This is a genomic window from Lentzea cavernae (assembly GCF_014653695.1).
In the GTDB taxonomy this organism is placed as follows: domain Bacteria; phylum Actinomycetota; class Actinomycetes; order Mycobacteriales; family Pseudonocardiaceae; genus Lentzea; species Lentzea cavernae.
In genome coordinates this window covers 399880-457550 of sequence record NZ_BNAR01000007.1, presented here as the reverse complement: position 1 = coordinate 457550, position 57671 = coordinate 399880, and the positions used below count along the sequence as shown (strand labels likewise).

Below are 57671 nucleotides of genomic sequence, written 5' to 3'. Positions count from 1 at the left end.
ACGATTGGCGTGCCTTGCATCACACCCTGCGGCCCCTTCGGGAGTCTTCGATGCGTCCTGCTCACTTCCTCGCCTCGGTGGTCACCGCCGCCGCGGCTGTCATCGCGCTCGCCAACCCCGCGAGCGCCGCCCCGGCCAACTACGTCGCGCTCGGCGACTCCTACGCCTCCGGGCTGGGAACCGGCAGCTACGACGGTTCCAGCGGCAGCTGCAAGCGCGGCCCGCTCGCCTACCCCGCCCTGTACGCGGCGGAGACAGCGCCCGCGTCGTTCAAGTCCGTGGCCTGTTCCGGCGCGCGAACGGGCGACGTCGTCACCCAGGCGAACACCCTGACCGCCGCCACCACCCTGGTCACCGTGCAGGTCGGCGGCAACGACGCCGGCTTCACCGACGTCATCACCACGTGCACGTTCGGGACCGACCAGGACTGCACCAACCGGGTGAACACGGCCAGGAACTACGCCGCGAACACGCTTCCCGGCCTGCTCGCCAACGTCTACAGCACGATCAGGGCGAAGGCCCCGTCGGCGCGCGTGGTCGTGCTCGGCTACCCGCGCATCTACAAGGTGCCCGGCTCGTGCAACGTCGGCCTGAGCGACACCAAGCGGGCCGCGATCAACTCCGGTTCCGACGCCCTGCACAACACCATCGCCGCACGGGCGGGCGCGGCCGGGTTCACCTACGTCGACGTGCGCGGGGCGTTCACCGGGCACGAGATCTGCTCGTCGAGCTGGTGGCTCAACAGCCTGAGCTGGCCGGTCGAGGAGTCCTACCACCCGAACCGCGCGGGCCACGCGAGCGGCTACCTGCCCGCTCTGCGGTCGGTCGTCGGGTAGCGCAATTCCGGAACGTGGGAGTGCCCGAACCAATGCTTGACCTGCGTTCGGGTCACTCTCGAGCCGTTCCTGTGGACCGTCTGGTGAGCGGGCGTTAACATGGCCTTGTTAACGCCCGCTAACCTGAGGTCTGGGGAGCATGGACGCACCTGTCCTGCGCAGCGCAGCCGAGCCGTCGGACCGCTACGCCAAGGAGCACACCGCGCTCGTCGACGAGCTGCGGAGCAAGCTCGCCACCGCCGCGCGAGGCGGTCCCGAGAAAGCGCGTCAGCGCCACGTCGACCGAGGCAAGCTGCTGCCGCGCGAGCGGGTGGACACGCTGGTCGACCCCGGTTCGCCGTTCCTCGAACTGTCACCGCTGGCCGCCAACGGCATGTACGACGACGACGCTCCGGCCGCCGGCATCATCACCGGCGTCGGGCGGATCTCCGGCCGTGAGTGCGTGATCGTCGCGAACGACGCCACGGTCAAGGGCGGCACCTACTACCCGATCACGGTCAAGAAGCACCTGCGCGCGCAGGAAGTGGCGCTGCAGAACAACCTCCCGTGCGTCTACCTCGTCGACTCGGGCGGCGCGTTCCTGCCGAAGCAGGACGACGTGTTCCCCGACCGCGAGCACTTCGGCCGGATCTTCTTCAACCAGGCCACGATGTCGGCGCGCGGGATTCCGCAGATCGCCGCCGTGCTGGGCTCGTGCACCGCCGGTGGCGCGTACGTGCCGGCGATGAGCGACGAGGCGATCATCGTCCGGAACCAGGGCACGATCTTCCTCGGCGGCCCGCCGCTGGTGAAGGCCGCGACCGGTGAGGTCGTCAGCGCCGAGGACCTCGGCGGCGGCGACCTGCACTCGCGCACGTCCGGCGTCACCGACCACCTAGCGGAGAACGACGCGCACGCGCTGCGGATGGTCCGTTCGATCATCTCGACGCTGGGCCCGCGCGCCCAACGGCCGTGGGACGTCACGAAGACCGAAGCGCCCGCGGTCAACCCGGACGACCTCTACGGTGTCGTGCCAACGGATTCCCGGACGCCCTACGACGTGCGCGAGGTGATCGCGCGGGTCGTCGACGGCTCGAAGTTCCAGGAGTTCAAGAAGGAGTACGGGCAGACGCTCGTCACCGGTTTCGCGCGCATCCACGGCCACCCGGTCGGGATCGTCGCGAACAACGGCATCCTGTTCGGCGAGTCCGCAGTCAAGGGCGCGCACTTCATCCAGCTGTGCGACAAGCGGTCCATCCCGCTGGTGTTCCTGCAGAACATCACCGGGTTCATGGTCGGCCGCGAGTACGAGGCGGGCGGCATCGCCAAGCACGGCGCCAAGATGGTGACGGCGGTGGCGTGCGCGCGCGTCCCGAAGTTCACCGTGATCATCGGCGGCTCGTTCGGCGCCGGCAACTACTCGATGTGCGGCCGGGCGTACTCGCCGCGCTTCCTGTGGATGTGGCCCAACGCCCGCATCTCCGTGATGGGCGGCGAGCAGGCGGCCTCCGTCCTGGCGACCGTGCGCCGCGACCAGCTCGGCGACGAGTGGTCCGCGGACGACGAGGAGGCGTTCAAGGCGCCGATCCGCCAGCAGTACGAGGACCAGGGCAACCCGTACTACTCGACCGCGCGGCTGTGGGACGACGGGGTCATCGACCCGCGTGACACCCGCACGGTGCTCGGGCTGGCGTTGTCCAGCGCGGCGAACGCCCCCATCGACGATGTTTCCTACGGCGTCTTCCGGATGTGATCATGTTCGACAGCGTTCTGGTGGCGAACCGCGGGGAGATCGCGGTCAGGGTGATCCGCGCGTTGCGGGCGCTCGGGATCCGTTCCGTCGCCGTGTACTCCGACGCGGACGCCGAGGCGTTGCACGTCAAACTGGCCGACGAGGCCGTGCGGATCGGGCCCGCCGCGGCCCGGGAGAGCTACCTGTCCATCGAGAAGATCATCGCGGCCGCTGTCTCCACGGGCGCGCAGGCGATCCACCCCGGTTACGGCTTCCTCGCCGAGAACACGGCGTTCGCGGCGGCCTGCGACGAAGCCGGGATCGTGTTCGTCGGACCGCCCGCGTCGGCGATCGACGCCATGGGCGACAAGATCCGCGCGAAGCTGACGGTGTCGGCGGCGGGCGTGCCCGTCGTGCCGGGCCGCACCCGCTCGGGCATGTCGGACGACGAGATCGCCGAAGCCGCCCTGGAGATCGGTTTTCCGGTGCTGCTCAAGCCTTCTGCGGGCGGTGGCGGCAAGGGCATGCGGCTGGTGACCGAGGAAACGGCGCTGCGCGAGGCCATCGAGTCGGCCCGGCGCGAGGCGCGCGGGTCGTTCGGTGACGACACGCTGCTGATCGAGCGGTTCATCACGAACCCGCGCCACATCGAGATCCAGGTCCTCGGTGACGCGCACGGCACCGTGGTCCACCTCGGTGAGCGCGAGTGCAGCCTCCAGCGGCGGCACCAGAAGATCATCGAAGAGGCGCCGTCGCCGTTCCTCACGCCCGAGATGCGCGAGGCCATGGGTTCCGCGGCGGTCGACGCTGCGAAGTCCGTCGGGTACGTGGGCGCGGGCACCGTCGAGTTCATCGTGGACGGTGCCTCCGGCGACTACTTCTTCATGGAGATGAACACCCGGCTGCAGGTCGAGCACCCGGTGACCGAGATGGTCACGGGCGTCGACCTCGTCGAGTGGCAGCTCCGCGTGGCCTCCGGCGAGGTGCTCGACCTGACGGTGGAGCTCCAGGGCCACTCGGTCGAGGCCCGCGTCTACGCCGAGGACCCGGCGCGCGGCTTCCTGCCCACCGGCGGGCGCGTGCTGGCGTTGAGCGAACCGTCCGACGTCCGCGTGGACTCCGGTCTGTACGAAGGACTTGTCGTCGGCTCGGACTACGACCCGATGCTCGCCAAGGTCATCGCGCACGGCCGCACGCGTGAAGAAGCGTTGAGGCGCCTCGACCACGCTTTGGGTCGGATGGTGTTGCTCGGCGTCACGACGAACATCCCGTTCCTGCGCGCACTTCTGCGTGATCCCGATGTTCGCGCGGGCGCACTGGACACCGGCCTGGTCGAACGGAAGCTGGACGCCCTGACGTCGGCCGAGATCCCGGACGACGTGTACGTGGCGGCCGGTCTGGAGCGCTCGCTGCAGCCGCACGGCGACGACCCGTGGGACCAGCTCTCCGGCTGGCGCCTCGGGGAGCACGCCTGGACGACCTGGCGGATCAACGACGTCGACGTCCGCGTGCGCGGCGAGGAAGTCGTGGTGGGCGCCGGGGAACCGGTCCGGGCGAGGGCTCGCCGCGAAGGCGCCGACCTGCTCGTCGGCTCACGCCGTTATGCGATGGCCCGCGACGGGGACGTGCTGTGGCTGGGCCACGACGGCGCCTCCTGGGCGTTGGTCGAGGCCGAGTTCCTGGTCGGCGCGGCCGATGGCGCCGCTGCCTCCGGTGGCCCGGTGAAGTCGCCGATGCCCGGCACCGTGCTCGTCGTGCGAGCGCAGCAGGGCGAGGAAGTGACTGCAGGACAAGCGTTGTTCGTGGTCGAGGCCATGAAGATGGAGCACACCGTGACCGCACCGGTCGACGGCGTGCTCGCCGAAGTGAACGTGCAAGCAGGCCAGCAGGTCGCACTCGACCAGGTTCTGGCCCTCGTCGTCTCTCACGAGGAGTGACAGCAATGTTGGACTTCAGGCTCCCGAGCGAGTACGAGGACCTGCGCAAGACCGTCGAGGAGTTCGCCCGCGACGAGGTGGCGCCGGTCATCGGCGACTACTACGAGCGCTGCGAGTTCCCGTACCCGATCGTCGCGAAGATGGGGCAGATGGGCCTGCTCGGCCTGCCGTTCCCCGAGGAGCACGGCGGCATGGGCGGCGACTACTTCGCCCTGTGCCTGACGCTCGAGGAACTCGCGCGCGTCGACTCGTCCGTCGCGATCACGGTGGAGGCGGCGACCTCGCTGGGCGCCATGCCCATCTACCGCTTCGGCACCGAGGAGCAGAAAGCCGAGTGGCTTCCCTCCCTGACGTCCGGGGAGAAGATCGGCGCGTTCGGCCTCACCGAACCGGGCTCCGGCTCCGACGCGGGCGCCCTGGCCACCACCGCACGCCTCGAGGGCGACGAGTGGGTCATCAACGGCACCAAGGCGTTCATCACGAACTCCGGCACGGACATCACCGGCCTGGTGACGGTCGCGGCGGTCACGGGCACGCAGCCCGACGGCCGCAAGGAGATCTCCTCGATCATCGTCCCGGCGGGCACCCCGGGCTTCACGGTGTCGAAGAAGTACTCCAAGGTCGGCTGGAACGCCTCCGACACCCGCGAACTGTCCTTCTCCGACTGCCGCGTGCCGGCGGCGAACCTGCTCGGCACCCGCGGCCGCGGCTTCGCCCAGTTCCTGCGCACGCTGGACGAGGGCCGCGTCGCGATCGCCGCCCTGTCCGTCGGCCTCGCCCAGGGCTGCGTGGACGAGTCGGTCCGCTACGCCCACGAGCGCGAGACGTTCGGCGCGAAGATCGGCACGTACCAGGCAATCCAGTTCAAGATCGCCGAGATGGAGGCCCGCGTCCACACCGCGCGCCTGGCCTACTACGAGGCGGCGTCCCGCATGCTGCGCGGCGAGCCGTTCAAGAAGCAGGCGGCCATCGCGAAGCTCGTGTCGTCCGAGGCGGCGATGGACAACGCCCGCGACGCCACGCAGATCTTCGGCGGCTACGGGTTCATGAACGAGTACCCGGTCGGCCGCTTCTACCGCGACGCGAAGATCCTGGAGATCGGCGAGGGCACCTCCGAGGTGCAGAAGATGCTGATCGCACGGGAGCTCGGGCTTTAGCCCGTTCCGGCGGAATAACTTCAAAGCACCGGTTCCAAACGCTCTGTCCGGCTACCGTCCTGCCTTCCGCACGAATGCGAGGGTGCAGATGACAGGTAGCCGGACAGAGCCCGTTTTCCCCGGATTGCAGGACCTCCTCGAGGTCATTCACGGACTTTGTGACCGGCCCGGGTTCTTCTACCGGAGCAAGACCGAGGAAGTGGTCGGTGACCAGCCACTTCCATTGCTCTACCTGGAGAGCGAAGCCAGCCCGACGCCATTCCTGCACGCGCTGGAGCACAAGCTCGACGAAGGGCGCCCGGCAATACCGCACGCCTATGTCGACGTCGCCTCGGTGGGCGCGGAAGTCGACAAGAGATGGCCGCCGGAAGCACGCGAGACCCCACCCCTGCTGCCGTTGCTGGACGTGCTGAGCCATCGGCTCGCGGAGGTCCACGTCGGCACCGAACGGCTGACCCGGTTCGACCACTACCGGCTCGTCGACTGGCTCACGAGCAAGCGGCTGCCGCGCAAGCCGGGGCGCGACGACCGGGCGAGCGTCATCGAGCTGCTGCGGCAGTGGACCGGCAAGACGGGCGGCAACGGCGAGGAGCTCAACCGGGCCGTCGACGCGTTCATCCCGAACCTCGTGACGAGGCTGGGGCTCGGGCTGGTGGCCTGGGTCGGCAGCAAGGCGGGGTTCCGGTGGCTCGGCAAGCGGGTGCCGGGGCTCTCGCGCGAGTCGAAGTGGTTCATGCGCGGGCAGAACTTCGCGCTGCCCAACCACTCCATCGAGTTCCTCGGGTTCGCCGAGCGCCTCACGCTGGGCAGGCGCGAGTCGGAGAACGAGGAGCAGATCAAGCTCCTGCTCGTGCACGCGTTCCTGGAGGACCTGCGGATCGCGTTCCGGCGGCGCTCCCGGTTCCTGCCGCGCAGGGCAGGCTGGCGGCGCACGGCGTACATCCCCGTGCTGCTGGACGGCGTGACGAAGGACAACGGCGGCTGGGAGCTGCTGGAGCTGATCAACGACGTCCGCAACGAGACGGGCGAGCTGGACCCGTTGCTGGTGATCGCGGCCAGCTCGGTGCAGCCGGCGCTCTCGCAGCGGCTCGGGACCACGCCGGTCGCGCCGGACGAGACCGCGGAGGCGCTGACGGCGTGGCGGGAGGAGCTGCCGCGCAAACGGCAGATGCTCGCGCCGGACGCCCGGTACCTGATGATCAGGCTGCCGTTCCCGGACCCGGTCAGGAACAAGTGGAAGGCCGCGCCCGCCTTCCGGGCGGCTCCGGTGCGCTGGCTCGCGAAGTCGCGGCGGCTGGAGGCGATCATCGCGGCGGTGGCCGTCGTGCTGCTGATACCGGGGTTCGTGACCGCGCAGAACCACGTGCAGGCGAACTGCTCCATCCTCGGCTCCGCGGTCTCGCCGGGCATCTCGACCCGGCTGATGGACGTCGACGGCAACGTCGAATGCCTGGGCTACAGTGACAACAGCAGCCAGGTGTTCGGCTCGAACGAACGGCTGCGGTGGACGCAGCAGGCCGTGTTCGCGCAGAACGAGGAGGCGGAACGGCTCTACGACGCCGATCCCGCCCGTCCGCTGGTCTCCCTGCTCTACTTCTCGAGCCTCACCCACAAGGACAGCAACCCCGACGCCGACCACTCGAGGGCCGAGGAGCTGGAGGGGATGCTGCTCAAGCAGCGGCAGCAGAACGACAGGTCGAGCTCCGGACCGCTGCTGCGCATCGTGGTCGCGAACGGCGGCGCGAAGATGATCCGCGCGCACGACGTGCTGACGGACATGCTGAACCCGTTGCTGGAGAAGGACCCGAGCATCATCGGGGTGATCGGCCTCGACCGCAGCGTCGAGCAGACCAGGAAGGTCATCACCTCGCTCGGCTCGCTCGGCGTGCCGACGATCGGCACCACGCTCACCGAGGCGTCGCTGCCGAAGCTCTCGACGATGTACTTCCAGCTGATCCCCGGCAACGTCCGGCAGGCCGACCTAGTCCGGCGCTACGCGCAGCACGTGAGCGCCACCAAGGTGACGATCCACCACCCCAAGCTGCAGCAGGACGACGTCTACCTCGACAACCTGGTCGCCGTGCTGGGCCAGGAGCTGGCGAGGTCGGGCGTGCCGTTCGAGGCGCGCGAGTGGGCGGGCGGCCCGCAGGAGGTGCCGTCGCAGTGCGTGGAGGACCACTCCAGCGAACTGGTGTTCTTCGCGGGCCGCGAGGAGCACTTCGGCGAGTTCCTGCAGGCCGTCGGCCGGAACTGCTACGACAAGAACCGCCTGCCGCGCATCCTCGCCGACGACGCGATCATCCGGTTCATCGCCCAGGAGGCCAGCCGCAAGCGCGACGCACTGGCCGGCATGCGCGTGTCCTACGTGAGCATGGCCGGACTCGTCGTGCTCGCCGGCAAGTCCTGTGTGGACGGAAAACCGGACGCCAAGGTGCGCGGAGGCCTGCCGCTGGACGCCTTCTGCGCCGGGTACAAGAAGCTGGCAGTGGAGATCCAGGACTCCGGGCTGCCTCGCGAGGACAAGCCGGCGAAGCCGTGGCCCGGTGAGCACATGGCGGTCGCCTACGACGCGGCAGGACTCTTCCTCGACGCCGTGCGCAACGCCCAGGCACGGCTGGCGGGCCACACCCCGCACCGCGGCGCGATCGGCGGCGAGCTGCGGGAACTGGAGTTCTTCGGGGCCACCGGGCGCACGAACTTCAAGGTGTCGCGGGTCGGCGAGACGCGGAACTTCACGATCCTCGAGATCGCCGACATCTACGACTTCGAGCAGCAGCCCACGTGCGTGTTCCTGACCGGTGACCTCTACGGTCCGGACTCGCCGCGCCTCCCGAACGGTTGTCCCGCCTAGAGCTTGGGCACGGCGCGGTCGATGATCGAGGCGAAGTCGGTCGACCTGGGGAGCGTGCCGAACGCGACTCCCCAGTCGCCGCCGAGCCGTGAGCTGATGAACGCGTCCGCGACCGCGGGGTGCCCGTGCTTCACCAGCAGGGCGCCCTGCAGGATCAGCGCCATCCTCTCGACGACGCGGCGCGCCTGAGACTCGTCCACATCGGACAGCGCGGTGCCGAGCTCGTTCAGCGCCTTGTCGATGCGCCGGTGGACCCCGGAGACGGCGGTCAGGAACTCCTGCACCGACTCGGGTTCCCTCTTCATCGCGCGCAGGACGTCCAGGGCGGCGACGTTGCCGGAGCCCTCCCAGATCGACATCAGCGGCGACTCGCGGAACAGCCGGGGCATCCCGCTCTCCTCCACGTACCCGTTGCCTCCCAGGCACTCCAGCGCCTCGGCGGCGTGCACCGGACCGCGTTTGCACACCCAGTACTTGGTGACGGCGAGCCCGAGCCGCGGCCGGTGCTCGGCCAGCCACATCGCCGTCGTGGTGGCCGCCTCGGACTCGATCGCGAGGTCCGCCAGCACGTTGCGCATGGCGGGCTGGTCGATCAGGTAGCTGCCGAACGCCTTGCGGTGCGCGGCGTGGTGGGCTGCTTGCCTGAGCCCCGCGCGCATGCCCGCCGCGCTGCCGAGGACGCAGTCCAGACGGGTCATGTTGACCATCTCGATGATCGTCCGCACGCCGCGGCCCTCGTCGCCGACCCGGTGCGCGAGCGCCTCGTCGTACTCGATCTCGGCGGACGCGTTCGACTTGTTGCCGAGCTTGTCCTTCAGGCGCTGCAGGAAGAACCGGTTGCGCGTGCCGTCCGGCAGCACCCTCGGCACCAGGAAGCACGTCAGCCCGCCGGGGGCCTGCGCGAGCGTCAGGAACACGTCCGACATCGGTGCCGACGTGAACCACTTGTGCCCGGTCAGCACGTAGCCGTCGGCGACCGGCTTCGCGACCGTGGTGTTCGCGCGGACGTCCGAACCGCCCTGCTTCTCGGTCATCGACATGCCGGCGATCAAGCCGTGCTTGCCCAGCGGTGCCCGGAGTCCGAAGTCGTAGTTCCGTGCGGTGAGAAGGGGTTCGTAGCTTTCGGCCAGTTCCGGCGCGGCACGCAAAGCGGGCACAGCCGCGTAAGTCATCGAAATCGGGCATCCGTGGCCGGCCTCGACCTGGGACCACACGTAGAACTTGGCCGCACGCGCCAAGTGCCCACCGTCGACATAGGCGTGCAAACCGTGCGAAACGGCGACGTTCATCAGTTCGTGCCACGCAGGGTGGAACTCGACCTCGTCGACCCGGTTCCCATACCGGTCGTGCGTGTGCAGCACGGGCGGGAAAGCGTTTGCGAGGCGACCGTGCTCCTGCCACCCGTGGCTGCCCGCGAGCTTCCCCAACGAGTGCAGTTCGGCGTCGTCGACCCAGCTGAGCAGGGCCGGATCGTCCGCGACGTCGTGACCGCTCAGCGGCGGAACCTGGTTGGTCACCTCGTGCGTAGCCATGCCCGCACGTTACTACTCGCAAGTAACTTCGGACAGGGTGCGGCGGGAGATCGCTGGCCCATTCGGGCTTTTGGGCGCGACAACGGCGGTGACGAGGAATAACGTCGTTCTCGTGAGTGACCATGGGCACAGCTCGGCCGTGGCTGCGCTGAGCGCGCAGTACGCCGCGATGCGCGAAGGTGCGCCAGTGCGGCTCGCGAAGAAGACGTCGAACCTCTTCCGGTTCCGGGCCGACCAGGCCGGCGGGCTCGACGTCGGCAGGTTCGACCAGGTCCTGTCCGTGGACCCGGTCGGACGCACCGCACAGGTGCAGGGCATGACCACCTACGAGAACCTCGTCGCCGCGACACTTCCCCACGGCTTGATGCCGTTGGTGGTGCCGCAGCTCAAGACCATCACCATCGGCGGTGCGGTGGCAGGACTGGGAATCGAGTCCTCGTCCTTCCGCAACGGACTCCCGCACGAGTCCGTGCGGGAGCTGGAGATCCTCACCGGCGACGGCGAGGTCGTCGTCGCCAAGCCGGACGACGACCTGTTCCGCGCGTTCCCCAACTCCTACGGGACGCTCGGGTACGCGCTGCGGCTGGAGATCGAGCTGGAGCCGGTGCGCCAGTACGTCCGGCTGCGGCACGTGCCGTTCGGCTCGTTCGAGGAGTGCGCCGCCGTCATCGAGGAGGTCTGCGAGGACGGTTCCGCGGACTTCGTCGACGGCACGGTGTTCTCGCGGGGCGAGATGTACCTGACGCTGGGCCACTACGTCGACATCGCGCCCTACACGTCGGACTACACCGGCAACGACATCTACTACCGGTCCATCCAGAAGCGCCGCACGGACCACCTCACGATCCACGACTACCTGTGGCGCTGGGACACCGACTGGTTCTGGTGCTCGCGGGCGTTCGGCGCGCAGAACCCGGTCGTCCGCCGCCTGTGGCCGAAGCGCTACCTGCGTTCGGACGTGTACCGGAAGCTCGTCGCCCAACATCGGCGGTTGCGGCCGCGCACGGACGTCGAACCGGTGATCCAGGACGTGGAGATCCCGGTCGCCGGACTGGCCGACTTCCTCGACTTCTTCGACCGCGAGATCGGCATCTCGCCGGTGTGGCTGTGCCCGGTCCGCCTGCGCGACACCACGGGCTGGCCGCTGTACCCGATGAACGCGGACACGCTGTACGTGAACGTCGGTTTCTGGTCGGAGGTCCCGGTCCGGCCGGGGGAGAAGATGGGTGACCGCAACCGGCTGATCGAGCGCGAGGTGGCGCGGCTGGGCGGCCACAAGTCGCTGTACTCGGACTCGTACTACACCGAGGACGAGTTCTGGCGGCACTACAACGGTTCGCACTACCGGTCCGTGAAGGCCCGGTACGACCAGACGAACCGCCTGCCTGATCTGTACGCCAAGTGTGTCAGGGGACGATGAATGCGGTTGGCCTCCATTTTCCAGCGCATCACGGGTGGCAACGACGTTCGCTTCAAGGCCTACGACGGCAGTGCCGCCGGGCCTGACCAAGCCCCGGTCTCGATCAACATCAGGACGCCGGAAGCCCTGTCCTACCTGGCCTCCGCGCCAGGTGAGCTCGGCCTCGCCCGCGCCTACGTGACCGGCCACCTGGAGATACTCGGCGACGTGCACGCCGGCCTCTCCCAGCTCTCCGAGTTCTCGCTGCGCGAACTGCCCGTGCTGCAACGGGTGGAGCTGCTCCGGTTCCTCGGCAGGATCCGGATGTCGCACAAGGTGGCCCCGCCGCCGCAGGAGACCCGCCTGCACGGCCTGCGCCACTCGAAGGCCCGCGACTCGCAGGCCATCGCACACCACTACGACGTCTCGAACCAGTTCTACGAATGGGTCCTCGGCCCGTCGATGGCCTACACCTGCGCGGTGTACCCGTCGACGGAGTCCACTTTGGAACAAGCCCAGTTCGAGAAGCACGACCTGGTCGCCCGCAAGCTGGGCCTCAAGTCCGGCATGAGACTGCTGGACGTCGGCTGCGGCTGGGGCGGCATGGTCATGCACGCCGCCCGCGAGTACGGCGTGCGGGCGATCGGCGTGACCTTGTCCCGCAACCAGGCGGAGTGGGCGCAGAAGGCGATCGTCGAGGCCGGGCTCTCGGACCTGGCCGAGGTGCGGCACCTCGACTACCGCGACGTGCGCGAGACCGGCTTCGACGCGGTGTCGTCCATCGGCCTGACCGAGCACATCGGCAAGGCCCAGCTGCCGGCGTACTTCTCGTCGCTGTACCGCAAGCTCAAGCCGGGCGGCCGCCTGCTGAACCACTGCATCACCCGCCCGGACAACAAGCAGAAGGCGTTGTCGGGGCCGTTCATCAACCGTTACGTGTTCCCGGACGGCGAGCTCGTCGGACCGGGGCACCTCGTGTCGCAGATGCACGACGCCGGGTTCGAGGTGCGGCACGAGGAGAACATCCGCGAGCACTACGCGCTGACCCTGGCCGCGTGGGGCCGCAACCTCGAGCAGCACTGGGACGAGGCCGTCGAGGAGGTCGGGGAGGCGCGGGCGCGGGTGTGGCGGCTGTACCTCGCGGCGTCGCGGCTCGGGTTCGACCGCAACAACATCCAGCTGCACCAGATCCTCGGGGTGCGGCTGGACGGGACGACGTCGCACATGCCGTTGCGCCCGGACTGGCTGTCCTGATCTTCGGCAGATCTAGAACCAGATGTTCGGCAGATGTGCAGTAGGCAACTCGGCAGATGTGCAGTGAGCGGATCGGCAGATGTGCATTCGATCAGTATGATGAGGTGGTGCGGGAAGCTGTTGACTACGTCCCTCGACGTGCGGCCGAGCTCGTGGCCGAGGCGTTGCTGGACACACGTGTCGTAGTGCTGAACGGTGCGCGCCAGGTTGGTAAGAGCACCTTGGCCGAGAAGGTGCTCCGCCAGCACGGTGGAGCCGCCCGGTACCTCGACCAGGGACCGGTTCGCGCGATCGCCGAGGCCGACCCCGGCGCATTCGTTCAGCACGACGGCCTGTTGTTGATCGATGAGGTGCAGCGTGTGCCCGACCTGTGGTTGGAGATCAAGCACACGGTTGATCGGGATCCGCGACCTGGACGGTTCCTGCTCACGGGGTCGGCACGACTGCTGGCTCTGAAAGAACTGCCGGACGCCTTGCCGGGCCGTTCGGAAACGGTCGAGCTGTGGCCGCTGTCGCAGGGCGAGATCGACGGCACGACGGACGGTTTCGTGGACTCGGCTTTTGCACGAGGTCCGGAACTGCGCGTTGATTGGCGTGAGCTGCGCAAGAAGGATTACTTGATGCGTGCGCGACGCGGGGGCTATCCGGAAGCGTTGCTTCGCGACAGTCCCCGTCGTCGCACCAAGTTCTTCGAGGGGTACCTGGCCGACCTCATGGCGCGCGACGTGAAGCAGGTCGCCGACATAGACAAGGCGAGCGACATGCGCAAGCTGATGTCGCTCCTCGCCGCGCAGACAGCGGGCATGCTGAGCTTCAACCGGCTCGCCGGAGAGCTCGGGCTCAGCACGAACACGGTGAAGCGTTACGTGGAGATCCTCGAAACGATCTACCTCGTGCGGACGGTGCCTGCGTGGTCGGCCAATGCCACGACCCGTGCGGTGGCAACCCCGAAGGTGTTCTTCGTGGACTCCGGGATCGCCGCGCACCTGGGCGCCGATGAGGGTGCGCTGCTGGAGAACTTCGTGCTGGGCGAACTCGCTCGCCAACTCACGTGGTCGGAGACACGAGCGACTCTTCACCACTACCGCGATCGCGATCAGTACGAGGTCGATGCGGTGTTGGAGGATCATCTCGGCCGTGTGATCGGTGTCGAGGTCAAGGCCGCGGAGTCCGTCCGGACGGACGACTTCCGCGGCCTGCGATTGTTGCAACGGCGTCTGGGCGACAGGTTCCTCGCCGGCTTCGTGCTCTACTCCGGTGAGTTCTCGGGCAGTTTCGGCAACGGCATGACCTGCTTGCCGATCTCCGCTCTTTGGACCTCCTAGCTGAGCTTCTCCACGATCTGCTTCGCCGTGTTGGACGGGATCGCGAACCCGATCCCCACGCTCCCGGCCTCCCCGCTGCTCGACGCGGGCGAGTAGATCGCCGAGTTGATCCCGACCAGCTCACCGGCCGCGTTCACCAGCGCCCCGCCGGAGTTGCCGGGGTTGATCGACGCGTCGGTCTGGATCGCCTGGTACGACACGGAAGACGCGCGGCGCGACTCGCCCGGCACCGTCACCTTGCGGTCCAGGGCGGACACGATGCCGGTCGTCACGGTGCCCTGCAGCCCGGACGGCGAACCGATGGCCATCACCGCGTCGCCGACCTTCACCGAGCCCGAGTCCGCCCACTTGATCGGCGTCAGGCCGGAGGCGCCGGAGACCTGCAGCACGGCGAGGTCCGAGGAGGCGTCGGTGTTGACGACGGTGGCGGGCAGTTCGCGGCCGTCGTTGAACTTCACCGTGATCTGGCCGCCCGCCGAGGCGACGACGTGGTTGTTGGTGAGGATCTTGCCGTCCGCGGACAGGACCACGCCGGAGCCGAGGCCGTTGCCGACGTTGACCTGCACCACCGAGGGCAGCACCTCCGAGGCTACGGCGCTCCAGTCCAGTGTGGACGTGTTGGAGATCGTCTGCGCGGCGACGGACGTGGAGGTGGCGGGGGAGTCAGGTGAGGCGATCACCGCTCCGGTGACACCTCCGAACAGGCCGGCGACGAGTGTCGCGGCCGTGAGCATCGGGGCCGCGCGGCGCCAGAACTTCGGGGCGACGACGACGGGCTGCGGTTCCACCAGTGACCCGCTCATCGCGGGGAAGCTCTGCTCGGTCATGACTCCACGATGGACCCCCATCATGTGAGCCGGCTGTGCCGAAACCGTGGAAAACCCTGATAAGAACTAGCTGAGAAGGAGCTCGGAGACCTCGGAGACCGACAGCGCCGGACCGAAGTGCGGCCCCTGCGCGCCCGTCACGCCCAGCTCCGCCAGCCGGGACTCCTCGACCGCGGTCCGCACGCCGTCGGCGTACAGGGGCAGCCGCAGCATCGACGCCCAGCGCAGCAGGGCCACCGTGGCGCTCTCCTCCACCCGGTTCGAGCCGGAGGCGAGGGCGTGCACGACGACGCTGTGGAACTTCAGGCCGCTCCACGGCAGCACGCGCAGCCGGCCGACGCCGATGTTGCCGCCGCTCACCTGGTCGACCACCAGGCCGACGCCGCGCTCGGTGAGCATCGTGAGCTCGTCGAGCTGGTCGCCGTTCAGCATCGCGGAGACCTGCTCGTGCAGTTCGAAGCTCAGCAACGACGCGGGCAGCCCGGTGCGGTCGAGCACGCGGAAGACCTCGGCGACGAGCTCGGGTTCCTGGCACAGCCGCAGGGGCAGGTCGATCGTCAGCGCGGGCGTCCGGGAACCCAGCGCGCCGTGCCACTCGCTCATCTGCGCGCAGGCCTCCTCGAGCGCCCAGCGCACCAGCCGGACGATCATGCCGTTGGCGGTGGCCTGGCCCAGGAACACCTCGGGGCACAGCACGCCCTGCTCGGGGTGGTCCCAGACGATCTTGGCCTCGAGGGAGAGCACCGACCCGTCCGCCAGGGAGCGGACCGGCTGGTAGTCGACGCGGAACTGGCCCTCCTCCAGCGCGGCGGGGATCGACGCGGCGAGCGCGTACCTCTCCCTGTCGCGCTGGTCGCGTTCCCTGTCGTACAACGCCCACTGCGCCTTGCCGTCGCGCTTGGCCCAGGCGACCGTCACGTCCGCCGCGCGCAGCAGGTCCACCGCGTCGCCGTTGCGGGCCGCCCGCAGCACGATGCCGACGCTGGTCGTCACGCCGACGCCGTGGCCGTTGATCCAGGTCGGCTCCTGCAGGCGTGCGGTGAACTCGTCGACCAGGGCGACCACCGACGGGATGTCGCGCGGGTCCTTGACCAGGACGCCGAACTCGTCCTCGCCGATGCGCGCGACCTTGCCGACCTCCTCGGTGAAGACCGCCCGCAGGTGCGTCGCGACGTGCATCAGCACCCGGTTGCCCACGTCGTGGCCGAAGGCGTCGTTCATGCCGCGGAACCCGTCGACGTCGATCTGCACCAGCGCGAGCGTCTCCGGGCCCTTCGACCCGACCGCGCCCTCGAGCCAGCCCAGGAACTGCGCGCGGTTCGGCAGACCCGTCTGCATGTCGTTGAGGCTCTGCCGCACGAGCTGCGACTGCAGTGCGCGCATCTCGTTCATGTTCTCGATCATCGTGACGAGGTACGGCGGCGTGCCGTCCTCCTCGCGCACCACCGAGATCGCCATGTGGGTCTGGATCGTCTCGCCGTCGCTGCGGACCATCCGCTTCTCGACCCGGACGTTGTCGTGCTCGGACGCGATCAGCTGCTTCGTCAGCTGCCGCAGGCCTTCCCTGTCGTCCGGGTGCACCAGGTCGCGGCCGCTCATCCGGCGCACGTCCTCCTGCTTGTAGTCGAGCATCGACAGCAACGCCTCGTTGACGTCGATGATCTCGCCCTTGAGGTCGCTCACGACGATCCCGAACGCCGCGCTCTCGAAGACGGCGCGGAACTTGGCCTCGCTCGCCCTGACCGCGACCTCGGCCCGGCGCATGGTGTTGATCGCGGCCGTGCGGCTGATCTCCTGCTGGTCGAGCGTGCGGTCGCGCAGCCCCTCGGCGTACCCGGCGGCGAGCGCGGCCAGCTGCGCCGGGGTGGCGGGCGTGTGCTCAGCGAGGTGCGTGATCGACTGCTCCAGCGTCGCCGAGGAGATGAGGTCGTGCTCGACCATCGACCGGCCGGCTCGCCGGGCCTCGTCCACGCCACCGCCCAGCAGCTGCTCGAGGTAGCCGCCGAGCAGCCGCTCCAGGTTCTCGCGCGTGAAGTTCGCGACGAGGGTGCCGGAGATCGCCGCCGCCCACTGCACGGCAGACTCGCGGATGTCGACCATGTTCATTGAGCTCGGGTGGCCATTCGTGAGGACCGGAACGATCTGCTGGTGGGCCCGACGCACAAGCTTACTGATCAGTCAGAACCTGTCCAACCGAACCTCGAATCCCGGTCGATAACCAGCAGATGGGGCACGAATTCACTCGTTTGAACTAATGAATCATCTTGCTGAAGGCCAGCGGGCCAATTGTGAGGGGGTCCGCTTCGACGTCGAACAACGGTGTGTAACCGGTCGCCAGGTACAACCCCCTCGCTTCGGGCTGCCTCGGCCCCGTGGTCAGGTAAATCCTGCTGTACCCAAACGTTCTCGCCTCGTTCTCGAGTTCCACGAGGACCCGCCGCGCCAATCCGCGCCTGCGGTGCTGGGAATGCGTCCAGATGCGCTTCATCTCGGCGGTTTCGTCGTCGTACCGCTTGAACGCGCCGCCCGCGACGGCCACTCCGGCTTCCACGAGGAGAAGGAACTGTCCGTTCGGCGGTTCGAACACGTCCGCCGGTCGTTGCATCTCCTCTGCGCCCATTGGTCCGTATCGGGACGTGTATTCGTGCGTGAGTTCAGCGACCAACGGCGCCGCCTCCGGATCCGACTGCCGGACGCGGCGCACCTCGAGAGTCGTCATGCGGCCTTGGCCCGGTCTCGCTTCGCGACCTCCTCGCGCACCAGCGGGATCACGTACCGGCCGAAGTCGATGGCGTCGTCGAGCAGGTCGTAGCCGCGCGCCGACAGGATGTCGACGCCGAGGTCGTAGTAGTCCAGCAACGCCTGCGCGACGGTCTCCGGGGTGCCGACCAGCGCGTTGGAGTTGCCCGCGCCGCCCGTCGCCTTCGCGGTCGGCGTCCACAGGGCGCGGTCGAACCGCTCGCCGCGTTCCGCGACCGCGAGGAGGCGCTGCGAGCCGGTGTTCTCCGGGTTGGTCAGCGAGTGACGGCGGCTCAGCGGCCCGTTCGCCTTGCGCGCCTCGATCCGCTCGACCGTCCGGTACGCCTTCTCCCAGGCCAGTTCCTCGGTCGGCGCGATGATCGGCCGGAACGCGACCTGGATCCTCGGCACGTCCGTGCGGCCCGCGTCCTTCGCCGCCTGCTTGACCGACTCGATCTGCTGCGCGGTCTCGGCCAGCGGTTCGCCCCACAGGCAGAAGATGTCCGCCTCGGCGCCACCGGCCGCGTAGGCGGCGGGGGAGGAACCGCCGAACGACACGTTCGGACGCGGCTGCTGCACGGGGAACACATCGCTCACGAAGTCCGCGAAGTGGTAGTGCTCACCGTCGTGGTCGAACGCGGTCCTGCTGGTCCAGGCCTTCTTGACGATCTGGATGTACTCGCGCGTGCGGCCGTAGCGCTGGTCCTTGGTCAGGTAATCGCCCTCGCGCTGCTGCTCGTGGTCGGTGCCGCCGGTGATGAAGTGCACGGTCAGCCGGCCGTCGCTGATCTGGTCGAGCGTGGCGAACGTCTTGGCCGCGAACGTCGGGTAGGACACGTTGGGCCGGTGCGCCAGCAGGATCTGCAGCTTGTCGAGCTTGCTGGCCAGGTAGGCCGCCGCCGCGGACGGTTCCGGCGCGCCCGAGCCGTACGCGAACAGCACGCGGTCCCACCCGTGCTCCTCGTGGGCCCTGGCGAGCCTGAGCGTGTAGTCCTTGTCGAACGCGCCGCTCGACGACCGGGGGTTCGTCTCCGACCCGTCGTTCGTGGCGGCGATCCCGAGAAACTCAACTGGCATGACCGATTCCCCAGAACTGGTAGTGGGAGTGGGACGCGTTGAGGGAGACGCCCCTCGAGTGCACACCTCGGGATCGACAGGTGCAACGACGTCCACAGAGCGGGATTTGTTTGCACACGCGGGGTACCGTGGTGGTGTTCGCGTTGAGGGGCGCGGCTCGTTTCTCGTTGCCCTCCAACGGAAAGACGCGCATGCGCTCACTCGTCGTCATCGGTGGCGGCCCCCGTGCCGCCGGCCTGCTGGAACGCATCGCCGCCCAGTCGCCCACGTTGCCGCTGGCCGTGCACGTCGTCGACCCGTTCCCGCCGGGTGCGGGCCGGGTGTGGCGGCACGCCCAATCCCCGTTGCTGCGCATGAACTCCATGGCCGAGGACGTGACGGTCTTCACGGACTCCTCCTTCGACGGCGTGGGCCCGATCCGCCCCGGACCGTCGCTGGCGGAGTGGACCGACATCGATCCGACAGCCTTTCCCTCACGTCAGGTGCAGAGCGGGTACCTGGAGTGGTTCTTCGGTCACGTCAAGGAATCTCTGCCTCCGAACATCTCTGTGACCGTGCATCAGGCCACGGCGCTGAAGGTCGTCGGCGACTGGGTGTGGCTGGACAACGGGTCCTCGCTGCGCGGCGACGTCGTCGTGCTCGCGCTGGGCCACCTCGACGCCGACCCGGAGCCCGAGCACCGCAAGCTCGCCGAGCACGCCTCGGAGCACGGCCTGGTCTACGTGCCGCCGCTGTACTCGGCCGACGCGGACCTGTCCGCCGTCACCGGGGACGTGGTGCTGCGCGGGTTCGGGCTCGCGTTCATCGACCTGATGGTGTTGCTCACCGAGGGGCGCGGCGGCCGGTACGTGCGGGGGCCTGAGGGGCTGACCTACCTGCCTTCCGGTGCCGAACCGACGCTGTACGTGGGGTCGCGGCGCGGTGTGCCGTACCACTCGAAGACCGGCTACCGGCTGCAGGGAACGCGTCCTTCGTTGCCGCACTTCTTCGTGGCCGCCGACCTGCAGGGCCAGGACCTGGACTTCCGGGACGACGTGTGGCCGTTGATGGCCAAGGAGATCGCGTGGGGCCACTACCACGAGCTCTTCACCGGCCACCCCGGCCTGGTGCGGATGCCGTTCGTGGAGTTCGCCGCGTCGTTCACGGCTCTGCCCTGGTACAGCGACGAGATGCGCGAGCTGGAGGTGCTCGCGGTGCCCGACCCGGCCGACCGCGTCGACTTCGAACGCCTCGACCGCCCGCTGGCCGGCATCACGTTCGCGACCGCGGAGGAGTTCCAGGAGCACCTGCGCTCGTACGTCGAGGCCGACGTGGCCCGGCGCTCGGATCCGCGCTACAGCGCCGATCTGGGAGCCTTCATGGCCCTGCTGTCGGTGTACGGCCAACTGGCGGGCCTCATGCCGTTCGACGGCTGGTGGCACGGCTACTTCAGCTACCTCGCGTCCGGCCCGCCGCCGGACCGGCTGGAGGAGTTGCTGGCGTTGTCGCGCGCGGGAATCGTGCGGTTCCTCGGCGCCGACATGTGGGTGGACGCCGTGGAGGGCGCGTTCGTGGCGGGCAGCGCGACGACACCCGAGGTGGTGCGCGCTAACGGCCTGATCGAGGCCCGCCTGCCCACGCATTCGTTGTCGCGCACGGCGGATCCGGTGCTGCGGTCGTTGCGTGCCGTGGGCGACATCTCCGAGGACGCCGCCGGGCTGGTGAGGGTGTCACCGGTGGGCAGGCTGATCAACGAGAACGGCGACGAGGACCCGATCCGGTTCGCCGTGGGGCCTTACACGACGGGCAAGGCGTACGCGGCGTTCGCGCGACCGAACACGAACGCCCCGGCGTTCCGCCAGAACGACCTCCTGGCGAGGGAGATCCTCGCGGTCCTAGGCGACTGAGGTGTAGCGCCCCTGGTGCCGCACCAGGGGCGTGGCGATGTCGGTGTGCGTGATGTCCAGCGGCTCGCCGACGAGCGCCACGTGGTCGCCGACCGCGATCCGCCGGGAAGTCCTGCAGCGCAACCGGACCGGCGCGTCGAGCAGCCACGGCACGCCGTCGTCGTCCTCCTGCCACCGCGTGCCGTCGCCGAACCTGTCGACGCCCTTCGTCGCGAACAGGTCCGCGAGCCCGGTCTGCGTCGAGTCCAGCAGGTGCACGGCGAACAGGGGAGCGGTCCGCAGCACCGGCCACACCGACGCGCCCTCGCCGATCCACACGACGACCAGCGGCGGTTCGAACGACGCCGACGTGAACGACGAAACCGTTGTGCCGACCGGACCTCCGGCACCGCTGGCCGTGACGATCGTGACGGCCTGGGCGTGGTGCCTCAACGCGTTGCGCAGCTGCTCCTTCATCGCAGCACCTTCAGCGCGTCCAGGTCGAACGTCGTGGCGTCGGCGGGAAGCGCGGCCTCGTTGAGGAAGAAGGCCTGCGGCACCACGGCGCCCAGCTCGGCGAGGACGGGCCTGAGGTGCACCTCGACGGCCAGCGCGTGCTTGTCGGCGGCGGCGATCTGCAGCGGGAGGACGACCTTGCCCTTGAGCCAGCCCGGCGGTGCCTGGTCCAGCACGGCCTTCAGCAGCCCGGTGTACGCGGCCTTGTAGGTCGGCGTCGCCACCACCAGCACCTCGGCCTGCCCGAGCGCCTCCAGCGCGGCCTTGACCGTGTCCGGTTCCGTGAAGACGGCAGGCGCCAGCTCCGCCGCTTCGACGACAGGACCCTCGACGGGCACGCCCAGCGTCGCCGCGAGGGCCTCGCGCAGGGCCAGGGCCGCCTGCAGCGTGCGGGAGGCGGGCCGCGGGTTGCCGACCAGAACACCGATCTGCGTCATGCCGTCCAGCACAGCCGCAAGCCGGGGGACCGTCAACCCGCGTCCACCACGCGAGAACTACTTGACCGCGTCCGCCGCCGAACGCCCGGCCACCCGTCCGGAGAACAGGCAGCCGCCGAGGAACGTGCCCTCGAGCGCCCGGTAGCCGTGCACGCCACCGCCGCCGAACCCGGCGGCCTCACCGGCGGCGTACAGACCCGGCAGCACCTCGCCGGACGTGTCGAGCACCCGCGACGACAGGTCGGTGTGCAGGCCGCCCAGCGTCTTGCGCGTGAGCACCGAGAGCCTGACCGCGATCAGCGGACCGGCCTTGGGGTCGAGCAGCCGGTGCGGCTCGACGACCCGGATCAGCTTGTCCGTCAGGAAGTTCCGGGTCTGGCGGATCGCGTTGATCTGCGAGTCCTTGCTCAGCCCGGCGGTGACCTGGCGGTCGCGCTCGACGATCGTCTTCTCCAGCGCGGCCGCGTCGATCCGGGAATCGCCGATCAACGCGTTCATCCCGCGCGCCAGGTCCGCGACCGTGCCCGCCTGGATGAACTCCTTGGACTTCTGCGCGAACGCCTCCACGGGCGCGACCGCGCCGGGCAGTGCGCGCTTGAGGACGGCCCTCGTGTCCTTGCCCGTCAGGTCGGGGTTCTGCTCGGAGCCCGACAGCGCGAACTCCTTGCCGATGATCCGCTTGTTCAGCACGAACCACGAGTGCTCGTGGCCGTGAGTGGTGATGTGCTGCAACGACCCCAGCGAGTCGAAGCCGGGGAACAGCGGGATCGGCAGCCGCTTGCCGTCGGCGTCGAGCCACAGCGGCGACGGGCCGGGCAGGATGCGGATGCCGTGCCGCGACCAGACGGGCGCGTAGTTCGCGATGCCCTCGGGGTAGTGCCACATGCGGTCGGCGTTGATGATCGCGCCGCCGGCCTTCTGCGTGATCTCGAGCATCGAGCCGTCCACGAAGTCCGGCACACCGGCGATCATGTACTTCGGCGGCTTGCCCATCCGCTCGGGCCAGTTCTTGCGCACCAGGTCGTGGTTGCCGCCGATGCCGCCGGACGTGACGATCACGGCCTGCGCGCTGAGGGAGAAGTCGCCGACGACCGTGCGCGAGCTGGGTTCGGCCCTGCCGACCGACGACGGCTCCAGCACGTCACCGGACACGCCGTCGCACACGCCGTTGGTGACGTTGACGCTCGTGACCTTGTGGCGGAACTTGAGCGTCACGAGTCCCTTCGCGACGGCCTCCCGCACCCGGCGCTCGAACGGTTCGACGATGCCCGGCCCGGTGCCCCACGTGACGTGGAAGCGCGGCACCGAGTTGCCGTGCCCGTCCGCCAGGTAGCCACCGCGCTCGGCCCACTGCACGAGCGGGAACCAGCGCACCCCCATGTTGTGCAGCCAGGAGCGCTTCTCACCGGCGGCGAAGTCCACATAGGCCTGTGCCCACAGCCGTGGCCAGTGGTCCTCCTCCCGGTCGAAGGCCGCCGAGCCCATCCAGTCCTGCAACGCCAGGTCGTGCGAGTCCTTGACCCGAAGCCTGCGCTGCTCGGGGGTGTCCACCAGGAACAGCCCGCCGAACGACCACCACGCCTGGCCGCCGAGCGACGCTTCCGGCTCCTGGTCGAGGAGGATGACCTTGCGACCCGCGTCGGCGAGCTCTGCGGTCGCGACGAGACCTGCGAGGCCCGCGCCGACGACGATGACATCCGCGTCATGTGCCATCGGGCGAGTCTAGATCGACCGCTGGTCACGCACGAGACCTGAGTCAATTTCACTTTTTGGGGGAGAGCGTTCATGTCGTTCCGACCGGCCTCTGAGGTGGGCTTCAGCACCCGGACCACCCGTTTCGTGGCGCCCGGCTCCGCGACGAACGGCGAGTTCGGCCTGTTCGAGTGGCGGATGGAGGCCCGTCAGCCGGGCGCGCGGCCGCACTTCCACAAGACGTTCTCCGAGTCGTTCTACGTGCTCGAGGGCGAGATCACGCTGCTCGACGGCGACGAGTGGGTTCGTGCGGGTGAGGGCGACTTCCTCTATGTGCCCGCCGACCGCCCGCACGCGTTCCGCAACGACAGCGACGCTCCCGTGCGGATGCTGATCCTCTTCTCGCCGGGGATCGCCCGCGAGGAGTTCTTCCTCGAGGTCGGGGACGCGAAGGGCATGTCGCCTGAGGAGCTGGTCGCGTTCTACGAGCGCCACGACCAGTACAACCTCTGAGGGTGCCGCCGACCGCCACTACCGGTGAGGGGGGTTTACCGGAGTGCCGGTCGACGGCGGGCTGACCGCGGCGCGAGCACGCACGCCTGCGGAAGGGCTTTTCCGGCCTGGGGGTGCCGGATCGCCCTGGCGCGCAGCTCGAGCGCCGGCGGCCAACCACTTCGTTGAACGTACAACCGAACCGCTGTGTTCCGGTCGGCTTTCACTGTGACCAGGCTCAACACCTTCAGGTTTCCTTCAGGTTCGGCCGGGTCGGCTCACCGGACGTGACGGCCCGGATGCCCACGATCACGAGCCTCGCCGACCGGCGTCGAGCTGCCGGGTCCTGTCCGCGAGTCCGCTGCGGATCGAACCGTGGTGCGACGACCGCTCTAGCTCAGATCGTTGAGCTTCTTCTCCGCCGCCTTGCGCGCCTTCTCCGCGGCCGACGTGACCCGCTTGGCGTCCTCCAGCCGTTCCGCGGCCCGGTCGAACGCCCGCTGCGCCGCCAGCTGATCGGCCTGGGCCTCCCCTAGAGCCTGCTCGGCCTCGTCCAGCGCCTGCTGCGCCTCGGCCTGCTTGCGCTCCTGCCGCTCCCTGCGCTTGCGGGCGAGCGCGTCCTCCCCGTCCTGCGCCGGCTCGGGCTCCGGCAGCGCGAACCCGAACCCGGAGTACTCGAGCGGCTTGGTCAGGTGCCCGCCCCGCACCTGCTCGGCCGACTCGGGATCGGCCATCGCGGCCGTCAGCGTGTTCCGGACGTGCGTGACGGCGTCGTCCGCCAACGGCCCCGTGAGCTCCAGCGTGCGGTAGACGAGGGCCTCCAGCAGCTCCTTGCGCTTGCGACCGAGCTCCCGCATGGTCAGCTTGGCCGTGGAGAGCCCCAGCGCCTCCTGGAGGCCCTCAGGGGCGTCCCGGACGAGCTTGTTGACCGCCCAGGCGCCCACCGTCGGCTTGCGCAGGTCCTGGATGGCCTTGGCCAGGTCTTTGTCGCCGGCCTGCTTGGCGGCGGCGTTGCGGGCTGCGGTGAAGTCCTTCGGGGGCAGCCCGTACAGCTCGTCGGCGACCGGCTTCAGGTCCATGGGCGCAAGGTAGCGCCTGGACAGCCCCCAGTCCTGCGGAACGTTCAACAGGACGGCACCGGCGAGCGTTGAAGAGCCGAGTGCTCGAAATCGGGTAAACAGGAGGGAGACATGCACACCAGGTGGAGATGGGTCCTGTTCGGCCTCGGCGCAGCCGTGGCCGCCGTCGGGCCGCTCGCAGCCAAGGACGGCCCCTGGTACGCCTACGTCTTCGGCGGCCTGTGGTTCCTCATGGGCGCGACGGTGGCGTGGCGGACCTTCAACATGGGCACGAAGCTCACCGCCGAGGGCCTCATCTCGAACGGCCTCGACAGCCAGACCACCGTCGAGTGGTGCGACGTGCAGGGGTTCGAGCCGAAGCGCAGCCGGAACCTGATCTTCTTCCACACCATCACGCCCGCGGCGCAACTCCACGGCGGCACGCACGTGCTGACGGAGCTGAGCCTGCTTTCGATCAAAAAGGACTTCGTGCCCGAACGAACCGCGAAGCAGGTGACGGAACTCGAGCAGGCGCTCGAAAAGCACCGCAAAACCTGCCCGTCGTGCGGAGCGCAGCCCAAAGCGCTCGCGCCGCCGCAGGGGATCGTCGGTCGCCTGCGCACGAGATTGCGTGAGCTAATGGGCGGAAATGGCGACCGGTCCATCGCCCGATGACTGGTTTCGTTACACGCCAACGTCGTTCACCGTTGACAGAGCCTTGACATTCCCCTCCATCAGCTCTTGACTGGAGGACGGTTGCTCGTTCCACGGCGTAAAAGAAACGTGCAGCACTAAAAGTGCGCCCTTTCAAGCCTCTGAACAGTCCAATGTGGAAACAAGAATTGGGCTGAACCGACGATTGCCCCTCGCCAGGCGAAGAGATGTGCTTCGGAGCACTCTTTACCCCACGAAGGGCACATGCGCCGTGAAGAACTGGAGACGCCGCACCGGCACGGTCTTGCTGACCGCGGTGCTGGGCACTACCGGGTTCGGCTTCGCCGCCACCCCTGCCATCGCGCAGAACGCACCGCAGCAGCAGCCGGCCGCTGACAAGCAGCTGGACAAGCAGGACCGCGCACTCGTCGAACAGGCCGCCCAGCAGGGCAAGGCGACGGTCGACCTGCTGGTCGCCGCCGAGGACGGCAAGACCGACGCCGCGGTCAACGACCTCAAGGCGCTCGGCGCCACGGTCCAGAAGACCGAGAAGGACGTCGACTACGTCAAGGTGACCATCCCGCGCGAGAACGCGGAGAAGGCCGCCAAGCTGGCCTCGGTCAGCACCGTGGACGTCGACGGCCTGGTCGCGCTGGACAACCCGCGCCCCGAGGGCATGGAGAACCCGGCACCGCAGAAGGCGCCGAACTCCAAGACGCCGCGCACGAACCCGTACATGCCGACGCAGGACACGCAGGCGGCGCAGTTCGCCACCGCGCACCCGAAGTGGGACGGCCGCGGCACCACGATCGCCGTGATCGACTCCGGCATCGACCTGGACACCCCGGCCCTGCAGACGACCAGCACCGGTGAGCGCAAGATCATCGACTGGTACAACGCGAACGCCACGAACTCCGGCGACGGCACCTGGGTCACCATGACCAAGACCGGCCGCACCGGCACGTTCACCGAGGGCGGCAAGACCTACAAGGCGCCGGCCACCGGCGGCCCGTACTCGTTCGGCCTCTTCAGCGAGACCGCGGGCGACCTGAACCTCGCGAACAGCGAGACCGGCGGTGACATCAACCGCGACGGCGACCGCACGGACTCGTTCGGTGTCATCCAGGACATCACGACGAAGGAAGTCTTCGTCGACACCGATGGTGACGGCGACTTCACGAACAACAAGCGCATGATCGACTACAAGGTCAAGCAGGACGTCGGTTACTTCGGTACCGACAACCCCGCGACCCCCGTCGTCGAGCGCATCTCGTTCGTCGTGCAGACCGACCGCTCGATCTACGACAACGCGGGCACGCCGTACGTCAACCTCGGCATCTCGGGCGCCGCGCACGGCACGCACGTCGCCGGCATCACCGCCGCCCACAAGTTGTTCGACGGCAAGATGGCCGGTGCCGCGCCCGGCGCGAAGCTGATCGCCATCAAGGCCTGCCTCTCCACGCCGTCCTGCACCAGCTCCGGTCTCATCGACGGTGTCCTCTACGCCGCGCGCAACGGCGCCGACGTCGTGAACATCTCCATCGGTGGCCTCCCGGCGCTCAACGACGGCAACAACGCCCGTGCGGAGCTCTACAACCGCACGATCAACGAGTACAACGTCCAGCTCTTCATCTCGGCTGGCAACTCGGGCGCGGGCGCCAACACCGTCGGTGACCCGTCGGTCGCCACGGACGCGGTGAGCGTCGGCTCGTACATCACCAAGGAGACCTGGCTCTCCAACTACGGCTCGAAGACCGCGCAGAAGCAGAACCTGCACGGCTTCTCGTCGCGCGGCCCGGCCGAGGACGGCGGCTTCAAGCCGAACATCGTCGCGCCCGGCTCGGCGATCTCCACCACGCCGCGCTGGCAGCCCGGTGGCCCGGTGGCGGGCACCTACGCCCTCCCGCCCGGCTACTCGCAGTTCAACGGCACGTCGATGGCCGCCCCGCAGGCGACCGGTGCCGCCGCGCTGCTCGTGAGCGCGTACAAGGCCACGCACAACGGCCAGCGGCCGACCAGCGCCGAGCTGCGCTACGCGATCCAGCGCAGCGCGAACTACGTGGACACCCTCGGTGCCTACGAGCAGGGCGCGGGTCTCTTCAACACCAACGCCGCGTGGAAGCTGCTGGACAAGCACTCCACGCCGGACAAGGTCACCACGTCCGTCCCCGTCAACACCGTCCTCGCCGGCCTGCTGGCCACCCCGGGCGTCGGTGTCGGCATCCACGACCGCGAGGGCGTGACCGCGGGCCAGGAGTACACCCGCACCTACACGCTGACCCGCACCACGGGCCACGCGGACGAGACGTACAACGTTTCCTGGAAGGGCAACGACGGCACGTTCTCGGCGGCCAAGAAGGTCAAGCTGCCGCTGAACACGCCGGTCCAGTTCCCCGTCAAGATCAAGGCGAAGAACTCGGGCGCGCACAGCGCGGTCCTGCAGCTCGACAACCCGGAGACCCCCGGTGTCGACGTGCAGACCCTGAACGCCGTGTTCGCGGCGGACAACTTCAACGCCGCCAACAAGTTCTCGGTCACCAAGTCGGGCAAGATCGCGCGCAACCAGTCGACCAGCCTCTTCGTGAACGTGCCCAAGGGCACGACCGCGCTGAAGGTCGACATGAACGCCGGTGGCGCCGAGGCGGGCAAGGGCCAGGTGCGCTTCCTGCGCTACACCCCGCAGGGCGTCGGCTTCGACGTCAACTCGTCGACCAACTGCTACAACCCGGACGCCGGTGCCGGTTGTGCCGGTGGCACGCCCACCAGCCGCACGGTGGCCAGCCCGATGGCCGGTGTGTGGGAGATCGTGATCGAGGCCCGTCGCACCTCCGACGCCGCCGAGGCGCCGTACTCGGTGACCGCGTCGGTGCTCGGCACGACGATCAGCCCGAACCCGGACGTCATCCCGTCCGGCACCATCGGCACCCCGATCGAGCGCTCCTACACCGTCTCGAACACGCAGGCCAGCTTCAACGGCCGGCTCGCGGCGGGCGCTGTCGGCAGTGCCAAGACGGCACGTCCGACGATCGCGAACCTCGCGCAGCAGCAGTACCCGATCACCGTGCTGCCCGGTTCGACGCGGCTCACCGTCACGATCGGCAACACCGCCGATCAGGGCGCTGACCTCGACCTGGTCGTCTACAACTGCACGACGGGCAGCTGCGTGGCCGCCGGCACGTCGGCGGACGCGGACTCCGAGGAGTCGGTGACCATCACCAACCCGGCCGCCGGTCAGTGGGTCGCACTGGTGGACGGCTACGCGGTGCCCGCGGGCACCACGGAGTTCGACTACTTCGACGTCTTCACCTCGGCCGGTCTCGGCACGCTGTCCGTCACGGACAGCAACGCCGACCGCGCCGCCGGTGCGACGTGGAACGCGACGGGCGTCATCACGCCGCTGGGTCAGCCCGGTGCCGGCCGCGTGCTGCGTGGCGAGCTCGAGGTGCGCACGGCCGACAACACCGTCGTCGGTACCGGTGCCGTGATCGTCCAGGCAGTCAGCTAGTAGCTCGGTAGTACGTAGAAAGCCCCAGAATCCACGAGATTCTGGGGCTTTCTACGGTTCCGGCAACCTGTTGCTCAGCGGCTCGTCCACGTCCACCTTGGACACACCGGTGATCAGATACGCGTCTTCCACCTTGTCGACCGGCATCTCGGCCCGCAGGTAGCCGATTCTGGGATCCCGCGACTCGACGGTCGCGCCCAGCCTCGTCAGTGCCTGCTCGACCTCCCCGTCGCGTCCCGGCTGCACGGAGATCATCAGTGGCACTGTGAGGTGGCCGTCGCGCTTCGCCTGCTCGATCCGGTTCCTGTCCGGTTTCGCCGATGACACGACGGGCACCTCCGAGTAGGGCACGGTCGGGGACCCGTTCGTACCACAGCTGCCGAGAGCCAGCGCGCAAAACGCGACGGCGAGCGGTCTTCTCATGATCGAAGGACGGAACAGGCTCCGCGGGCGGTTGCACCGAATTTCCGGACGTTCTACTGCTTGGGGCCCGCAAACGCTTGCTCCCGCAGCGTCCCGTCCGCGCTCTCACCGAACACCCGCGCGTCCGTGTGCTGGTCAGAGGCGGGCTGCAGCCTGTTGACGCCGGAAACGGTTCGCGTGCGGATCTGCGGCAAAGAACCGTTGTGCTGACGGTGCACCCAGTCCACCAGGTGCTCCCGCGTGAGACAGCGCAGGTCCCACAACTTGCCGGCGTCGGCGGCGCTCACGAGCGCACGCACCCGCACGAACCCCTGAGTCGCTTGCGTCACCTGCAACACGGACACCCGCCCGTCCCACAGGTCGCTGCCCTCCAGCATGGACCGCATCTCCTGCCGCATCGCCTCGACCGGCACCGACCAGTCGAGATCGAGCTCGACGGTCCCGAGCAACGCGGACTGCGTGCGCGTCCAGTTCTCGAACGGCGTCTTCAGGAAGTACGACGTCGGCAGCACCAGCCGCCGGTCGTCCCACAGGTGCAGCACCACGTAAGTCAGCGTGATGTCCTCGACCCGCCCCCACTCACCGTCCACCACGACGACGTCGTCGAGCCGCACCGCGTCGCTGAACGCGATCTGCAACCCCGAGATCAGGTTCCCCAGCAACGACTGCGCCGAGAACGCCGCCACGGCACCGATCACCGCCGCCGACGCCAGCACCGTCGACCCGACCGCACGAGCACCGGGGAACGTCATCAGGATCGCGCCCACGGCCAGCACGCCGATGACCACCAGCACCAGCCGCCGCACCAGCGTGACCTGCGTGTGCACCCGCCGCGCGTGCCGGTTGTCCGTGACGTCCGTGCGAACGCGCGAGAGCGATATGTCCACAAGGGTGCTGATCAGCGCCGCGAGCAGCCACGCCCCGGCCAGGATCAGCGCGATGCCCAGCACGTGCAGCACCACCGGCGCGTCGACCGGGTACACGCTGAGGCTTATCTGTGCGGCCAGGAGCGCTCCGAACACCTGACCTGGCCGGTACATCTTCCCGCTGTGGGTGAAGCGGCGCACCAGCCGGTGGACCACCTCCACCACGAGCAGTGCGAAGGCCACGGAGCAGCCCATGACGACGAACAGCACGTTTCCTCCTCCCGTGTCGTGAACGGGTACCCGTCGTCCGGTCGGGGGAACACCATGAGCCGCCTCACCGAGACTGTGGTCATGACCATTTCTGAGTACGCGTACCTGTGGATCCCGCCGCACGGCAGGTACTTCCTGGTCGGGACCGCTGGTGCTGAGCACGGGTATCTGATCTGGGACTCGGTCACGAGAACCGCTCTCGTCATCGAGGATGACGACCTGGCGGACGAAGTCGCGGCGCGGATGGAGCGACAGGGCGTTCCGGTGGTGGCTCGCATCGCCGACGCGCCTGGGGCCTCGTAGTCCAAGTTTGAGTCACATCAACCAGAACATGCTTGCAATCGGAGTTTGAGTCTGTAAGACTCAAACCATGGTCACCACATCGGAGGCGCTGGAACTGGTGGAGCGAGCCACCTCGGCAGAAGGTCTGTTCGGGCCTCGCACCACCGACCCGGACAAGCGCAGGCAGGCACGACGCCTGTACCACGCGCTGGCCTCGGTCCTGCACCCCGACGTGGTCGGACCGGGCAACACCCGAGCGCACGAGGCGTCGGCGAACCTGACCCGCCTGCACCACGAGTGGACGCACAGCACGACGGTCGAACTGAAGACCAAGACCGGCGTCTACCGCATCGGGGAGCCGTTCGCGGTCGGCAGCATCGCCAACCTCTACGAGGCGGACGGGCCGCACGTGGTCAAGGTGGTGCGCAACCCGGCGCTCAACCCGTTGCTGCACGGCGAGTGGCACGCCCTGAGGCAGTTGGAGCGCTTCACCGACCGGAACCAGTGGCTGCGGCCGTTCTACCCGCGCCTGCTCGACACGTCGGGTGACGTCGCCAGGGGCTCGCGCGCCTTCACGGTGCTCGACCCGCTGCTCGAAGGCTTCGTGACGCTGAAGGTCGTCAAGGACGCGTTCCCGCACGGGCTGGACGGCCGCGACTACGCGTGGATGCACCGCAGGCTGCTCAAGGCGCTGGCCGGCGCGCACCAGATCGGGCTGGTGCACGGTGCCGTCACTGCGGAGAACGTGATGGTGCACCCGGAACAGCACGGGATCGTGCTGGCCGGCTGGTCGTTCGCCGTGGAGGAGGGGCAGCGGCTCCTCGCCACCAGTCGCACGATCGCCTACCCGCCGGAAGTCCAAGCGCAGAAACCGGTCACGGCCGCGACAGACGTCCACATGGCACACACGCTGATGCTCGAACTGTTGCAGCACAACGACCCTCGCCAGCAAGTCTTCGCCAGGGGCTGTTTGCAGGAACACCCGGCGCGCAGGCCTGACGCGGCAGACCTGCTCAACGAGTACGACGAACTGCTCGAAGAGCTCTACGGACCAAGGGTTTTCCGCCAGTTCGCACTTCCAAAGGGAGAATGACCATGGGACACGGCAAGTGGGACGACAACGCCTACGCGGCGGCCAAGACCTTCCGCGCGGCCAAGGGGATCGCGGACTTCGGCTACACCGCCTCGATCAAGTCGACGCCCGCGTCGAGCTGGAAGGCCGCGCCGGCGCTCGACCCGTTCAAGGTCGAGTACCGCGAGTGCCGCGACTCGCCCGACCACGCCGACTCGACACCGATCGCCGTGCTGTTCGACGTGACCGGGTCGATGGGCGCGGTGCCGCGGATCATGCAGGGCAAGCTCGGCAAGTTGCACGGACTGTTGCAGCGCAAGGGATATCTCGCTGACCCGCAGTTGATGTTCGGTGGCATCGGGGACGCCGACAGCGACCGCGTGCCGCTGCAGGTCGGGCAGTTCGAGTCGGACAACCGCATGGACGAGCAGCTGCGGGACATCTTCCTCGAGGGCAACGGCGGTGGGCAGAAGAGCGAGTCGTACGAGCTGGCCGCGTACTTCGTGGCACGGCACGTGGTCAGCGACGCGTGGCAGAAGCGCGGCAAGAAGGGGTACCTGTTCATCATCGGGGACGAGCTGAACAAGCCGCGGCTCGAGGCCAAGCACATCCGGCGCGTCATCGGTGACGACGTCAAGCAGGACATCGACCCGGTGTCGGTCTACCGCGAGCTCGCCCGCAAGTGGAACGTCTACTTCATCCTCCCCAACCAGTCGTCGTACTTCAACGACGACACCATCGGTGAGCACTGGCGGACGATCCTCGGGCAGAACTTCCTCAAGCTCGACGACCCCGGCGCCGTGTGCGAGCTGATCGCCGCGACGATCGGCGTGGAGGAGCAGGTCGTCGACCTCGACCAGGCGCTGGTGGACCTCGCCGAGATCGGGTCGGTCGCGGAGAGCAAGGCCGTCGGCAAGGCCCTGGTCGCCGTCGGCGCCGGCACGCGCCAGGTGGTGGCCGCGCCGCTCGGCATCGACGGCCCCGACGACGTGGCGCTGAGCTGATGAACGACCACGTGATCGTCGTCGGGCTCGGGTTCGGCGACGAGGGCAAGGGGGCGACCGTCGACGCGTTGTGCGGCGACGGGACGGTGTCGGCCGTCGTGCGGTTCAACGGGGGAGCGCAGGCCGCGCACAACGTGGTCGTCGACGGCCGGCACCACACCTTCAGCCAGTTCGGGTCGGGCACGCTCGCGGGCGTGCCGACCTGGCTCTCCCGGCACGTGCTCGTCGAACCGATCGCCCTGGCGACCGAGTCGCGCGAACTGGAGGCCCTGGGCGTCGACAACCCGCTCTCGCTGATGTCGATAGACGCCCAGGCGCTGCTCACGACACCGTTCCACGTCGCCGCGAACCGGGCCAGGGAGAGGGCGCGCGGCGGCGATCGGCACGGGTCGTGCGGGAAGGGCATTGGCGAAACGGTCTGGTACGGCCTGCTCAGCGGGGCTGCCGAGGGGGACGTGGTCGAGGACCAGATGGTGCTCGGCGCTCCGGGGCCCGCCCCGACCGTCGGCGACTGCCTCGACCCGAGAGCGCTCAGGGAGAAGCTGGACGCGCTCGCCCGGTTCTACGAGCCGCTGATCGGCGCCGGCCCGAGCGTGGACGAGCTGGTGATGCTCTACAGCTCGTTCGCGGACGCCGTGCGGATCACCCAGGGCCACGAAGGGCTGTTCGACGCCGGCCGAGTCGTCTTCGAAGGCGCGCAAGGCGTTCTGCTCGACGAGACCTACGGCTTCCACCCGCACACCACCTGGTCCACGGTCGTGCCGCGCAACGCGCGTGAGCTGCTCCAGGGACGTCCAGCGCGCGTGCTCGGCGTGACCAGGACCTACCAGACGCGCCACGGCGCCGGTCCGCTGCCGACCGAGGACCCCGGCGTGCTGGCCAGGTTCCCCGAGCGGCACAACGGCACCGGGGAGTTCCAGGGCGCGTGGCGGGCCGGGCACCTGGACGCGAACCTGCTGCGGTACGCCGTCGATTGCTGTGGGGGTGTCGACGGACTCGCGGTGACGCACCTGGACGCCGGAGGCCTGAAGGTCGCCACCGGCGAAGCACTGGAAGACCTGTCCGATCCCGTCGCCTACCTGGAGGACCTGCTCGGCGTGGACGTGCTCGTCACGGGCACGGGGCCGGCCAGGGCCGACTACGCGGTGCGGGAGAATCCACGACGTGATCGAGTCGACGTTGGTATCGGTGGACGTGATCGTGCTCCGGTTTGATCCGGAGGAACGCGCGGTGCTCGTGGGAGTGGCCCCGCGCGCGGGGGAGCCGTTCGCGGGGGCACTGGCACTGCCCGGCGTCCTGCTGGGCAGGGGCGAGCGGTTGCGCGACGCGAGCACCAGGGCCGTCACGGGCAAGCTCGGCCTCGCCGAGGAGTCCGTGACGGCGACGGGCCAGCTCGCCACGTTCGACGAGCCCTCGCGCGACCCGCGCGGGCCGACGCTGTCGATCGCGCTGTGGGCCACGGCGACCGGGGCGACCGGTGACGTGGCCGTCTGGAGCAGGTTCGACGCCATGCCCCCGCTCGCCTTCGACCACGACCGGATCGTCGCCGACTGCCGGCCGCTGCTGGCGGACAAGCTCTGGCGCGACGTGGCGTTCACCGCGGGGCTGCTCGGGCCGGAGTTCACGACGGCGCAGGCGCTCGACGTGACCGAGTCGCTGACCGGCGACCGGCCCTACCCGGCCAACCTGGGGCGCACGATGGACCGCGTGCCGGGCCTCGAACGCACCAACGAGCACGCGTCGGCGTTGCCCAAGGGCGGCCGTCCTCCGCTGGTGTGGAAGTGGTCTAGCGAGGCAGTTCGGGCTTGAACAGCCACCGGTCGAGCAGGTCGCGGTGCCCGGCCAGCAGGATGAAGTCCTCGGTCGTCACCACACCGTGCCGGTTGCGCGCACACCACTCCCGCAGCAGCGCGAAGAACGAGTCGTCGCCCATCTCGCGGCGCAGCGCGTGCACCGTCAGCGCCCCGCGCTTGTAGACCCTGTCGTCGAACCACTGGGACCGCTCAGGGCGCCCGATCACGATGTCCTGGGGCAGGCGCCGCACCAGGTCCCGTGCTCCAGCCGCACAGGCGTCCGCCGAACGGCCGCCGGACGCCTCGGACCACAGCCACTCCGCATAGCTGGCGAAACCCTCGTTCAGCCAGATGTGCTCCCACGCGGCGAGCCCGACGGAGTTGCCGAACCACTGGTGCGCCAGCTCGTGCGCGACCAGCCGTTCCGAACCGCGCCGGCCGTCCACGTGGTTCGCGCCGAACGTCGACAACCCTTGCGCCTCAACGGGAACGTCGAGCGCGTCATCCGTCACGACGACGGAGTACCGGGAGAACGGGTACGGCCCGAACAGCGACGAGAACAGGTCGATCATCGCGTTCTGCCGGCCGAAGTCGTGCGCTACCAGTCGCTTCAACCGCGACGGCGCCCAGACGCCCGGCAGCGCCTCGACGTACTGTCCGATCTGGACGGTCGCGAGGTAGGTGGCCATGGGCGCGGCCATCGAGTACGTCCACCGGGTGGTGCTGCCGGAGACCTTGCCGTCGACCAGCACCCCGTTGCACACCACCGTGTACGGCGAGGGTGCCGTCACCTCCAGGTGGTAGGAGGCCTTGGACGACGGTTCGTCGAGGCACGGGAACCACGACGGCGCGCCGATGGGCTGCGAGGCCACGATCGAGCCGTCCGTCAGCTCGTCCCAGCCGAGGTCGCCCCACTCCGGCGTCGAGATCGGCCTGGGAACGCCCGAGTACCGGACCTCGACGGTGAAGGCGCCGCGCACGGCCGCGCGGACGTTCAGCACGCCGCCCGCGTGCCCGTAGCGGGCGGGCCTGCCGTTCACCAGCAGCTTCGAGATCCGCAGCGATCCGAACGACAGCGAGAACGACGACAGGGGAGCGGGACAGGAAGCCTGCAGCACCGCGCGCCCCGAGAGGCGCGCGGAATGCGGCTTGTAGTCAAGCTCTAGTGCGTAATGGTGTACGGAGAAGCTCATGTCCACGCGGAGATCGGGTTGCCCAGCCAACGGGTTCCCGACGGTACATCCTCTCCGCGCATGACGAGCGAGGCGGGTCCGATCGTCGTGTGAGCGCCGACGGACGCACCGGGCAGCACGATTCCGTGCGGGCCCAAAGTAGAACCGGCGCCCAGCTCCACGCGGTCCATCCGCAGGATCCGGTCGTGGAACAGGTGCGTCTGCACGACGCAGCCGCGGTTGACCGTCGCACCGGCGCCCAGCTTCACCAGGTCCGCCTCGGGCAGCCAGTACGACTCGCACCACACGCCGCGGCCCACGGACGCGCCCAGCGAGCGCAGCCACAGGTTCATGATCGGCGTGCCGCCGGAGAACCCGATCAGCCACGGCACCGCGAGCACCTCGACGAACGTGTCCGCCAGCTCGTTGCGCCACACGAACGCCGACCACAGCGGGTACTCACGGGTCTTGAACCGCCCCACGAGCGTCCACTTGGCGATCACGGCGACCACGCAGGCCAAGACGCCGGCGCCCAGCAGCACGAGGCCGGACGCCCAGAGCCCGAACTCCTTCAGCGCGAACAGCACGAGCACGACCAGCGCCACGTTCAGCATCACCGGCACGAACCGGCACAGCTCGACCAGCGCCCGCGCCCACATCAGGTGCTTCGGCGGGTCGAACGTGCGCGACTGGTCCGACACCTCGGCGGCGCGCGGCAGCTTCATCGGCGGCATGCCCAGGTACGACGACCCGGCCTTGGCCCGCTTCGGAGCCGCCGACAGCACGCCGACGAGCCCGCCCTTGGGGACGTTGCGGCCCGGTGCGGTCATGCCCGAGTTGCCCAAGAACGCCCGCTTGCCCACGCGGGCCGTGGCGATGCGCAGCCAGCCGCCGCCGAGCTCGTAGGAGGCGACCATCGTGTCGTCGGCCAGGAACGCCCCGTCGCCCACTCGGGTCATCTTCGGCAGCGCGACCACAGTGGACGCCTCGACGCCGCGGCCGACCTTCATGCCGAGCAGCCGCAGCCACACCGGCGTGAACAGGGACGCGTACAGCGGGAACAGGGCCGAGCGCGCGTTGTTCATCAACCGCTCGGTCGTCCACGCCGCCCACGCGACGCGGCTGTGCACGGGGTAGTGGCCCTCGCGCATGCCGATGCCCAGCAGGCGCACGGCGACGAGCACGATCAGCGCGTAGGAGCCGAACCAGATCGCGGAGGCGACCGGCACGTCCCACAGCGCGGAGGACAGCGTCACCGGGCGGCGCAGCACGTAGAGCAGGGCCGGAGCCGCCGCCAGCAGCGGCAGCGCGGCCAGCAGGCCGGACGAGACGCCGTACATCAGGTTCCAGAAGCGCGACCGTTCCGGGCGGCGCGACGGGAACGAGCGCGCCGCCTTGCCCTCGCGGATCGCCGGGACGCCCGCCCAGCGCTGGCCGGTCGGAACGGAGCCGCGGACACCCGAACCGGGCGCGATCTCGGCCTTCTTCCCGATCTTCGCACCGGGGAACAGCGTGCTGCGCGCACCGACGGTCGCGCCCGCGCCGATCCGGATGCGGCCGATGCGCAGCCTGTCGCCGTCGATCCACCAGCCGGACAGGTCGACCTCGGGCTCGACGGCGGCGCCGCGCCCGACCTTGAGCATGCCGGTGACCGGCGGCAACGAGTGCAGGTCGGCGCCTTCGCCGATCTTCGCGCCCAGCGCCCGCGCGTAGTGCGTGACCCAGGAGCCGGAGAGCTCGGTGGCGCGCGACATCTGCGCCAGCATCTCGGCGGTCCACAGTCGCAGGTGGACGGATCCACCGCGCGGGTACTCGCCGGGCTTCACCCCGCGCAGCAGCAGTCGCGCGCCGCCGGCGGAGATCGCGAGACGGCCGGCGGGGCTCAGGAACACGACGAACCCGGCCGCGACCCACCACCACGACACCGACGTCCAGCCCAGCACGTTCGACAACGCCGTCAGCGCCACGACCCAGCGCGCGCCGGAGATCGTGAGCAGCGGGATCATCAGCAGCGTCTGGACGACACCGGTCCAGCGCGGCGTCGGCGCGACCTCGTGCACCTCGGCCGTCTCGCCGTACGACTCGAGCCTGCGAGCCAGCTTGTAGAGCGTCGGGTTCTGGTAGACGTCCTGCACCGACGTGCTCGGGTACCGCGTGCGGATCATCGAGACCAGCTGCGCGGCGCCCAGCGAGCTGCCGCCGGAGGCGAAGAAGTTCGCGCCCTCGGAGGCGGGCCCGGAACCGAGCACGGCGGCCCACTGCTCCGCGAGCCAGCCCTCGAGACCGGAGAACACCACTCCCGCGGTGTCCATCGACTCGAGCGGCCACGGCAGGGCGGCGCGGTCGACCTTGCCGGACGTGCGCGTCGGCAGCGTGTCGACCACGGCGATCAGCGGGACGAGAGCGGCGGGCAGTTCGGCGCGCAGCTGTTCGACGGCCGCGTCCTGCTCGAACTCGCCGTCCGTGACGACGTAGCCGACGAGGATCTGGTTGCCGCCGCGCGTCGTGCGCACAGCGGCGGCGGCACCGGCGATGCCGGGCAACGCCGCCAGGGCCGCGTCGACCTCGCCGAGCTCGATGCGGCGGCCGCCGAGCTTGATCTGCTCGTCCGCGCGGCCGAGGAACACGAGGCCCTCCGGCTCGGCGCGGACCACGTCACCGCTGCGGTAGGCGCGCTCCCAGCCCATCGAGGGCAGCGGCGCGTACTTCTCGGCGTCCTTGGCCTCGTCGAGGTAGCGCGCCAGGCCGACGCCGCCGATGACCAGTTCGCCGGACTCGCCCATGGGCACGACCTCGCCCCTGGCGTCCACGACGACGAGCTCCCAGCCGTCGAGCGGCAGGCCGATGCGCACGGGGCCCTGGCCGGTCATCTGCGCGGCGCAGGCGACGACCGTGGCTTCCGTCGGACCGTAGGTGTTCCAGACCTCGCGGCCGGGGACGGCGAGCCGCTCGGCCAGTTCGGGCGGGCAGGCCTCGCCGCCGAAGATCAGCAACCGGACGTCGTCCAGCGCCTCGACGGGCCACAGCGCGGCCAGCGTCGGAACGGTGGAGACGACGGTGATCTCCTGCTCGACCAGCCACGGACCCAGGTCCATGCCGGTGCGCACGAGCGAGCGCGGCGCGGGCACCAGGCAGGCGCCGTAGCGCCAGGCGAGCCACATCTCCTCGCAGGAGGCGTCGAACGCGACGGACAGGCCCGCCAGCACCCGGTCCTCCGGCCCGATCGGCTCGTCGGTCAGGAACAGGCGCGCCTCGGCGTCCACGAACGCGGCGGCGCTGCGGTGGGTGACGGCGACGCCCTTGGGCTTGCCGGTCGACCCGGACGTGAAGATGATCCACGCGTCGTTGTCCAGGCCCGGTTCTCCCGGCACGCCGAGCGTGGTGCCGTGCAGGACGAGGGAACGGCCCTCGCCGAGCACGGCACTCACCTGCGCCTCGCCGAAGACGAGCTCGGCGCGCTCGTCCGGGTCCTCGAAGTCGACGGGCACGTAGGCCGCGCCGGCCGCGAGGGCCGCCAGGATCGAGACGTAGAGGTCGACCGTGCCCGAGGGCACGCGGATGCCGACCCGGTCGCCGACCCCGACGCCCTCGGCGGCGAGCTTTTCCTTGAGTTCCAGTACTTCCGTGATCAGTGCGCGGTACGTCAGCGCGGTGGTGCCGTCGTCGACGGCCAGCGCGTCCGGGTGCTCTTCAGCACTCGCGCGCAGGATGTCCAGGAGGGTGCGCGGTGCGGGCGCCTCGCCTGCCGTGAACATCGATCGAAGGACAACGGGTTCAGCCGCAATCGTCACGTCAGCGTCACTTCTCACCCTCTCGGCAACCGGTAGCTGTGCAACTTTACAGGCACGTCAAGGACTACCTCTCTCCCGAGTACGCGCCCTCACAGGTGAGTTCAGTCACGACAACACTTTCGAGTGAGTTGCGAGCGTTGTGGCGCGCGAGGTTCCACTCACGCCAGTCCTTCTCCGGAGTGCGATTCCTCATCCACCGCAACGCACACGAGCGTTCGTGCTCGGGCAGCCGCACCAACGCGGGCACCGCGTCCTCCGACAGCTGCGACAGGTAGTAGGTGTCGATCTTCTTCGTGGCCTCGAACCGCGACACGTTGTAGTCGGCGACCACCCGTTCGGGGTTCATCGCCACCACCGCGAGGAAGAACGCGGCACCCGTCGCGACGATCGCCTTCGGCAACCAGTTGGCGCGCAACGAGATCCCGCTCGCGATCACCATCACGTACACGACCGCCAGCCACACCTCGCACGACGCGACGAGCAGCCGCAGCACCGTCCACCCGTACGCCTGCTGGTAGAACCACATGCGGCTCAAGGCACTCGCCACGATGACCAGCGTGAGAACAGCCAGCGAACCCAGCAAAACCCGCAACGCCAACTGTTCCTGCTTCGTCTTCTTCACCGCGAACCGCGCGACACCGGCGATTACGCCGAGCGTGAGAATGGTGACCCACAGCAGCTGCCAGAACCCGGACCGCGCGTACTCGGCGAACGTCACGCCCGCCGTCTTCATCACGTAGGCCTCGCCACCGAACAACACCGCGAGCTGCGTCCCCACGAACCCGGTGAACAGCAACACGAGCACACCGACCGGCAACCCGTAGTCCTTGAGCCGCAACGACCCCGGCTTGCCCTCGGCGTCCTCGTCCATCTCCGGCGGCGCCGCCACCAGGTAACAGGCACCGAGCGCGCCGAACGCCGCCACGACCCCGAAGAACGTCTGCTGCGCCCAGTCGTCCACGTTGAGGTCGGGGATCAGGCCTTCCAGGAAGTCGTTGAACCCCTTGTCCGCCCCGGCCAGCAACGACCCGAAGACCAGCAACAACACCAACGCCACACCGACGGAGACGAACGGCCTGACCCCGATCGGCCCGCGCCTCTTGAACCCCTTCGCCACCCACGGGATGGACCGGAACCCGCCCAGCCCGACACCGACGGCACCGAACACGAGCCCCCGCACCGTCTTGCCGCCTGCCATGGCGATCGACCCGCACAACATCGAGGCCAGCAGGCTCAGCGGGAACACCCACTCCGCCGCCCGCAGGAAGGCCATCGCGAGGAACGCCAGCGCCCCCGCCAGCCACAGCGCCCGCTCGAGGGTCGGCTTGCCGCTGTAGAACAGCACGCCGCCGACACCGACGAGCCCGGCCAGGAACCAGCCGATGCCGTTGTTCGGCACGGCCAGGAACGCTCCGGCGAGGCCCGCGGCGAGGCCCGCGATCAGGGCTTTGCCGGGGGCGCCGGTGGTGGGCGGACGCCACCAGGGCAGGAACGGGAGGCCGGGGGCGGTCATGGCGGCCGCGGCGGCGGGGTAGCGGGGCGGGCCCTGCCACGGGGAGGGGGGCGGGAGGGTGGCGGTGACGACCTCGGCAGGTGCCGCGACGGGCGGCGTCAGAGGCGTGGCCTGCGGAGGTTCGGCGGGCGTGGCCTGCGCAGTCTTCGCAGCGGGCGTGGCCTGCGGGGCTTCGGCGGGCGTGGCCTGCGCAGCCGGCGTTGCATGTGGAGCCTTCGCAGCTGGCGTGGCCTTCGCAGCTGGCGTGGCCTTCGCAGCCGGCTGATCTTGTCGGACCTCCTGAGTAGGTTGAGTCGCAGGGGTTCCCAGCTCGGAGGTACCCCTGCGAGAGCCTGCCTCGGCGCCCGGCCCGCCTCCTTCGGAGCCCGACGCCTTCGCTGAACCGGCCGCGCCCTCAAGACCCGGCGACCCTTCTGCAGAAGCCGGCACCTCCTCCGAAACGCCCGCGCCCCCGGATCCCGGCACCTCCTCCGAACCGTCCGTCTCCGCAGGGTCCGGCGAGCCCCCAGAGCCCGCCGGCCTCCCGCCCACCGGCCGGTACCCCGTCTTCCGCAGGTGCCGGTACCGAGGCCGCCCAGCGGCCTTTCCTTCAGCGGCCTTCCCCTCAGCGGCCTTCCCCTCAGGAGCCTTCCCCTCAGGAGCCTTCCCCTCAGGAGCCTTCTCCGAAGGCGTTTCGGAACCCGTCGAGTCAGTCATAGCTCTCTCCCAAGCCCGAACACGGGCGTGCGTCACCGCCACACCGTCACAGCGGTGCGGACATCAAGTCGTCCAGAGGCAAAAAGCCCAGGTCAGCGAGGCAAGGTCACCTGGATGCAGGACCCGGGTTCCACGACGGCGATCGTGCCGCCGTGCAGGTCCACCACCCACCGGGCGATGGCGAGCCCGAGCCCGGTCCCGCCACCGCCCGCCCTCTCCCCTCGGGTGAACCTCTCGAAGATCCGCGAGCGGTCGGCCGGCGCGATGCCGGGCCCCTCGTCCCGGACCTCCAGCACCACGCTCGAAGCGGACGCGTACCCGGTCACGGACACCAACCCCCCGGTGGGTCCGTGCCGGGCCGCGTTGTCCACCAGGTTCACGAGCACCTGGTGCAGCCGCTCCCCGTCAGCGAAAACAGTCAGATCAGCCGGCACGTCGATCGAGAACGCGGCGGAGGGGGCGGCCACGGCGGCCTCCGCCACCACGTCGGCCGCCAGGGAGGACACCGGCAACGTCTCCCGGTTCAGCGACAGCACCCCGGCGTCGATCTTCGACAGGTCCAGCAGCTCGGTGACCAGCCGGCCCAGCCGCTCGGTCTGCGCCAGGGCGGTCCGCATGGTGGCCGCGTCGGCGACCGCCACGCCGTCCACCACGTTCTCCAGCACGGCCTGCAACGCCGAGATCGGCGTTCGCAGCTCGTGCGACACGTTCGCGATCAGCTCGCGCCGCTGCTGGTCGGCGGCGGCCAGGTCCGCGGCCATCACCGTGAACGCCTCGGCGAGCTGCCCGACCTCGTCGGACGACGAGACGCGCACCGACCGCGAGTAGTCCCCGGAGGCCATCGAGCGGGCGGCGGAGGTCATCTCCCGCAACGGCGAGGTCATGCCGTGCGCGAGCAGCTGCGAGGTCAGCAGGCCCAGCACCAGGGCGATCAGCGTCGTCCGGGGTGGCAGCCAGCCGGTCACGTAGCGGAAGTACGCGAACGACACGCACCCGGACACCACGATCACGATCCCGAGCTTGAGCTTGATCGACCGCACCGAGTCCAGCGGGCGCGGCAGCATGTCGAGCAGCTCGAGCACGCGCTTCACCGGGGTACCTCCAACGCGTACCCCACGCCGTGCACGGTCCGGATCAGGTCGGCGCCGAGCTTGCGGCGCAGCGCCTTCACGTGCGAGTCGACCGTCCGCGACGACGCCCCCTCGTGCCACCCGCACGCCTCCGCCAGCAACCGCTCGCGGGCCTGCACGGCGGAGGGGCGCTCGGCCAGGAACACCAGCAGGTCGTACTCGGTCGGCGTCAGATGCGCCTCGACGCCCGACCGCGACACCCGCCGCGACGCCAGGTCGATCAGGAGATCACCCAGCTCCAGCGACCGCGACGACACCGCCCGCGACACCCGCCGCAGCAGCACGTGCACCCGTGCCGCGAGCTCGCGCATCGAGAACGGCTTCGTCAGGTAGTCGTCGGCCCCCACGGCGAGCCCGACCAGCAGGTCGGTCTCGTCCCCCCGCGCGGTGAGCATCAGCACCGGCACCGACCGCGACGCCTGGATCCGCCGGCACACCTCGAGCCCGTCGAACCCCGGCAGCATCACGTCGAGAACCACCAGGTCGGGCAGGAACGAGGCGGCGAACGCCACCCCGGACGGCCCGTCGTGGGCGACGGCCACCTCGAAGCCCTCAGCACGCAGCCGCGCGGCCACGGACTCGGCGATCGTGATGTCGTCCTCCACGACGAGCACCCTGCGCTGACCTGTCATGGCGGCGACTTTATGGGTATGTCGTGGAGGACGCCGGGACAAGTTGTGAAGATCGTGTGCAGACCCGCGGGGTAGGTTCGCCCCATGAACGTCCTCGAAGCGGTCCTGGAGAGGATCACGTACGCCAACGAGGACAACGGCTACACCGTCGCCAAGGTCGACACGGGCCGAGGTGACCTGGTCACGGTCGTCGGCGCGCTGCTCGGCGCGCAGCCGGGCGAGTCGATCCGCATGCGCGGCACCTGGGGCTCGCACCCGCAGTACGGCAAGCAGTTCCACGTCGACGACTACACGACGATCCTGCCCGCGACGATCCAGGGCATCCGCCGCTACCTCGGCTCCGGCCTGATCAAGGGCATCGGCCCGGTGCTCGCGGACAAGATCGTCACCCACTTCGGCGTGAACGCCCTGGAGGTCATCGAGCACGAGCCGCAGAGACTGATCGAGGTCCCGAAGCTCGGCCCGAAGCGCACCAAGCTCATCGCCGACGCCTGGGAGGAGCAGAAGGCCATCAAGGAGGTCATGGTCTTCCTGCAGGGCGTCGGCGTCTCCACGAGCCTCGCCGTCCGCGTCTACAAGCAGTACGGGGACAAGTCCATCGACGTGGTCAGGGACGAGCCGTACCGCCTCGCGGGCGACGTGTGGGGGATCGGCTTCAAGACCGCCGACGTGATCGCCAAGGCCGTCGGCATCCCGCACGACAGCCCGCAGCGCGTGAAGGCCGGGCTGCAGTTCACGCTCTCCGAGGCCACCACCGACGGCAACTGCTACCTGCCGGAACAGGCCCTCATCGCGGACGCCATCAAGATCCTCCAGGTCGACACCGGGCTGGTCATCGACTGCCTCGGCGAACTGGTCGAGGAGGAAGGCGTGGTCCGCGAGGAGCTGCCGGACGACGAGATCGCGATCTACCTGGTCCCGTTCCACCGCGCCGAGATCTCCATGGCCGCGCAGCTCAAACGCCTGCTGCACAGCGACGACGACCGCATGCCGAGCTTCGCGACCGTCGACTGGGACAAGGCCCTGGCCTGGCTCGGCACCGACCTCGAGGAACACCAGGCGGCGGCGGTCAAGCTCGCGCTGACGCAGAAGGTCGCCGTGCTGACCGGCGGTCCCGGCTGCGGCAAGAGCTTCACGGTCCGCTCGATCGTCCGGCTCGCCCAGGCGAAACGGGCCAAGATCGTCCTGGCCGCCCCCACCGGACGCGCGGCCAAGCGCCTCACCGAGCTCACCGGCCACGAGGCCCGCACCGTCCACCGCCTGCTCGAGCTCAAGCCCGGCGGCGACGCGGCGTACGACCGCGACCACCCGCTCGACGCCGACCTCGTGGTCGTCGACGAGGCCTCGATGCTGGACCTGTTGCTGGCCAACAAGCTCGTGAAGGCCGTCCCGCCCGGCGCGCACCTGCTGCTGGTGGGAGACGTCGACCAGCTGCCGAGCGTCGGCGCGGGGGAGGTGCTCAGGGACGTGCTCGCGCAGGGCAGCCCGATCCCGAACGTCCGGCTCACGCACATCTTCCGCCAGGCCCAGGAGTCCGGCGTCGTCACGAACGCCCACCGCATCAACAGCGGCGACTACCCCATCGTCCAGGGTGTGCCGGACTTCTTCCTCTTCAGCGCCGACGAGGCCGAGGACGCGGCCGCGCTGACCGTGGACGTCGTCGCGAACCGCATCCCGCGCAAGTTCGGGCTCGACCCGCGCAAGGACATCCAGGTCCTCGCCCCGATGCACCGCGGCCCCGCCGGTGCGGGCGCGCTCAACACCGTGCTCCAGGAGGCGCTGACGCCGTCCAGGGACAACCTGCCCGAGAAGCGCTTCGGCGGCAGGGTGTTCAAGCTCGGCGACAAGGTCACCCAGATCCGCAACAACTACGACAAGGGCCGCAACGGCGTCTTCAACGGCACCCTGGGCGTGGTGATCGGCCTCGACACCGTCGAGCAGAAGCTCACCATCCGCACCGACGAGGACGAAGAGGTCGACTACGAGTTCTCCGAGCTGGACGAGCTCAGCCACGCCTACGCCATGACCATCCACCGCTCCCAGGGCAGCGAGTACCCGTGCGTGGTCATCCCGATCACGACCAGCGCGTGGATGATGCTGCAACGGAACCTGCTCTACACCGCCGTCACGCGCGCGAAGAAGCTCGTGGTGCTCGTGGGCAGCAAACGGGCCATCGGCCAGGCGGTGCGCACGGTCGGGGCGGGCCGCCGCCACACGGCGCTGGCCCACCGCCTGAGGACCGCGCGGACGGCCTGAGTTTCGTCAGTCCACGCTGCGCACGATCGTCGGCTCCAGCCCCTCGTCGTCGTCCGCGACGGAACCCCGTCAGGGGAAGGAGATCTCGGCGACACCGTCGTTGTAAAGGTGGTCCATGGCTTGCGCTCCCGCTTCTGCACAACAACTTCTGCGATGCCAGCCGGAATGTTATTGATTTTCGTCACAGCCCGCCAAGTGGTTGCCCGTGGTGTCCCAAAAACCGGACGGTAATCATCCGGTCGGTCGAACGGACTGGCGATGATCAGCCGAACGGCCCATCATCGTTGATCATGCGGACCGCTGTCGCCCTGCTCGCCTGCCTGGCCCTCCTCCTCAGCCCAGCACCGGCTCCGGCGGAAGGTCCACAAGCGACGTACGTGCTGCGCGTGCCGGCACCGATGGGTGATTCCGCGCAACGGTTGCTGGGCCTCGGCTACGACGTGCTGGAACAGCGCGACGGCGCCGACCTGTTCGTCGTCGGCGGCCCGCGGACCTCCCAGGAGCTGCGCGCCGACGGCTACGGGTCCACCGTCGAGACGGTGACGCCTCCATCGCAGCGGGAGCCGCGGTCGCTCGCGGGCACGACCTACTACGGCGGCTACCGGACCATCACCGCGCACCTCGCCCACCTCGACGAGGTCGCTCGCGCCCACCCCGGCCTCGCGACCGTCGTCGACTACGGCGACTCCTGGCGCAAGACGCAGGGCAGCGGCGGTTACGACCTGAAAGCCGTCTGCATCACCCGGAAGAGCCCGGGCGACTGCGCGCTGACGCCCACCGCGCCGAAGCCGCGCCTGTTCGTGATGGGCCAGCTCCACGCCAGGGAGATCACCACCGGCGACATGGCGTGGCGGTTCGTCGACGACCTGGTCGGCTCGCAGGACCTCACCGCGATGCTCGACGCCGTCGAGGTCTGGGTCGTGCCGATCGCCAACCCGGACGGCGTCGAGATCGTCGAGTCCGGCGGTGACACGCCCGTCCTGCAGCGCAAGAACGCGAACGGCACCTGCACCTCCGGCCCCCGTGGCGTCGACCTCAACCGCAACGCCGGCTCGCACTGGGGCGAGGTCGGCTCGTCCAGGAACAAGTGCAGCGAGACCTACCAGGGCACGCGCGCCGACTCCGAAGTGGAGGTCCAGGCGCTGGAGTCGTTGTGGCGCAAGCTCTACCGCGACACCCGCGCGCCCGGTGACACCGCGACCGCCTCCGCCGACACGACCGGCGCAGTGATCTCCATGCACAGCTACGGCGACTACGTGCTCTTCCCGTGGGGCTGGAGCACGCAGAAGACGGGCAACGACGCCGCGCTGCGCAAGATCGCGAACGACATGGCCGCGCTGTCCGGCTTCACCGCGGGCCAGCCCGGCGAGGTGCTCTACAACGCCTCCGGCGCCACGGACGACTGGGTGTACGACGACCTGGGCGTGCCCAGCTTCGTCTGGGAGATCGGCGCGAGCTCGGGCCGGTGCGGCGGCTTCCTGCCGGCGTTCTCGTGCCAGCAGGACGTGCACTGGCCGAAAGTGCGTCCCATGCTCGTTTCGGCCATGAACGCAGCAAAACGTCCGTATTGACGCGTTGTGGTGGCATGGGGAAACGCTTGCCAGCCGCCATCGCCGCATTCAGCCTGCTCTTCACCGGCACCGCCGTCGCCGAGGAGACGGGGGTCGACCGGAGGATCGTCCAGGAGGGGCTGGACGAACTCGTCGCGGTCGGGGTCGCCCAGGGCACCCAGGCCCGGATCACCGACGGCCGGACCCACTTCACCGCGCGGTCCGGCACCGCCGAGATGGACAAGCCGCGCCCGGTGCCGCTCAACGGCCGGTTCCGCGCGGGCAGCATCACCAAGTCCTTCACCTCGACCGTCGTCCTGCAGCTCGCCGGCGAGGGCAGGATCTCGCTGGACGCGCCCGTCGACCGCTACCTGCCGGGCCTGATCGACGGCCGGGTCACCGTCCGCCACCTGCTCCAGATGACCGGCGGGCTCTACAACTACACCGACGCCCTCGCGTTCGACCCGCAGGGCTTCGAGGAGATCCGCTACCGGAGCTGGTCGCCGCGGGAGCTCGTCGCGATCTCCACCGGCAGGCCGCTGGACTTCGAACCCGGCACGAGGTGGAACTACTCCAACACCAACTACGTCGTCCTCGGCCTGCTGATCGAGAAGACCACCGGCAGGCCGTACGAGGAGGCCGTCGAGCGGCGCATCCTGAAGCCGTTGCGCCTCAACGACACCACGTTCCCCGGCGACGACGTGGAGATCCGCGGCCCGCACGCCCACTCGTACGGCGTCGTGAACGGGCAGCCGATCGACACCACCCGCTGGAACCCGTCCGTCTTCTGGGCGGCCGGTGACGTCATCACGACCACCCGCGACCTCGACACCTTCTACGCCGCGCTGCTCACCGGCAGGCTGCTGCAGCCCGCCCAGCAGACCGAACTGACGAAGACCACCGCGGTGAGCACCGACTACGGCCTCGGCGTCTTCGTGGAGAAGGCCCCGTGCGGCACCACGATCATCGGCCACCCCGGTGGTGTGCCGGGCTTCTCGAGCTACGCCTACTCGACCCCGGACCTGAAGCGCCGGGTGGAGCTCTCCATCAGCGCCGGTGTCGGCACCGGCGACCCGGCGAACGCCTACGGCAAGCTGGTCAACGAGATCTTCTGCTAGAGGTCTCTCAGCAAAACCCCTAGGGACTCCGTACGACTGAAGGTGGATGCGGAGGTGTGCCGCGCCTCGCCAAGGTGGGGGCATGGGGATTCGATTGGTAGCCACAGTCACCGCAGCGAGCCTGCTGGCTCTGACCACCGCGGGCGTCGCCTCGGCGGACACGTCGGGCACGGACCGCAAGGCCGTCCAGCAGGCACTGGACCAGATCACGCGGAGCGGGGCGGCGCTCGGCGTGCAGGCGAGGGTCGTGGACGGGCGGCAGCGCTTCACCGCCACCTCCGGCAAGGCCGAGCTGGACGGCGACCGCCCGGTGCCGGACAACGGCAGGTTCCGCGTCGGCAGCATCACCAAGACGTTCGTGTCGACGGTGCTGCTGCAGCTGGCCGGGGAGGGGAAGCTCGACCTGGACGCCCCGGTCGTCCGCTACCTGCCCGGGCTGATCGACCAGCGGATCACCGTCCGCCAGGTCCTGCAGCACACGAGCGGGCTCTTCAACTACACCAACGCGTTGCCGCTCAACCCGGACGAGTTCGAGAAGATCCGCTACAAGCACTGGTCACCGCAGGAGCTCCTCGCCATCTCCACCGCGAAGCCGCTCGACTTCGACCCCGGCACGCAGTGGAACTACTCCAACACCAACTACGTCGTCGCCGGCCTGCTGGTCGAGAAGCTCACCGGCAGGCCCTACGAGAAGGCCGTCGAGCAGCGGATCCTGAAGCCGTTGCGCCTCAACGACACCGAGGTGCCCGGCGACAGCCCGAACATCAAGGGCCCGCACGCCCACGGCTACTGGACCGTGGCGGGCAAGCCCTCCGACATCACCCGCATCAACCCGTCGGTCGCCTGGGCCGCCGGTGAGATGATCTCCACGACCCGCGACCTCGACACGTTCATCACTGCGCTGTCGAGCGGCGAGCTGCTCAGGCCCGCCCAGCAGGCCGAGATCAGCAAGACCACGGCCGTGAGCCCGCAGTACGGCCTCGGCCTGCAGGTCGAGACCCTGCCGTGCGGTACCAAGGTGTGGGGTCACGGCGGTGGCATCCCCGGCTACTCGTCGCAGCTGCTGAGCACGCCGGACAGCAAGAAGCGCTTCGAGCTCAACGCCACCAGCGGTCCCACCGAGGGCGACCCCGGAGATGCCTTCAACAAGCTGCTCACCGAGGTCTTCTGCTGATTGAGGGCAAAACAAAAGGGGAGCTGGGTTGACCCAGCTCCCCTCCCGGCGTTTATGAAGGACTACCCCAGAAGATCTAGCCCAGGGCGTTCTTCATCGCGGTGATCAACTCTCCGTTCGCGGTGTCACCCGTCAGCTCCCAGAAGAACGCTCCACCCAGGCCCTGGCTGCGGGCCCACTGGATCTTGCTGGTGATCGTCTGCGGGGTGTCGTAGCTCCACCACTGGCCGTTGCAGAACGCGTAGGCGGTGCCGGCGATCGTGCCGGTGGCGGGGCACTTCGTCTTCAGGACCTTGTAGTCCTCGATGCCGGGCTCGTGGGTGCCGGGAGCCGGACCGGTCGCCGTGCCACCGGGGGCAGCCTGCGTCACGCCCGTCCAGCCTCGGCCGTAGAAGCCGATGCCGAGCAGGAGCTTGCTGGCGGGAACGCCCTTGGAGCGCAGCTTGGAGATCGCGGCCTCGGAGTTGAAGCCGGCGGTCGGGATGCCGCTGTACGACGTGAGCGGGGAGTGCGGAGCCGTCGGGCCCTGAGCCGCCCACGCACCGAAGTAGTCGTACGTCATGACGTTGTACCAGTCGAGGTACTGCGACGCGGGACCGTAGTCGGCGGCGTCGATCTTGCCGCCGGCGGAACCGTCAGCCGTGATCGCCGCGGTGACCAGGAAGTTCTGGCCGAACTTGGTGCGCAGCGCCTGAGCCATGTTCGCGAACGCGGCCGGACCGCTGGTGTCGCAGGACAGGCCACACGCGTTCGGGTACTCCCAGTCGATGTCGATGCCGTCGAACAGACCGGCCCAACGCGGGTCCTTCAGCAGGCTGTAGCAGGAGTCGACGAACGCGGGCAGGTTCCGCGACGCCTCACCGAAGCCACCGGACCAGGTCCAGCCACCGAAGGAGTAGAGCACCTTGATGTGCGGGTACTTCTTCTTGAGCTTGAGCAGCTGGTTGAAGTTGCCGCGCACCGGCGCGTCCCACACGTCAGCGACGCCGTCGACGCTCTCCGCCGCGGTCATCGACTTCTCGATGGCGGGGAAGGCCTCGCCGATGGTGCACTTGCCGCCCACCACGTTGCCGAACGAGTAGTTGATGTGCGTGAGCTTCGACGCCGAACCGGAGGTGTCGATGTTCTTCACCTGGTAGTTGCGCGCCGGGTAGACACCCCACTCCGCGAAGTAGCCCAGGTTGATCTTCCCCGGAGGCGGGGGCGGGCCGGTCGTCGTCGTGGTGGTCGTGGTGGTGGTCGTCGTCGTGGTCGACGTCGTAGTGGTGGTCGTCGGGTTGGTCCCGCCGGCCTCACAGGAGCCACCGTTGAGCTTGCAGTTGGTCGGCGCACCGAACGTGCCGCTGTAGGAGCCGTTGAAGCCGAAGCTCACCGACCCGCCGACACCGATGCTGCCGTTCCAGGTGTTCTTGACCGTGACGGTCTGGCCGTTGGCCGTGTAGGAGCCGTCCCACAGCGACGTGACCTTGTGGTTGGCCGGCAGCGTGAACTCGACGGTCCACGACGTCAGGGCCGCCGCGCTGTTGTTCTTGATCGTGTACTTGCCCTCGAAGCCCGTTCCCCAGTCCGAACCCTTGGAGAACGTGGCGGAAACGCCACCGGCGCCGCTAGCAGCGGGCACGACGACGATTCCGAGGACCATCGCGGCGACTGCCGCGAAGAGAGCAGCTAGATGCCATCGGAACTTGGACATCGGTCTCCTCAGTCGCAGGGGGTACCGGAACGATGTGGTTTAGACCACTCGAAGGTCAAGGTCTAGACCTCTGCCGTCACTCGAATGGAGCAGTTCGAAAACGGTTTAGTACGTCCCCGGGTGTCCGGTTCCGGGCTATTGGTCAACATCGGCGGGGTCGCGAGACGACAAGCCGTGTCGCGGCGACTGCCCACACTGGACGGTCGAGCTGATTTCGTTCCAGGTCAAAGTGTTTCGCCCCGACGTGGCCTGACCCAGGTGTGCCGAATCGATTCCGAAGCGCACTGCGCCAAGTTCGCACCATCGGGTCAAACCAGGTGGTCCGCCGAGCGTCCCCGCGCCCCCTGCCTCAACCATGATCGAGTGACGCTTCTCGCGACCGTCTTCAACCTCGACGACACCCTCGTGGACAGCGCGGCGACCTGGAACCAGGTCATCACCGCTGTCGCCGCCCGCCACGACCGCTCGTGGACCCGCGCCGACTGGGCCGCGATCCAGGGCAGGACGACCTGGGGTGCCTACCTCGCCGACCGCTGCGACGGCCTGACGCCGGAACGCGCCGTGTCGGAGTGCGTCGACGGCATGGTCGACGCGATCGCGCGCGGCACGTTCGGACTCCAGCCGGGGGCCGCGGACCTCGTCGCCCTCGCCGCGGAGCTCGGGCCCGTCGGGATCGTGTCGGCGGCGCCTCGGAGGTACGTGCGGGCCGCCGCGTCGGCGTCCGGGATCCTGCGGCACGTGCAGGTGATCGTGAGCGGCGAGGAGGTCGCGAACGGCAAGCCGGCGCCCGACCCTTACCTGGTGGCGGCGCGCAAGCTGGGGCTGGAACCCGGTCAGTGCCTCGCCGTCGAGGACTCCGGGCCGGGCATCCGCTCGGCGCACGCCGCCGGGATGACGGTGCTCGCGATCTCCAGCGCGCCCACCGAGGCGCTGCACCTGGCCGCGCAGCACGCCGCCGACGCGACGCTGGCGGCCAAGGTGATGTGCCGGCTGTGGGTCGACGTGTACGCGCTCAGCCGATAGCCCGCTCCGCACCCCACGCGGCGACGTCCTCGCGGCTCTGCAACCCCAGCTTCTCCCGCAGTCGCAGCAGCCGCGAGGCCACGGTCCGCACGGACACGTTGAGCCGGTTCGCGATCTGCTGGTTCGTCAGGCCCGTCGCGAGCAGCGCGATCACCCGCCGCTCGTGGTCGTCCAGCGAGTCGAAGGCGGCCTCCGTGCGGTCGAGCCACACCTCGTCCTGGATGAACGCCTCGGTCTCCGCGGCGGTCAACGGCGTGCTGACGGCCTCTGCGCGCGCGACGGGGAGCATCAGCCGTGCGGTGCGCATGGCTCCGGCGACCTTCTCCGCCCAGAACGGATTCGGCACCACGCCGACAGAGCGGCGCATGGCTCGTCCGGTCGCTTCAAGCCGTAGCGCGCGCTCGGCCTGACCGCGCATCAACGCGACCACGGCGAGGCCTTCCAAGGCGTCAGGAGCGGTCAACGGGTTGATGCCGTCCATGCGCAGAGCCTCCTGGAAGGCGTGCGCGGACTCGTCGAGTTCGCCCTGCACCAACGCGACGGCGCCGCGGGTGTTCAGCGCGGAGGCGATGCGCGCGGGAACGCCCGACGCGCGTGAGATGGGCAACGCGGACATGACGTCCTTCTCGGCGCGTTCGTGCTTGCCCAGCGGCAGTGCCGTGCGTGCCAGATCGACCAGAGCCTGCGCACGGGCGAGGGGCTCGCCCAGCAACTCGGCGACGCGCAGGCACTCGGTGTTGTTCTTGTCCGAGGCCTCCCACTCGCCCGAGGACTGCTGCACCGCCGCCAACGTGCTGCGGCAGCTCATCCCCAGGGCCGTCGAGCTGTCCGGCGCCAGTCGCGAGGCCGCGCGGGACAGTTCCGCGGCCTCGTCGTGATCACCCTGCTCGGCCGCGAACCGGGCGGCGTGGTTGAGGGCCACGCACCGGTAGTCGTCCCGCGTGGACGGTCGCCGCAGCGCGTCCCGCAGCATCACGCGGGCCTGGCCGAGCCGTCCTCGCCGGGCGGCGCAGTCCGCGAGGGCGGCCGTCAGCAGCAACAGGCGCTCGTCGCGGCGGTCCGCCGCCCACTCGACCGTGCCGAGCAGGCTGTCGACGTGGTTGTCGAGCTTGAGCTGCACGTCCGCGGGCATCGACAGCGGAGTCGTGAGCAGCGCGTCCGACAGGTCGGTGAACCAGCGGGCCAGCGCCTCGTAGGCGGTGTCGAGCTCACCGGCCGCCAGCAGCTTCTCCCTGGCGTGCAGCCGGATCGTCTCCAGCTGCCGGAAGCGGGTCGTGCCGGGGGTGGCCGACAGCAACGACTTCGCCTGCAACCGGGACAGCACGTCGAGCACCGGTTCCGCGAAGCGCTCCGATGAGCAGACCTCGTTGGCCGCTGCCAGGTCGAAGCCGCCGTCGAACACCGAGAGCCGCCGCAGCGCGAACTGCTCGTCCGGCTCCAGCAGCCGGTAGCTCCAGTCGATGGCCTCGCGCAACGAGCTCTGGCGCGACGGCGACTTGCGGCAGCCCAGCGTCAGCAGTTCCAGCGGCTCGTCCATGCGGTCGCAGATGTCCGTGACCGGCAACAACTGCACCCACCGCGCCGCGAGTTCGATCGCGAGCGGCATGCCCTCGAGTCGTGCGCACAGCAACGCGACCGCGGCCGTGTCGCTCGTCGTCAGCCGGAAGTCGGGCTTGCGCTCACGAGCCCTGTCCACGAACAGCTTCACGGCCTCCGAGCGCGGCGCCGCCGTCGTGACCAGGTCCCGATCCGTCGAGGGAACGGGCAGGCCCTCGACGTGGAAGCTGACCTCACCGGTGATCCACAGCGCTTCGCGCGAGGTCGCGAGGACCCGGACGCCGGGGCACCGGTTCAGCAGCGTGTCGGTGAGTTCGGCGCACGTGTCGAGGAGGTGCTCGCAGTTGTCGAGGACCACGACAGCCTTCATGTTCACGAGCGTCTCGACCACGGTGTCGCGCAACGGTTCGTCGGCCTGGACGAGGACTCCGAGCGCGTCGGCGAGGGCAGGCACGACGTCTCGGGACGCGGTGATCTCGCCCAGCGCGACCAGCAGGACCCGGTCGGTCCGCCCGCGCCGCAGCCGGCCCGCCGCCTCCAGGGCGAGCCGCGTCTTGCCCGCACCCGCACCGCCGACGAGCGTAACGAGACGATGCCTGCGCAACAGCTGGTCGATCTTCGACAGCTCCTGCTGGCGGCCGACGAACGTGTCGCGCGCGGCGGGCAGGTTCGAGAGGACGCGCAGGTTCTGCCTGGCCGCGGGCGTTGCCGCGGACACGGTGACACGGCGGCGGTAGGCCCGTTGGCGGCACGCGTTGGAGCAGTAGGACCTGCGTTGCTCGGAGGTGGCGGGAGGCATCGTGCCGTCGCACAGTGCGCAACGCCCGTTGCTGGTCATGAGTCCTTCTCCTCCAGCCGTAACGGCAGGGTGTTCCTGTCTCGGTCCGGCGTTCTGGCAGGTGGTGCGGGGTGAGCAGGTGCGTGCGACCCGTTACGGCTCGATACGGGCGAGACGGTTCGCGACCTGGTCGTTATGCCTGCCTTCCCGCGGCTCTCGTTCGGGAACAAACTGGAAGCTGGTCCGGTCTGACAGGGAGTCGGCATGACGTTGACGACGAGCACTTCGTGGACGAGCGCAGGTCTGCAGCTGGTGGACAAACCGCGCACGATCACCGTGGGCATCGCGGACGACCAGGTGCTGATCCGCACCGGGGTCCGCGGTGTGCTGGAACGGTCTGGCGGCGTCGTGGTGGTCGGTGAGGCCGGCGACGGCGGCGGCGCGCTCGAACTCGCGCGGCGCCAGCGCCCGCAGGTGCTGCTGATGGACGCGTCCATGCCCGGCATGGAGGGCCTCGCGGCCGTGCGGCTGGTGCGCAGGCACGTGCCGGGCACGCAGGTGGTCCTGCTGTGCACCCCGCACACCGAGGAGATGCTCTTCCCGGCGTTGCGCGCCGGTGCGGCGGGATTCCTGTTCAAGAACGGAGAACCCGGCGCGCTCGTGAACGCCGTGCGAGCCGTGGCCGCCGGAGAGGCGATGCTCTCGCCGTCCGCCACGCGTGCGTTGATCGACCACTTCACCGGCGCCGACTCGGAACGCCGTGACGCCGCGCGCAGCCGCATCAGCCTGCTCACCCGACGCGAACAGGAAGTGTTGGTGTACCTGGCGCAGGGCATGGCGAACGCACGCATCGCACGGCTCATGTACCTCTCGGAAGGGGCCATCAAAGCCCATGTCAGCCGACTGCTGACGAAACTCCGGTGCGACAACCGCGTCCAGGCCGCTCTCATCGCACGCGACGCCGCCCTTCCCTGCTGAACGTGACAACTGCTGCAACGGCGCTGAGGTCAGCCTAGCCACGGATATTCTTGCTGCGAAGCAGGTCACCCGGTTGGCCCCGTCCGGAATGATGTCGCTTTCCCGCCAGCGTCTCGACAGGAATGGCGTCATGCTGGTGGACATGCGGTTGAGCACGTTCTCGGAACGGTTGTCCTTTCAAGCACCTCTTCACCCGGACAACCTGTTCGGCCACCTCATCGCCACCGCCGTGCCGGGCGTGGAGGAGTGGCGCGACGGTGTCTACCGGCGGAGCTTGCGACTTCCTTCCGGTTTCGGGATCGCCTCTTTGCGACCGTTCCCCGACCACGTCGCCTGCACGCTGGAACTGTCCGATCCCGGCGATTTGGCCAGTGCTCTAGACCTTTGCCGGTTTCTGCTGGACCTCGACGCCGATCCATTGGCGGTGGACGCCGCGTTGTCCGAGGATCCCCTTTTGGCACCGTTGATTTCCGCTGCGCCCGGCCGCCGTGTGCCGCGCACGGTGGACGGCGCGGAGTTCGCCGTTAGGGCCGTGCTGGGCCAGCAGGTGTCGACGAAGGCAGCGCGCACGCACGCCGCACGGCTCGTGGCGGCGCACGGCACGCCGGTGGGGGACCTGTTCCTGTTCCCGCTGTCGTTCGACGTCGACGAGATGGCGGTGCCCGCGTCGCGGCGCCGCACGATGGCCGCGCTGCTCGGTGCGCTGGGGTCCGGTTTGGACCTGTCTCCCGGGGCGGACCGGGCCGCCGCGCGCGAGGAGCTGTTGTCGCTGCCCGGCTTCGGCCCGTGGACCGTCGAGTCGATCCTGATGCGCGCGTTGGGCGACGACGACGCGTTCCTGCCGACCGACCTCGGCATCAGGCTGGCCGCCGAGGCGCTGGGCCTGCCGTCGACCCCGGCGGCGCTGGTCAGGCGTTCGGAGGCGTGGCGGCCGTGGCGGGCGTACGCGGTGCAGCACCTGTGGGCGACAGGTGACCACGAGGTGAACCGAATCCCGGCCTGACCTGCACGCTCGAGTACATCGCCGTCGAGCCGTCCCGCACGAAGCCCGGCAACGCCGGTGGGTCCTGCGCAAACCCTTGCAGGTCGTCGAAGACCTCGAGCGCCGTCGCGGGCCGGTCTTGAGGGTCCTTGGCCAGCAGCCGCTGCACCACGGGGTCGAGCGCTCCCGCCGTTCTCGGCGGTGCTTCCTTGACGTGCTTGTCGAACACCGCGTAGGCCGTCGGGCCGGTGAAGAGCTGGTCGCCCGTCAGCATCTCGTGCAGCACGCACCCCAGCGCGTACAGGTCGCTGCGCGGCTCGGCGATCCCGCGCTGGATCTGCTCGGGCGCCATGTAGCTCGGCGTGCCGAGGATCTGACCGGCCCGGCTGAACGGCGCGACGTCGCTCTCCCGCAGCAGCGCGAGGCCGAAGTCGAGCACCTTCACCGCGCCGTCCGGGCACAGCATCAGGTTGGTGGGCTTGAGATCGCGGTGGCAGATGCCGCGTTCGTGCGCGGCCGCGAGGACCGCGGCGGCCTGCGCGGCGATGTTCGCGGCCCAAGCCTCCGGCAGGGGACCGAACTCGCCGACCAGATCGGCCACCGTGACGCCGTCGACGAACTGCATGACCTGGAACAGGCGCTGCTCGAACGTCCCGTAGTCGTACAGGACGGGCACTCCGGGGTGCTCCAGCTTCGCGACGATCCTCGCCTCGCGCGCGAACCGTTGCGCCACCTCGTCATCACTGCCGGGCAGCCGCAGGAGCTTGACCGCGACGCGCCGATCCAGGCGCAGGTCCCGCCCCTTGTGCACGGCACCCATGCCACCCCGCCCCAGCGGCAGGTCGTCGATCTCGTAGCGGTCGGCGATCAGCACCGGGGAAGCCTAACCTTCACGCCGGTCCGACCTGTCCGCCCAGCAGACCCGCGTACCCGAGCCCGACGAGCGCCGCGGCCTCCGCGAGCCCGTCCTCGAGCGCCTTGAGCTGCTTGAACGTCCTGCCGTACCGGCGTTGTGCGTCGATCGGCAGCGACGGGACCTGCGTCCTCCTGACGT

General features: G+C 69.3%; 44 protein-coding genes (1 of these 44 running past the window's edge). 24 read left to right on the top strand and 20 right to left on the bottom strand.

The window, feature by feature from the left end; translation table 11 throughout:
* Nucleotides 1–50 precede the first annotated feature (50 nt).
* The 5 genes from IE307_RS25060 (at nucleotide 51) to IE307_RS25040 (ending at nucleotide 8492) form a co-directional block, all read left to right on the top strand.
* Entirely contained in the window at nucleotides 51–836 is a 786-nt protein-coding gene (locus tag IE307_RS25060) for an SGNH/GDSL hydrolase family protein (RefSeq protein WP_191301686.1), read from the top strand.
* Between the two features lie 139 nt (nucleotides 837–975).
* Nucleotides 976–2568: a carboxyl transferase domain-containing protein gene (locus tag IE307_RS25055; RefSeq protein WP_191301685.1), complete on the top strand. Its 1593-nt coding sequence runs from the start codon at nucleotides 976–978 to the stop codon at nucleotides 2566–2568.
* A gap of 2 nt (nucleotides 2569–2570) precedes the next feature.
* Nucleotides 2571–4484: an acetyl/propionyl/methylcrotonyl-CoA carboxylase subunit alpha gene (locus IE307_RS25050; RefSeq protein ID WP_308436396.1), complete on the top strand. Its 1914-nt coding sequence runs from the start codon at nucleotides 2571–2573 to the stop codon at nucleotides 4482–4484.
* A gap of 5 nt (nucleotides 4485–4489) precedes the next feature.
* Nucleotides 4490–5641, top strand: coding sequence for an acyl-CoA dehydrogenase family protein (locus tag IE307_RS25045; RefSeq protein WP_191301681.1), 1152 nt, complete (start codon nucleotides 4490–4492; stop codon nucleotides 5639–5641).
* Between the two features lie 88 nt (nucleotides 5642–5729).
* Entirely contained in the window at nucleotides 5730–8492 is a 2763-nt protein-coding gene (locus tag IE307_RS25040) for a hypothetical protein (protein ID WP_191301679.1), read from the top strand.
* On the opposite strand, the gene IE307_RS25035 is transcribed toward IE307_RS25040, so the two are convergent.
* Nucleotides 8489–10024 carry an acyl-CoA dehydrogenase family protein gene (locus tag IE307_RS25035; RefSeq protein WP_191301677.1) on the bottom strand — a complete coding sequence of 512 codons (1536 nt, stop codon included), beginning with the start codon at nucleotides 10022–10024 and terminating at the stop codon, nucleotides 8489–8491. The two genes, IE307_RS25040 and IE307_RS25035, sit on opposite strands and share 4 nt — an antisense overlap.
* 70 nt (nucleotides 10025–10094) lie before the next feature.
* On the opposite strand from IE307_RS25035, the gene IE307_RS25030 reads away from it, so the two are divergent.
* The 3 genes from IE307_RS25030 (at nucleotide 10095) to IE307_RS25020 (ending at nucleotide 14002) form a co-directional block, all read left to right on the top strand.
* Nucleotides 10095–11444 (top strand): FAD-binding oxidoreductase, encoded by a 1350-nt coding sequence (locus IE307_RS25030; RefSeq protein WP_373306036.1) that lies wholly within the window; start codon nucleotides 10095–10097, stop codon nucleotides 11442–11444.
* The gene (locus IE307_RS25025; protein ID WP_191301675.1) at nucleotides 11445–12677 is read left to right on the top strand and encodes an SAM-dependent methyltransferase; all 1233 of its coding nucleotides are present in this window, start codon (nucleotides 11445–11447) and stop codon (nucleotides 12675–12677) included.
* A gap of 152 nt (nucleotides 12678–12829) precedes the next feature.
* Nucleotides 12830–14002 (top strand): ATP-binding protein, encoded by a 1173-nt coding sequence (locus IE307_RS25020; RefSeq protein WP_229905032.1) that lies wholly within the window; start codon nucleotides 12830–12832, stop codon nucleotides 14000–14002.
* Here the strand turns inward: IE307_RS25020 and IE307_RS25015 are convergent.
* The 4 genes from IE307_RS25015 to IE307_RS25000 form a co-directional block, all read right to left on the bottom strand.
* Nucleotides 13999–14829 (bottom strand): S1C family serine protease, encoded by an 831-nt coding sequence (locus IE307_RS25015; protein ID WP_191301671.1) that lies wholly within the window; start codon nucleotides 14827–14829, stop codon nucleotides 13999–14001. The two genes, IE307_RS25020 and IE307_RS25015, sit on opposite strands and share 4 nt — an antisense overlap.
* A 66-nt stretch (nucleotides 14830–14895) precedes the next feature.
* Complete coding sequence (locus IE307_RS25010) at nucleotides 14896–16935, bottom strand: putative bifunctional diguanylate cyclase/phosphodiesterase (protein WP_191301668.1); 2040 nt, start codon at nucleotides 16933–16935, stop codon at nucleotides 14896–14898.
* 145 nt (nucleotides 16936–17080) lie between these two features.
* Nucleotides 17081–17548: a GNAT family N-acetyltransferase gene (locus IE307_RS25005; protein WP_191301666.1), complete on the bottom strand. Its 468-nt coding sequence runs from the start codon at nucleotides 17546–17548 to the stop codon at nucleotides 17081–17083.
* Complete coding sequence (locus IE307_RS25000; RefSeq protein ID WP_191301664.1) at nucleotides 17545–18645, bottom strand: LLM class flavin-dependent oxidoreductase; 1101 nt, start codon at nucleotides 18643–18645, stop codon at nucleotides 17545–17547. Before IE307_RS25000 ends, IE307_RS25005 begins: the two co-directional genes overlap by 4 nt.
* A 191-nt stretch (nucleotides 18646–18836) precedes the next feature.
* On the opposite strand from IE307_RS25000, the gene IE307_RS24995 reads away from it, so the two are divergent.
* Nucleotides 18837–20531 (top strand): FAD/NAD(P)-binding protein, encoded by a 1695-nt coding sequence (locus IE307_RS24995; RefSeq protein ID WP_191301662.1) that lies wholly within the window; start codon nucleotides 18837–18839, stop codon nucleotides 20529–20531.
* Here IE307_RS24995 and IE307_RS24990 read toward each other — a convergent pair.
* From IE307_RS24990 to IE307_RS24980, 3 genes are read right to left on the bottom strand one after another with little or no spacing between them, the layout of a single operon-like run.
* Nucleotides 20520–20987, bottom strand: coding sequence for a flavin reductase family protein (locus IE307_RS24990; protein WP_191301661.1), 468 nt, complete (start codon nucleotides 20985–20987; stop codon nucleotides 20520–20522). The genes IE307_RS24995 and IE307_RS24990 overlap by 12 nt on opposite strands.
* On the bottom strand, nucleotides 20984–21463 hold the full coding sequence (locus IE307_RS24985; RefSeq protein WP_191301659.1) for an NADPH-dependent FMN reductase: 480 nt from the start codon (nucleotides 21461–21463) through the stop codon (nucleotides 20984–20986). Before IE307_RS24985 ends, IE307_RS24990 begins: the two co-directional genes overlap by 4 nt.
* A 57-nt stretch (nucleotides 21464–21520) precedes the next feature.
* Nucleotides 21521–23176, bottom strand: a complete 1656-nt coding sequence (locus tag IE307_RS24980) for an FAD-binding dehydrogenase (protein WP_191301657.1) — start codon at nucleotides 23174–23176, stop codon at nucleotides 21521–21523.
* 72 nt (nucleotides 23177–23248) lie between these two features.
* On the opposite strand from IE307_RS24980, the gene IE307_RS24975 reads away from it, so the two are divergent.
* A complete protein-coding gene (locus tag IE307_RS24975; protein ID WP_191301655.1) occupies nucleotides 23249–23668 on the top strand; it encodes a cupin domain-containing protein in 420 nt (139 codons plus the stop codon).
* A 371-nt stretch (nucleotides 23669–24039) separates the two neighbouring features.
* Here IE307_RS24975 and IE307_RS24970 read toward each other — a convergent pair whose 3' ends face one another.
* Nucleotides 24040–24726 (bottom strand): hypothetical protein, encoded by a 687-nt coding sequence (locus tag IE307_RS24970; protein WP_191301653.1) that lies wholly within the window; start codon nucleotides 24724–24726, stop codon nucleotides 24040–24042.
* A 156-nt stretch (nucleotides 24727–24882) separates the two neighbouring features.
* Here IE307_RS24970 and IE307_RS24965 point away from each other — a divergent pair, with 156 nt between their 5' ends.
* A complete protein-coding gene (locus IE307_RS24965; RefSeq protein ID WP_191301651.1) occupies nucleotides 24883–25380 on the top strand; it encodes a hypothetical protein in 498 nt (165 codons plus the stop codon).
* A gap of 250 nt (nucleotides 25381–25630) precedes the next feature.
* Nucleotides 25631–28864, top strand: coding sequence for a S8 family serine peptidase (locus IE307_RS24960; RefSeq protein WP_191301648.1), 3234 nt, complete (start codon nucleotides 25631–25633; stop codon nucleotides 28862–28864).
* Nucleotides 28865–28915: 51 nt separating this feature from the next.
* On the opposite strand, the gene IE307_RS24955 is transcribed toward IE307_RS24960, so the two are convergent.
* Nucleotides 28916–29191: a hypothetical protein gene (locus tag IE307_RS24955; protein WP_191301646.1), complete on the bottom strand. Its 276-nt coding sequence runs from the start codon at nucleotides 29189–29191 to the stop codon at nucleotides 28916–28918.
* A 149-nt stretch (nucleotides 29192–29340) separates the two neighbouring features.
* The gene (locus tag IE307_RS24950) at nucleotides 29341–30423 is read right to left on the bottom strand and encodes a mechanosensitive ion channel family protein (protein ID WP_229905031.1); all 1083 of its coding nucleotides are present in this window, start codon (nucleotides 30421–30423) and stop codon (nucleotides 29341–29343) included.
* A gap of 81 nt (nucleotides 30424–30504) precedes the next feature.
* Between IE307_RS24950 and IE307_RS24945 the strand changes: the two genes are divergently transcribed.
* The 5 genes from IE307_RS24945 to IE307_RS24925 all read left to right on the top strand — a co-directional run bounded on the left by IE307_RS24945 (nucleotide 30505) and on the right by IE307_RS24925 (nucleotide 34590).
* Nucleotides 30505–30726: a hypothetical protein gene (locus IE307_RS24945; RefSeq protein ID WP_191301644.1), complete on the top strand. Its 222-nt coding sequence runs from the start codon at nucleotides 30505–30507 to the stop codon at nucleotides 30724–30726.
* Between the two features lie 67 nt (nucleotides 30727–30793).
* Entirely contained in the window at nucleotides 30794–31798 is a 1005-nt protein-coding gene (locus IE307_RS24940) for a protein kinase family protein (RefSeq protein WP_191301642.1), read from the top strand.
* Between the two features lie 2 nt (nucleotides 31799–31800).
* On the top strand, nucleotides 31801–32781 hold the full coding sequence (locus tag IE307_RS24935) for a hypothetical protein (RefSeq protein WP_191301640.1): 981 nt from the start codon (nucleotides 31801–31803) through the stop codon (nucleotides 32779–32781).
* Nucleotides 32781–33995 (top strand): adenylosuccinate synthetase, encoded by a 1215-nt coding sequence (locus IE307_RS24930; RefSeq protein ID WP_191301638.1) that lies wholly within the window; start codon nucleotides 32781–32783, stop codon nucleotides 33993–33995. Before IE307_RS24935 ends, IE307_RS24930 begins: the two co-directional genes overlap by 1 nt.
* Complete coding sequence (locus IE307_RS24925; protein ID WP_191301636.1) at nucleotides 33946–34590, top strand: NUDIX hydrolase; 645 nt, start codon at nucleotides 33946–33948, stop codon at nucleotides 34588–34590. The genes IE307_RS24930 and IE307_RS24925 overlap by 50 nt, the downstream gene beginning before the upstream one ends.
* Here IE307_RS24925 and IE307_RS24920 read toward each other — a convergent pair.
* The 5 genes from IE307_RS24920 to IE307_RS24900 all read right to left on the bottom strand — a co-directional run bounded on the left by IE307_RS24920 (nucleotide 34568) and on the right by IE307_RS24900 (nucleotide 43508).
* Nucleotides 34568–35692, bottom strand: a complete 1125-nt coding sequence (locus IE307_RS24920) for a M1 family metallopeptidase (protein ID WP_229905030.1) — start codon at nucleotides 35690–35692, stop codon at nucleotides 34568–34570. The genes IE307_RS24925 and IE307_RS24920 overlap by 23 nt on opposite strands.
* Before the next feature lie 71 nt (nucleotides 35693–35763).
* Nucleotides 35764–39501, bottom strand: coding sequence for a Pls/PosA family non-ribosomal peptide synthetase (locus IE307_RS24915; protein WP_191301632.1), 3738 nt, complete (start codon nucleotides 39499–39501; stop codon nucleotides 35764–35766).
* 100 nt (nucleotides 39502–39601) lie between these two features.
* On the bottom strand, nucleotides 39602–41050 hold the full coding sequence (locus IE307_RS24910) for a DUF4153 domain-containing protein (RefSeq protein ID WP_191301630.1): 1449 nt from the start codon (nucleotides 41048–41050) through the stop codon (nucleotides 39602–39604).
* A gap of 788 nt (nucleotides 41051–41838) precedes the next feature.
* Nucleotides 41839–42810 carry a HAMP domain-containing sensor histidine kinase gene (locus IE307_RS24905; RefSeq protein ID WP_191301774.1) on the bottom strand — a complete coding sequence of 324 codons (972 nt, stop codon included), beginning with the start codon at nucleotides 42808–42810 and terminating at the stop codon, nucleotides 41839–41841.
* Nucleotides 42811–42833: 23 nt separating this feature from the next.
* A complete protein-coding gene (locus IE307_RS24900; protein WP_191301628.1) occupies nucleotides 42834–43508 on the bottom strand; it encodes a response regulator transcription factor in 675 nt (224 codons plus the stop codon).
* An 84-nt stretch (nucleotides 43509–43592) separates the two neighbouring features.
* Between IE307_RS24900 and recD2 the strand changes: the two genes are divergently transcribed.
* The 4 genes from recD2 to IE307_RS24880 all read left to right on the top strand — a co-directional run bounded on the left by recD2 (nucleotide 43593) and on the right by IE307_RS24880 (nucleotide 49606).
* Entirely contained in the window at nucleotides 43593–45764 is a 2172-nt protein-coding gene (gene recD2, locus IE307_RS24895; protein ID WP_191301626.1) for an SF1B family DNA helicase RecD2, read from the top strand.
* Between the two features lie 290 nt (nucleotides 45765–46054).
* Nucleotides 46055–47335 (top strand): M14 family zinc carboxypeptidase, encoded by a 1281-nt coding sequence (locus IE307_RS24890; protein ID WP_191301624.1) that lies wholly within the window; start codon nucleotides 46055–46057, stop codon nucleotides 47333–47335.
* A gap of 14 nt (nucleotides 47336–47349) precedes the next feature.
* Nucleotides 47350–48432, top strand: a complete 1083-nt coding sequence (locus IE307_RS24885) for a serine hydrolase domain-containing protein (protein ID WP_191301622.1) — start codon at nucleotides 47350–47352, stop codon at nucleotides 48430–48432.
* Nucleotides 48433–48514: 82 nt separating this feature from the next.
* The gene (locus IE307_RS24880; protein ID WP_191301620.1) at nucleotides 48515–49606 is read left to right on the top strand and encodes a serine hydrolase domain-containing protein; all 1092 of its coding nucleotides are present in this window, start codon (nucleotides 48515–48517) and stop codon (nucleotides 49604–49606) included.
* A 76-nt stretch (nucleotides 49607–49682) separates the two neighbouring features.
* On the opposite strand, the gene IE307_RS24875 is transcribed toward IE307_RS24880, so the two are convergent.
* Entirely contained in the window at nucleotides 49683–51299 is a 1617-nt protein-coding gene (locus IE307_RS24875) for a glycosyl hydrolase family 18 protein (protein WP_191301618.1), read from the bottom strand.
* A 363-nt stretch (nucleotides 51300–51662) separates the two neighbouring features.
* On the opposite strand from IE307_RS24875, the gene IE307_RS24870 reads away from it, so the two are divergent.
* Nucleotides 51663–52322: an HAD family hydrolase gene (locus IE307_RS24870; protein ID WP_191301616.1), complete on the top strand. Its 660-nt coding sequence runs from the start codon at nucleotides 51663–51665 to the stop codon at nucleotides 52320–52322.
* Here the strand turns inward: IE307_RS24870 and IE307_RS24865 are convergent.
* Nucleotides 52312–54717, bottom strand: coding sequence for an ATP-binding protein (locus IE307_RS24865; RefSeq protein WP_191301614.1), 2406 nt, complete (start codon nucleotides 54715–54717; stop codon nucleotides 52312–52314). The two genes, IE307_RS24870 and IE307_RS24865, sit on opposite strands and share 11 nt — an antisense overlap.
* Nucleotides 54718–54921: 204 nt before the next feature.
* Here IE307_RS24865 and IE307_RS24860 point away from each other — a divergent pair, with 204 nt between their 5' ends.
* Together IE307_RS24860 and IE307_RS24855 are read left to right on the top strand one after the other, a co-directional pair.
* Nucleotides 54922–55635, top strand: coding sequence for a response regulator (locus tag IE307_RS24860; RefSeq protein WP_191301612.1), 714 nt, complete (start codon nucleotides 54922–54924; stop codon nucleotides 55633–55635).
* Between the two features lie 130 nt (nucleotides 55636–55765).
* Entirely contained in the window at nucleotides 55766–56638 is an 873-nt protein-coding gene (locus tag IE307_RS24855) for a DNA-3-methyladenine glycosylase family protein (RefSeq protein WP_229905029.1), read from the top strand.
* Here IE307_RS24855 and IE307_RS24850 read toward each other — a convergent pair.
* Together IE307_RS24850 and IE307_RS24845 are read right to left on the bottom strand one after the other, a co-directional pair.
* Nucleotides 56544–57491 carry a serine/threonine-protein kinase gene (locus IE307_RS24850; RefSeq protein ID WP_191301610.1) on the bottom strand — a complete coding sequence of 316 codons (948 nt, stop codon included), beginning with the start codon at nucleotides 57489–57491 and terminating at the stop codon, nucleotides 56544–56546. The two genes, IE307_RS24855 and IE307_RS24850, sit on opposite strands and share 95 nt — an antisense overlap.
* A gap of 16 nt (nucleotides 57492–57507) precedes the next feature.
* On the bottom strand, nucleotides 57508–57671 hold the 3' end of the coding sequence (locus IE307_RS24845) for an HsdM family class I SAM-dependent methyltransferase (RefSeq protein WP_191301608.1). Its footprint extends 1219 nt past the window's final position; the window shows 164 of its 1383 coding nt (coding positions 1220–1383); its start codon lies off the right edge, out of view; the stop codon is at nucleotides 57508–57510.

Bases quoted from the DNA above. Each gene is read 5' to 3' on its own strand.
- IE307_RS25060 (WP_191301686.1), top strand. From the start codon at position 51: ATGCGTCCTGCTCACTTCCTCGCCTCGGTGGTCACCGCCGCCGCGGCT.
- IE307_RS25055 (WP_191301685.1), top strand. From the start codon at position 976: ATGGACGCACCTGTCCTGCGCAGCGCAGCCGAGCCGTCGGACCGCTAC.
- IE307_RS25050 (WP_308436396.1), top strand. From the start codon at position 2,571: ATGTTCGACAGCGTTCTGGTGGCGAACCGCGGGGAGATCGCGGTCAGG.
- IE307_RS25045 (WP_191301681.1), top strand. From the start codon at position 4,490: ATGTTGGACTTCAGGCTCCCGAGCGAGTACGAGGACCTGCGCAAGACC.
- IE307_RS25040 (WP_191301679.1), top strand. From the start codon at position 5,730: ATGACAGGTAGCCGGACAGAGCCCGTTTTCCCCGGATTGCAGGACCTC.
- IE307_RS25035 (WP_191301677.1), bottom strand. From the start codon at position 10,024: ATGGCTACGCACGAGGTGACCAACCAGGTTCCGCCGCTGAGCGGTCAC.
- IE307_RS25025 (WP_191301675.1), top strand. From the start codon at position 11,445: ATGCGGTTGGCCTCCATTTTCCAGCGCATCACGGGTGGCAACGACGTT.
- IE307_RS25015 (WP_191301671.1), bottom strand. From the start codon at position 14,829: ATGACCGAGCAGAGCTTCCCCGCGATGAGCGGGTCACTGGTGGAACCG.
- IE307_RS25010 (WP_191301668.1), bottom strand. From the start codon at position 16,935: ATGAACATGGTCGACATCCGCGAGTCTGCCGTGCAGTGGGCGGCGGCG.
- IE307_RS25005 (WP_191301666.1), bottom strand. From the start codon at position 17,548: ATGACGACTCTCGAGGTGCGCCGCGTCCGGCAGTCGGATCCGGAGGCG.
- IE307_RS25000 (WP_191301664.1), bottom strand. From the start codon at position 18,645: ATGCCAGTTGAGTTTCTCGGGATCGCCGCCACGAACGACGGGTCGGAG.
- IE307_RS24995 (WP_191301662.1), top strand. From the start codon at position 18,837: ATGCGCTCACTCGTCGTCATCGGTGGCGGCCCCCGTGCCGCCGGCCTG.
- IE307_RS24990 (WP_191301661.1), bottom strand. From the start codon at position 20,987: ATGAAGGAGCAGCTGCGCAACGCGTTGAGGCACCACGCCCAGGCCGTC.
- IE307_RS24985 (WP_191301659.1), bottom strand. From the start codon at position 21,463: ATGACGCAGATCGGTGTTCTGGTCGGCAACCCGCGGCCCGCCTCCCGC.
- IE307_RS24980 (WP_191301657.1), bottom strand. From the start codon at position 23,176: ATGGCACATGACGCGGATGTCATCGTCGTCGGCGCGGGCCTCGCAGGT.
- IE307_RS24975 (WP_191301655.1), top strand. From the start codon at position 23,249: ATGTCGTTCCGACCGGCCTCTGAGGTGGGCTTCAGCACCCGGACCACC.
- IE307_RS24970 (WP_191301653.1), bottom strand. From the start codon at position 24,726: ATGGACCTGAAGCCGGTCGCCGACGAGCTGTACGGGCTGCCCCCGAAG.
- IE307_RS24945 (WP_191301644.1), top strand. From the start codon at position 30,505: ATGACCATTTCTGAGTACGCGTACCTGTGGATCCCGCCGCACGGCAGG.
- IE307_RS24940 (WP_191301642.1), top strand. From the start codon at position 30,794: ATGGTCACCACATCGGAGGCGCTGGAACTGGTGGAGCGAGCCACCTCG.
- IE307_RS24935 (WP_191301640.1), top strand. From the start codon at position 31,801: ATGGGACACGGCAAGTGGGACGACAACGCCTACGCGGCGGCCAAGACC.
- IE307_RS24930 (WP_191301638.1), top strand. From the start codon at position 32,781: ATGAACGACCACGTGATCGTCGTCGGGCTCGGGTTCGGCGACGAGGGC.
- IE307_RS24915 (WP_191301632.1), bottom strand. From the start codon at position 39,501: ATGTTCACGGCAGGCGAGGCGCCCGCACCGCGCACCCTCCTGGACATC.
- IE307_RS24910 (WP_191301630.1), bottom strand. From the start codon at position 41,050: ATGACCGCCCCCGGCCTCCCGTTCCTGCCCTGGTGGCGTCCGCCCACC.
- IE307_RS24905 (WP_191301774.1), bottom strand. From the start codon at position 42,810: ATGCTGCCGCGCCCGCTGGACTCGGTGCGGTCGATCAAGCTCAAGCTC.
- IE307_RS24900 (WP_191301628.1), bottom strand. From the start codon at position 43,508: ATGACAGGTCAGCGCAGGGTGCTCGTCGTGGAGGACGACATCACGATC.
- recD2 (WP_191301626.1), top strand. From the start codon at position 43,593: ATGAACGTCCTCGAAGCGGTCCTGGAGAGGATCACGTACGCCAACGAG.
- IE307_RS24890 (WP_191301624.1), top strand. From the start codon at position 46,055: ATGCGGACCGCTGTCGCCCTGCTCGCCTGCCTGGCCCTCCTCCTCAGC.
- IE307_RS24885 (WP_191301622.1), top strand. From the start codon at position 47,350: ATGGGGAAACGCTTGCCAGCCGCCATCGCCGCATTCAGCCTGCTCTTC.
- IE307_RS24880 (WP_191301620.1), top strand. From the start codon at position 48,515: ATGGGGATTCGATTGGTAGCCACAGTCACCGCAGCGAGCCTGCTGGCT.
- IE307_RS24875 (WP_191301618.1), bottom strand. From the start codon at position 51,299: ATGTCCAAGTTCCGATGGCATCTAGCTGCTCTCTTCGCGGCAGTCGCC.
- IE307_RS24865 (WP_191301614.1), bottom strand. From the start codon at position 54,717: ATGACCAGCAACGGGCGTTGCGCACTGTGCGACGGCACGATGCCTCCC.
- IE307_RS24860 (WP_191301612.1), top strand. From the start codon at position 54,922: ATGACGTTGACGACGAGCACTTCGTGGACGAGCGCAGGTCTGCAGCTG.
- IE307_RS24855 (WP_229905029.1), top strand. From the start codon at position 55,766: ATGCTGGTGGACATGCGGTTGAGCACGTTCTCGGAACGGTTGTCCTTT.